This window comes from Capnocytophaga sp. oral taxon 878 (genome assembly GCF_002999135.1).
Taxonomy (GTDB): Bacteria; Bacteroidota; Bacteroidia; order Flavobacteriales; family Flavobacteriaceae; genus Capnocytophaga.
Genome location: NZ_CP027229.1, coordinates 865073 through 922743, shown reverse-complemented (window position 1 = coordinate 922743; position 57671 = coordinate 865073). Strand labels below are relative to the sequence as shown.

Annotated in this window: 58 protein-coding genes (2 of these 58 running past the window's edge); 11 read left to right on the top strand and 47 right to left on the bottom strand. The window is 35.6% G+C overall.

Annotated elements, in window-relative coordinates; translation table 11 throughout:
* The 6 genes from C4H12_RS04145 to C4H12_RS04120 all read left to right on the top strand — a co-directional run.
* Positions 1-1129, top strand: the 3' portion of a protein-coding gene (locus C4H12_RS04145; protein WP_106097811.1) for a pitrilysin family protein. The gene continues 227 nt to the left of window position 1, outside the view; only the last 1129 of its 1356 coding nucleotides appear in the window; the start codon falls outside the window, past its left edge; its stop codon occupies positions 1127-1129.
* A gap of 87 nt (positions 1130-1216) precedes the next feature.
* Positions 1217-1558 carry a 30S ribosomal protein S6 gene (rpsF, locus tag C4H12_RS04140; protein ID WP_106097810.1) on the top strand — a complete coding sequence of 114 codons (342 nt, stop codon included), beginning with the start codon at positions 1217-1219 and terminating at the stop codon, positions 1556-1558.
* Between the two features lie 4 nt (positions 1559-1562).
* Entirely contained in the window at positions 1563-1841 is a 279-nt protein-coding gene (gene rpsR / locus C4H12_RS04135) for a 30S ribosomal protein S18 (RefSeq protein WP_002671374.1), read from the top strand.
* 18 nt (positions 1842-1859) lie between these two features.
* Positions 1860-2384, top strand: a complete 525-nt coding sequence (gene rplI, locus C4H12_RS04130; RefSeq protein WP_106097809.1) for a 50S ribosomal protein L9 — start codon at positions 1860-1862, stop codon at positions 2382-2384.
* 165 nt (positions 2385-2549) lie between these two features.
* Entirely contained in the window at positions 2550-5309 is a 2760-nt protein-coding gene (locus C4H12_RS04125; RefSeq protein ID WP_106097808.1) for a hypothetical protein, read from the top strand.
* Between the two features lie 29 nt (positions 5310-5338).
* Entirely contained in the window at positions 5339-5902 is a 564-nt protein-coding gene (locus C4H12_RS04120) for an NfeD family protein (protein ID WP_106097807.1), read from the top strand.
* 2 nt (positions 5903-5904) lie between these two features.
* On the opposite strand, the gene C4H12_RS04115 is transcribed toward C4H12_RS04120, so the two are convergent.
* Entirely contained in the window at positions 5905-8100 is a 2196-nt protein-coding gene (locus C4H12_RS04115) for an FUSC family membrane protein (RefSeq protein ID WP_106097806.1), read from the bottom strand.
* A 36-nt stretch (positions 8101-8136) separates the two neighbouring features.
* Here C4H12_RS04115 and C4H12_RS04110 point away from each other — a divergent pair, with 36 nt between their 5' ends.
* Entirely contained in the window at positions 8137-8697 is a 561-nt protein-coding gene (locus C4H12_RS04110) for an L-threonylcarbamoyladenylate synthase (protein ID WP_106097805.1), read from the top strand.
* A 5-nt stretch (positions 8698-8702) separates the two neighbouring features.
* Here the strand turns inward: C4H12_RS04110 and rlmD are convergent, their stop codons facing one another.
* From rlmD to pepE, 12 genes are all read right to left on the bottom strand, one after another.
* A complete protein-coding gene (gene rlmD, locus C4H12_RS04105) occupies positions 8703-10115 on the bottom strand; it encodes a 23S rRNA (uracil(1939)-C(5))-methyltransferase RlmD (protein WP_106097804.1) in 1413 nt (470 codons plus the stop codon).
* Between the two features lie 563 nt (positions 10116-10678).
* Positions 10679-11956 carry a glycosyltransferase gene (locus C4H12_RS04100; protein ID WP_106097803.1) on the bottom strand — a complete coding sequence of 426 codons (1278 nt, stop codon included), beginning with the start codon at positions 11954-11956 and terminating at the stop codon, positions 10679-10681.
* Positions 11957-12018: 62 nt separating this feature from the next.
* A complete protein-coding gene (gene mnmA, locus C4H12_RS04095; RefSeq protein WP_106097802.1) occupies positions 12019-13212 on the bottom strand; it encodes a tRNA 2-thiouridine(34) synthase MnmA in 1194 nt (397 codons plus the stop codon).
* Complete coding sequence (gene gldG, locus C4H12_RS04090; protein ID WP_106097801.1) at positions 13209-14903, bottom strand: gliding motility-associated ABC transporter substrate-binding protein GldG; 1695 nt, start codon at positions 14901-14903, stop codon at positions 13209-13211. Before gldG ends, mnmA begins: the two co-directional genes overlap by 4 nt.
* Complete coding sequence (gene gldF, locus C4H12_RS04085; RefSeq protein WP_106097800.1) at positions 14900-15616, bottom strand: gliding motility-associated ABC transporter permease subunit GldF; 717 nt, start codon at positions 15614-15616, stop codon at positions 14900-14902. The genes gldG and gldF overlap by 4 nt, the downstream gene beginning before the upstream one ends.
* 92 nt (positions 15617-15708) lie before the next feature.
* A complete protein-coding gene (locus tag C4H12_RS04080) occupies positions 15709-16341 on the bottom strand; it encodes a hypothetical protein (protein ID WP_106097799.1) in 633 nt (210 codons plus the stop codon).
* A gap of 20 nt (positions 16342-16361) precedes the next feature.
* A complete protein-coding gene (locus tag C4H12_RS04075) occupies positions 16362-16775 on the bottom strand; it encodes a hypothetical protein (RefSeq protein ID WP_254424806.1) in 414 nt (137 codons plus the stop codon).
* Positions 16753-17028, bottom strand: a complete 276-nt coding sequence (locus tag C4H12_RS04070; protein WP_164997588.1) for a hypothetical protein — start codon at positions 17026-17028, stop codon at positions 16753-16755. Before C4H12_RS04070 ends, C4H12_RS04075 begins: the two co-directional genes overlap by 23 nt.
* A gap of 73 nt (positions 17029-17101) precedes the next feature.
* Positions 17102-17416: an Imm43 family immunity protein gene (locus C4H12_RS13970; RefSeq protein WP_371514494.1), complete on the bottom strand. Its 315-nt coding sequence runs from the start codon at positions 17414-17416 to the stop codon at positions 17102-17104.
* 50 nt (positions 17417-17466) lie between these two features.
* On the bottom strand, positions 17467-17661 hold the full coding sequence (locus C4H12_RS04065; protein WP_106097797.1) for an Imm43 family immunity protein: 195 nt from the start codon (positions 17659-17661) through the stop codon (positions 17467-17469).
* Between the two features lie 188 nt (positions 17662-17849).
* On the bottom strand, positions 17850-19973 hold the full coding sequence (locus C4H12_RS04055) for a Tex family protein (protein WP_106097795.1): 2124 nt from the start codon (positions 19971-19973) through the stop codon (positions 17850-17852).
* A gap of 17 nt (positions 19974-19990) precedes the next feature.
* Entirely contained in the window at positions 19991-20683 is a 693-nt protein-coding gene (gene pepE, locus C4H12_RS04050; protein WP_106097794.1) for a dipeptidase PepE, read from the bottom strand.
* Between the two features lie 512 nt (positions 20684-21195).
* Here pepE and C4H12_RS04045 point away from each other — a divergent pair.
* Together C4H12_RS04045 and C4H12_RS04040 are read left to right on the top strand one after the other, a co-directional pair.
* Positions 21196-21558: a copper resistance protein NlpE gene (locus C4H12_RS04045; RefSeq protein ID WP_106097793.1), complete on the top strand. Its 363-nt coding sequence runs from the start codon at positions 21196-21198 to the stop codon at positions 21556-21558.
* Between the two features lie 79 nt (positions 21559-21637).
* A complete protein-coding gene (locus C4H12_RS04040) occupies positions 21638-23230 on the top strand; it encodes a peptide chain release factor 3 (RefSeq protein ID WP_106097792.1) in 1593 nt (530 codons plus the stop codon).
* Here C4H12_RS04040 and rsmG read toward each other — a convergent pair.
* The 31 genes from rsmG to C4H12_RS03885 all read right to left on the bottom strand — a co-directional run bounded on the left by rsmG (position 23211) and on the right by C4H12_RS03885 (position 50428).
* Complete coding sequence (gene rsmG / locus C4H12_RS04035; protein WP_106097791.1) at positions 23211-23837, bottom strand: 16S rRNA (guanine(527)-N(7))-methyltransferase RsmG; 627 nt, start codon at positions 23835-23837, stop codon at positions 23211-23213. The two genes, C4H12_RS04040 and rsmG, sit on opposite strands and share 20 nt — an antisense overlap.
* A 33-nt stretch (positions 23838-23870) precedes the next feature.
* Positions 23871-25019, bottom strand: a complete 1149-nt coding sequence (locus C4H12_RS04030; RefSeq protein ID WP_106097790.1) for a class I SAM-dependent methyltransferase — start codon at positions 25017-25019, stop codon at positions 23871-23873.
* Positions 25020-25050: 31 nt separating this feature from the next.
* Positions 25051-26139, bottom strand: coding sequence for a magnesium/cobalt transporter CorA (gene corA / locus C4H12_RS04025; RefSeq protein ID WP_106097789.1), 1089 nt, complete (start codon positions 26137-26139; stop codon positions 25051-25053).
* Between the two features lie 305 nt (positions 26140-26444).
* Positions 26445-27023: a hypothetical protein gene (locus tag C4H12_RS04020; RefSeq protein ID WP_106097788.1), complete on the bottom strand. Its 579-nt coding sequence runs from the start codon at positions 27021-27023 to the stop codon at positions 26445-26447.
* 14 nt (positions 27024-27037) lie between these two features.
* On the bottom strand, positions 27038-27325 hold the full coding sequence (locus C4H12_RS04015; protein ID WP_106097787.1) for a YciI family protein: 288 nt from the start codon (positions 27323-27325) through the stop codon (positions 27038-27040).
* An 11-nt stretch (positions 27326-27336) separates the two neighbouring features.
* Positions 27337-27789 carry a hypothetical protein gene (locus tag C4H12_RS04010; protein WP_106097786.1) on the bottom strand — a complete coding sequence of 151 codons (453 nt, stop codon included), beginning with the start codon at positions 27787-27789 and terminating at the stop codon, positions 27337-27339.
* Between the two features lie 51 nt (positions 27790-27840).
* Positions 27841-28521, bottom strand: a complete 681-nt coding sequence (locus tag C4H12_RS04005; RefSeq protein WP_106097785.1) for an SDR family oxidoreductase — start codon at positions 28519-28521, stop codon at positions 27841-27843.
* 14 nt (positions 28522-28535) lie between these two features.
* Positions 28536-28985: a hypothetical protein gene (locus C4H12_RS04000; RefSeq protein ID WP_106097784.1), complete on the bottom strand. Its 450-nt coding sequence runs from the start codon at positions 28983-28985 to the stop codon at positions 28536-28538.
* Between the two features lie 23 nt (positions 28986-29008).
* A complete protein-coding gene (locus C4H12_RS03995) occupies positions 29009-29362 on the bottom strand; it encodes a VOC family protein (RefSeq protein WP_106097783.1) in 354 nt (117 codons plus the stop codon).
* 51 nt (positions 29363-29413) lie between these two features.
* Positions 29414-30895: a DASS family sodium-coupled anion symporter gene (locus C4H12_RS03990; protein WP_106097782.1), complete on the bottom strand. Its 1482-nt coding sequence runs from the start codon at positions 30893-30895 to the stop codon at positions 29414-29416.
* A gap of 106 nt (positions 30896-31001) precedes the next feature.
* A complete protein-coding gene (locus C4H12_RS03985; protein ID WP_106097781.1) occupies positions 31002-31529 on the bottom strand; it encodes a hypothetical protein in 528 nt (175 codons plus the stop codon).
* Positions 31530-31809: 280 nt separating this feature from the next.
* Positions 31810-33267 carry a lipopolysaccharide biosynthesis protein gene (locus C4H12_RS03980; RefSeq protein ID WP_106099418.1) on the bottom strand — a complete coding sequence of 486 codons (1458 nt, stop codon included), beginning with the start codon at positions 33265-33267 and terminating at the stop codon, positions 31810-31812.
* Positions 33268-33271: 4 nt separating this feature from the next.
* A complete protein-coding gene (locus C4H12_RS03975) occupies positions 33272-34618 on the bottom strand; it encodes a lipopolysaccharide assembly protein LapB (protein ID WP_106097780.1) in 1347 nt (448 codons plus the stop codon).
* A 17-nt stretch (positions 34619-34635) separates the two neighbouring features.
* Positions 34636-35280 carry a DUF6707 family protein gene (locus tag C4H12_RS03970; protein ID WP_106097779.1) on the bottom strand — a complete coding sequence of 215 codons (645 nt, stop codon included), beginning with the start codon at positions 35278-35280 and terminating at the stop codon, positions 34636-34638.
* A 2-nt stretch (positions 35281-35282) separates the two neighbouring features.
* A complete protein-coding gene (locus tag C4H12_RS03965; RefSeq protein ID WP_106097778.1) occupies positions 35283-35930 on the bottom strand; it encodes a DUF6707 family protein in 648 nt (215 codons plus the stop codon).
* Between the two features lie 2 nt (positions 35931-35932).
* Positions 35933-36580, bottom strand: a complete 648-nt coding sequence (locus tag C4H12_RS03960) for a DUF6707 family protein (RefSeq protein WP_106097777.1) — start codon at positions 36578-36580, stop codon at positions 35933-35935.
* A gap of 6 nt (positions 36581-36586) precedes the next feature.
* Entirely contained in the window at positions 36587-37519 is a 933-nt protein-coding gene (locus tag C4H12_RS03955; protein ID WP_106097776.1) for a hypothetical protein, read from the bottom strand.
* A gap of 21 nt (positions 37520-37540) precedes the next feature.
* Positions 37541-38230: an SMI1/KNR4 family protein gene (locus tag C4H12_RS03950; RefSeq protein WP_106097775.1), complete on the bottom strand. Its 690-nt coding sequence runs from the start codon at positions 38228-38230 to the stop codon at positions 37541-37543.
* A gap of 20 nt (positions 38231-38250) precedes the next feature.
* Positions 38251-38682 carry a hypothetical protein gene (locus tag C4H12_RS03945; RefSeq protein ID WP_106097774.1) on the bottom strand — a complete coding sequence of 144 codons (432 nt, stop codon included), beginning with the start codon at positions 38680-38682 and terminating at the stop codon, positions 38251-38253.
* Between the two features lie 11 nt (positions 38683-38693).
* Positions 38694-39383, bottom strand: a complete 690-nt coding sequence (locus C4H12_RS03940) for an SMI1/KNR4 family protein (protein ID WP_106097773.1) — start codon at positions 39381-39383, stop codon at positions 38694-38696.
* Between the two features lie 106 nt (positions 39384-39489).
* The gene (locus C4H12_RS03935) at positions 39490-39945 is read right to left on the bottom strand and encodes a DUF1569 domain-containing protein (protein ID WP_106097772.1); all 456 of its coding nucleotides are present in this window, start codon (positions 39943-39945) and stop codon (positions 39490-39492) included.
* Between the two features lie 14 nt (positions 39946-39959).
* The gene (locus C4H12_RS03930; RefSeq protein ID WP_106097771.1) at positions 39960-40406 is read right to left on the bottom strand and encodes a GyrI-like domain-containing protein; all 447 of its coding nucleotides are present in this window, start codon (positions 40404-40406) and stop codon (positions 39960-39962) included.
* A 36-nt stretch (positions 40407-40442) separates the two neighbouring features.
* Entirely contained in the window at positions 40443-41096 is a 654-nt protein-coding gene (locus tag C4H12_RS03925) for a hypothetical protein (protein WP_106097770.1), read from the bottom strand.
* A gap of 166 nt (positions 41097-41262) precedes the next feature.
* On the bottom strand, positions 41263-41994 hold the full coding sequence (locus C4H12_RS03920) for a DUF2971 domain-containing protein (RefSeq protein ID WP_106097769.1): 732 nt from the start codon (positions 41992-41994) through the stop codon (positions 41263-41265).
* A 6-nt stretch (positions 41995-42000) separates the two neighbouring features.
* Positions 42001-42582, bottom strand: coding sequence for a hypothetical protein (locus C4H12_RS03915; RefSeq protein WP_106097768.1), 582 nt, complete (start codon positions 42580-42582; stop codon positions 42001-42003).
* 166 nt (positions 42583-42748) lie between these two features.
* The gene (locus tag C4H12_RS03910; protein WP_106097767.1) at positions 42749-44368 is read right to left on the bottom strand and encodes an ABC-F family ATP-binding cassette domain-containing protein; all 1620 of its coding nucleotides are present in this window, start codon (positions 44366-44368) and stop codon (positions 42749-42751) included.
* Positions 44369-44395: 27 nt separating this feature from the next.
* Positions 44396-44884 (bottom strand): DUF1877 family protein, encoded by a 489-nt coding sequence (locus C4H12_RS03905; protein WP_106097766.1) that lies wholly within the window; start codon positions 44882-44884, stop codon positions 44396-44398.
* A 60-nt stretch (positions 44885-44944) separates the two neighbouring features.
* The gene (locus C4H12_RS03900) at positions 44945-46264 is read right to left on the bottom strand and encodes a restriction endonuclease (RefSeq protein WP_106097765.1); all 1320 of its coding nucleotides are present in this window, start codon (positions 46262-46264) and stop codon (positions 44945-44947) included.
* Positions 46245-48590, bottom strand: a complete 2346-nt coding sequence (locus tag C4H12_RS03895; protein WP_371514481.1) for an AAA family ATPase — start codon at positions 48588-48590, stop codon at positions 46245-46247. Before C4H12_RS03895 ends, C4H12_RS03900 begins: the two co-directional genes overlap by 20 nt.
* 196 nt (positions 48591-48786) lie before the next feature.
* Positions 48787-49266 (bottom strand): Lrp/AsnC ligand binding domain-containing protein, encoded by a 480-nt coding sequence (locus tag C4H12_RS03890; RefSeq protein WP_106097764.1) that lies wholly within the window; start codon positions 49264-49266, stop codon positions 48787-48789.
* Between the two features lie 100 nt (positions 49267-49366).
* A complete protein-coding gene (locus C4H12_RS03885; RefSeq protein WP_106097763.1) occupies positions 49367-50428 on the bottom strand; it encodes a M14 family zinc carboxypeptidase in 1062 nt (353 codons plus the stop codon).
* A gap of 629 nt (positions 50429-51057) precedes the next feature.
* Here C4H12_RS03885 and C4H12_RS03880 point away from each other — a divergent pair.
* Together C4H12_RS03880 and C4H12_RS03875 are read left to right on the top strand one after the other, a co-directional pair.
* Positions 51058-51528, top strand: coding sequence for a helix-turn-helix transcriptional regulator (locus C4H12_RS03880; RefSeq protein ID WP_106097762.1), 471 nt, complete (start codon positions 51058-51060; stop codon positions 51526-51528).
* A 139-nt stretch (positions 51529-51667) separates the two neighbouring features.
* Positions 51668-54016 carry an ATP-dependent helicase gene (locus C4H12_RS03875; protein WP_106097761.1) on the top strand — a complete coding sequence of 783 codons (2349 nt, stop codon included), beginning with the start codon at positions 51668-51670 and terminating at the stop codon, positions 54014-54016.
* Between the two features lie 83 nt (positions 54017-54099).
* On the opposite strand, the gene recN is transcribed toward C4H12_RS03875, so the two are convergent.
* The 3 genes in view from recN to ribB are tightly spaced (at most 5 nt apart) and all read right to left on the bottom strand, a layout consistent with a single transcriptional unit that may run on beyond the window.
* Positions 54100-55758: a DNA repair protein RecN gene (gene recN, locus C4H12_RS03870; RefSeq protein WP_106097760.1), complete on the bottom strand. Its 1659-nt coding sequence runs from the start codon at positions 55756-55758 to the stop codon at positions 54100-54102.
* A 5-nt stretch (positions 55759-55763) separates the two neighbouring features.
* Positions 55764-56645 carry a DUF4835 family protein gene (locus C4H12_RS03865; RefSeq protein ID WP_106097759.1) on the bottom strand — a complete coding sequence of 294 codons (882 nt, stop codon included), beginning with the start codon at positions 56643-56645 and terminating at the stop codon, positions 55764-55766.
* Positions 56645-57671, bottom strand: partial view of a 3,4-dihydroxy-2-butanone-4-phosphate synthase gene (ribB, locus tag C4H12_RS03860; protein WP_106097758.1) — the 3' portion only. 98 nt of this gene lie beyond the right edge of the window; the window shows 1027 of its 1125 coding nt (coding positions 99-1125); the start codon falls outside the window, past its right edge — the gene reads right to left on this strand; the stop codon is at positions 56645-56647. Before ribB ends, C4H12_RS03865 begins: the two co-directional genes overlap by 1 nt.

Here is a 57671-nt window from a genome sequence, read left to right as displayed (position 1 = left end):
GGCTTTTAATGAAGAGATAGACTATATGGCAGTGAATATAAATATACTGCCCAATGGAGTATACGCCCAAACCCTTTCGAAGTTTTTTCCTCGTGTATTGGAACTGATAGCTGATGCTGCTCTGAATCCGAATTTTGAAGAAGAAGAGATGGAGAGAGAGAAAGCACGCATTATACAAAGTTTGAAAGCAGGTGAAAATAATGCCGAGGTGATTATGAAACGAGTGCTACAAGCCCTTCGTTATACTACGGCACACCCCTATGGTGAGTATGTTACTGAAAGGACTGTAGGGGCACTTACCTTAACCGATATGTATGAGTATTACCATTCACACTTTCAGCCTAATCACGCTTATTTAGTAGTGGCAGGAGATATAAACCCTGATGAGGTAGTACGCTTGGTAAATAACAGTTTTGCAAATTGGAAAGCTGTAAATACCCCTTTGGAAACACTTTTAGAGCCAACAAACGTAGCACAGACTGAAATAAATTTGATTGATTTGCCTACAGCAGTGCAGTCGGAAATACGCCTTACAAACCTTATAGAACTACAGATAAACCATCCTGATTATTTTCCGATGCTAGTGGCTAATAATATATTAGGTGGAGATTTTGGTAGTTATATTAATATGAACCTGCGAGAAGCACACGGATATACTTATGGAGCAAGCTCAGGATTTAAGACTGATAAATGGACAAAAGGAGCCTTTTCAATCAAAACTAAAGTGGGAAATGCTGTTACAGCTCCTGCTATTATTGAAACCCTAAATGAGATTAAGCGTATACAAAACGAAGAGGTGAGTGCAGAGAAGCTATCACAAGCCAAGGCTCAGTACATAGGTCAGTTTGTAATGGCTACCGAACGCCCCCAGACAATAGCTAATTATGCTATTAATATTCGTACCCAGCAATTACCTGATGATTTTTATAAGAACTACATAGCTAATATAAGTGCTGTTACCGCAGCGGATGTGCAGCGAGTAGCTAATGCCTATTTTATGTTGCAAAATATGCGTATTATAATAGTAGGCAAAGCTAATGAGATAAAAAGTAGTTTAGAAGAGATTGTTTTTGAAGATAAAAAGGTGCCTGTATATCAGTATGATAAGTGGGCTATAGAGAAAAAATAGTAAAAAATTATTGAGAAATATTTGGCTGTGTTAAAAAAAGGTTGTACTTTTGCGGCCGTAAATCAAATATTTAATCATTTCATATTTATGAATCAATACGAAACTGTTTTCATTTTGAATCCCGTTTTATCTGAGACACAGATAAAGGAAGCAGTAGAAAAGTTTGAAAATTTTCTTACTTCAAGGGGTGCAGAATTTGTATCAAAAGAGAATTGGGGGCTTAAAAAATTAGCTTACCCTATTCAAAACAAAAAAAGCGGATTTTATCACCTCTTTGAATTTAAAGTAGCTGGTGAAGTTATCAATGCCTTTGAATTGGAGTTCCGTCGTGATGAGCGTGTAATGCGTTACCTCACAGTGAAATTGGACAAGCACGCTATAGCGTGGGCAGAAAAGAGAAGAGCTAAGTTAAACACTAAAAAAGCGTAAGAAAATGGCAGTAGAACAAAAAAAAGGAGATATTAAATATCTTACTCCACTAAACATCGACACATCAAAACAAAAAAAGTATTGTCGCTTTAAAAAATCGGGTATCAAGTACATTGATTACAAAGATGCCGACTTCCTTTTGAAGTTTGTGAACGAACAAGGTAAGTTATTGCCACGCAGACTTACAGGTACTTCGTTGAAGTTTCAGCGTAAAGTAGCTACAGCTGTGAAACGTGCTCGCCACTTAGCATTAATGCCTTACGTAGCCGATTTATTAAAATAATAACAAGGAGTAGAAAATATGGAAATTATATTAAAACAAGACGTACATAATTTAGGGTTTAAAGACGACGTAGTTACTGTTAAGAACGGATACGGGCGTAATTACCTCATCCCGCAAGGGCTTGCAATTTTGGCTACTCCTTCAGCAAAAAAGGTGTTGGCTGAAAACTTAAAACAAAGAGCTTACAAAGAGCAACATATTATTGATGAGGCTAAAAATACTGCTAAAGCACTATTGCAATTGACTGTGAAGATTGTTGCTAAAGTAGGAGCTGGTGATAAACTTTTTGGTTCTATCAATCACGCTGATATAGCTACAGAACTAGCAAAAGCAGGACATAATATTGATAAGAAATTTATCTCTATTGCTGGTAATACTATCAAACGTACTGGTAAATATACCGCTGCTATCCGTTTGCATCGTGAAGTAGTAGTAGATTTTCCTTTTGAAGTAGCTGCTGAGGTGGTGAAAGTAGAGGCTAAACCTACTGAAAAAGTAGAAGAAGTAAAAGCTGAAGCTACTGAACAAGTTGCTGAGAATTAATCTTCTTAAAAAATATGTAAATAGTTCATATCAATTATAATTTTTGAGTACCTACAAGGTTTTTCTTTTGTAGGTACTTTTTTTATTGTTAAAAATTTGTACATTAGAAAAATATATTGTATCTTTGTCGCTCAATTTAGCAAGTTTCTTAAAACAATTTAATCAATGGAATCTAAGATAAATACCATAGGGCTAACTATTTGGGGCTACAAGCAAGGCTGCAAAGTGTTGGCATCACAAGGGGTGAATTTTCAATCACAAGAGGTAAAAGATAGGCTGAAAGATATTAGTGCTTTTTTGCGTATTCACACACCTCGTGCTGATTTTTATATGCTACAATTCACGCAAAGCTACAAAATATATACCCAATATAGATCTTCGCGAGAGGTGAATGGGCAAACAGGGGTATATATAGCTATTTCATTGTATATACCTCATCATTTGCAGTGGCGTGGTGTAAGGCAAGTGCTGAATCTATTGATGGATATGTATTTTGCTGAGCATATTAATTATGATAATAACACACCTTTAATGAATGAGAAGGAAGATATTTTTCCTTATTTCAATCTTTTGAGAGGTTATGAGAAACAACTTACTGATGACCCTGAAGCAAAACCATGTTTATTACAGTTGCCCTATTCACCTAAAGTATTTCCTTACGCAGATATATACGAGGTAGATAAATACTTTAATATGCCTTATCGACCTGAGTTTACCGAGTTACAAGAAGCTGTATTTTTAAGGAAAGAATTTGTGGATGACCCTCGTGCTTATAGTATCGATTTTCTTTTTCCTGAGTATGCTACTGTTAAAAATGCAAATGCTACACAAGCTACAGCTTCAGGGACCTCACGTTTTTTGCTTATGGATAATGTAAAGGTTTTAGCCTTTATGAAAAATGGAAAAGATGTGAGTGCTACTTATGCTAACGAAATTTTCTCGGATGATGATTCTATTGAGTTATTATTAGAAAAATCACGTTACCAGCAGATGTTTTCTTTTCGAGATACAGTAAAAAAAGGTATTAAGAAGGGCTATATTAAGAAATTACAAGATAACTATGCATTAGATAATATTACTTTTGCTGATAAAGAGTTTAAAGTATATGTAGAGACACCTCAGCGTGAGTTTGAAAAGTATCTTACTTTCTTGTCTTTGGAAAGTAGTAACTTTAAGGCAAAGCTTTATTCAGATAGTAAAGGTAGATACTTTATGCTGAAAGGAGAGGAGGCACACAATATTTTTAATCTTAGTTATAATGGTATTGTTTTCAAAAGTAACTATATGATTGATGATAGAGTTGCAATCTCAATACCTTTTGAAAAATATCATTTTACAATTGTTTCAAATAAAGTAGTATCTATTGCTTTAAAAATTAATGGGATTGTTTTTAGCAAAGCGCTTCGTAGTGATTCACCCATTGAAATAGTATTGCCGGAGAACTTATACCATTTTGAGTTTGAAAATCAAGCTACTGAGCGAATGATTAGTATTACAAAAAGTGGAGAAGTAAATTTTGAAGTAGCTTCTAAAAATTACAATCCACAAATGATAGCTTCTGAGAGTCCGAAAATGGCAAATACAAAACAGCTAGCAGTTGTAGGTGATAATATTGAAGAAGACGATGAAGATGTAGTACCAGTACATAATTCACGTTTTTTCTGGCTAAAAATAGCTTCAATAGTTATTTTTGTACTGAGTTTGGTAGGAATAGGTTATTGGTTTGTATTTCCTATGCTTAAAGATCCTGTAAAGGCTTATGTAGCATTTTCATCGGATAGTAAGATTAAGGATATTTATTTTTTGACTAATATTGATGAACGTACCTATGAAATTAATGATTTATATATCAGTTTAAAAAAGACTTTTCCTTTAAATGAAACTAAAGTAATTATTGATTTTGCTGAAGAAGGTAAGGATACTCTTTCACTTAGTAAAGTACAATTAAATACTTTGGCTGAAATGGTTGAGAAAGGGAGTAAAGATACGCTTAAAGTAGAAGTGATTTCGCCAGCACGTTTCTTCTTATCAGAAGTTGCTCATTGGAAAGATACTCATGCAGACCCTAAAGGAACTCTTTTTTTATCAGAAGCTAAAAAGCGTAATTATCTTACTGAAACCTTACGTCCTGAGTATGAAAAAGCAGTATGGGAGAACTTTCTTAAAAATTTTGACTATTCTGCCTATAATAGTGAACAGGTTGATAGTCTTTTAAGTTCCTACTTAAAAGGAGGAGAAAATGAACTAAAAGCCTATCAAAATGATTTACAACAAATAATCAATCAAAGTAGGGAAGAGGAAGAGGCTAATATGGTTGAGGAAGCTCCTGCAATAGTAGAGACTATAGTTGCTCCTACTCCTAAAACAGAAAGAAAGGAGCCTAAAGTACCTGCTAAGAAACTTATTACACCTGAAATAATAAGTACTCCAACACCTATTGTTAATAGGACAGAAACACCACTAATAGATATGCCACAGGTGCGCAATTCTAAAACTATAGTGCGTCATAATAGAAATACACCACGTCCTGAAGCTACAAATGCCAAGCTTACAAATAACTTTATAGCTGATTTGAAAAAGTTTAATTCTCAATTATGTTCAGAAGAAATAGTAGATAGAGTAAAACTAAACCTAAAGCGTTTAGATGCAAAAGATTGGAGTGTTGTAGTATATGATTTTAATCAGGAAAGAAAAGAGATTGAAGAGCGTGTAACTCAATATAGTAATTTCTTTACAGCACTGAAAAAAGGAAGTTCAATAGATAATATTAGACCTACAGCTTTTGCTGGACAAGCTAACCTTATTTATTTTCTTAAAAAAGGAAGTAATTTTGAATTGGTTAAGAATAAACCTAATTTAAAAACTTTTGCAGATATACGTCAAGCTATTATTATATCAGGAGTAGACCCTAAAGACATTAGATAAACCTTGTAATTCAAATTAGATATTGATATATGGAAATTTTTAATAATCTTGATGTATTACTAAAAGGATTTTGGCTAGTAGCGATCCCTGTCACTCTTATTTTCCTTATTCAAATGGTATTAACTTTTGTAGGGTCTGATGCTACTGATGGAACTTCAGCTGATTTTGATGGTGATTTTGATGGTAGTGATACTCCTTTTCAGTTATTCTCTTTTCGCAACTTAATGAATTTTTTGTTAGGTTTTAGTTGGACAGGTATTTCCTTTTATCATATCATTACTAACCAAATTTTACTTATTATTTTATCAATTGCAGTAGGAGTATTATTTGTTTATTTGTTCTTTCTTATTATTAGGACTTTGATGAGACTTTCAGAAGATAATACATTTAAAATTATTGAAACTATTGGGAAAACAGCTGAAGTATATGTGCCTATTCCTGCACATAAAGAGGGAATTGGAAAAATAATGCTTAGTGTTAGAGGAACTGTACATGAGCTTGAGGCTATGACCAATGGTGAGCGTATTCCATCAAATACTATGGTAAAAATAGTTTCTGTTCAAGATGCAGTACTATTTGTAGAACAATTATAATATTAGCTTTTATTTTTAATTGATTTTAGAGCGTGTTCTAGGTTCTTTGCCAAACTAAATAGGTAATTAAACTGCTCTCGGTAAAACTGAGTTTCACGCATTGATATTACAATATTATTCTCTTCTTGAGAATTTGTTATAATCTCCTTCACCGATTCATTAAGCTGTTTGATAGCCAGTTTATAATTAGGTGAAGGAGATTTTTCTTGTCCTATAATAATTTCTAATGAGTACTGTAAAAATACTATTAAGTTATCAATAGCCTCATTAAATACTTGTTTAGGAAAAGTTGTCTTTTTGCTGTTCAGCCTAATGCCAAATGAAGCTACTGATGATAAAAATGACTGTTGTATTACAATAATACCATACACAGAAGGATTGCTACTTTGCATAAATTTAGGTTCTTGTAACATCCTTTGAAAGGTAGTATTAAGGTTAGATAGGGCAAGAACAGCTTCTTTCCGTGCTACTTTATAAGGGGTATTGATACTTTTCTCAGTGTTAAATAGTATTCTTACTTCTTGCAAATATGCAATATTAGCTTTTATTGATTTAGTTAGTACATCTTTATAGGTATTATGCTCCCATGTTGGAAAAACGAGATAATTTGCTCCTACAGATAGTCCTACACCTATTACTGTATCTAATAAGCGATCATAAATTAGGTTATAGATATTAGGAGTTATAAGTGTAAAAATAAAAATAGCTGTAATAGTGATAAATATTGAAGCATACATATAATTCTCCTGAATAAGTCCGAAAGCAATAGGCATACACAATATAGCTATATATAGATACAAGCTAGGGTAGGGTAGGAGGTATATTACTCCAAATGAGGCTACACCACCTATAATCGTACCATATACCCTATGTAGAGACCTTTCTTGAGTGATGCCAAATCCTGGTCGCATAATAATAAAAACAGTAAGTATAATCCAATATGCATTGTTAATAGAAAAAATATCACCAATAATATACCCTACTAATACTACTATTGAAAGTCTCAAAGCATGTCTAAAAAACGTTGATTTTAATGAAATATGGTCTTTAAGTCGCTTCAATGAGTAATTTTGGTAACTCACAAACTTCCGGTAAGTATTCTCATCACGTACCCCTGCATCACTATTATAATAGTTTTGGAATATCAATCGTATATTTTCGATAGAATGATACTGATTTTCAATATATATGTAGAAATTCCGAAGCATTAACCAACGTTCCTTATCTTCTCCTAGCTCTTCTGCAGCAGCTTTAAGCTCTTCATTCTTTTTCCTCATTTGCTGCAAGAGGTCTTTTAATGAATTACTCAATTTAATTTCTTTACGTGAACCTATGTAGTCCGACATCAGTTGTAGCTGTGCTGATAGTTCCTTAATAAACGCTACATATATTTGTAAGCATTCTTTATGTTGTCCAAAAACTTCATCTACTTTTTCGTATTGCACAGGATTAGCCAATGCCAGTTCAAAAATATCTACTAGTTCAATAAAGATCAAAAACTGTCTTTGTAGGTAATCAGTTTTTCCCGATTTACTTCTTGAGTCCAACACCGCTTCTCGGAACTTCTCATAGTTCTCATTAAGGCTTGTTTGTAGGTTAATAAGTTTTTTAAGTCCTTGAGTTCTATCAGTAGCCAATAAAAGGTTTGCGCGTACAGCAAAAAACTCTGCTGTAAGAGCAAAACACTTACCCAAAAGCTGCTCACTATACAAACGTGGGCGTATCTTCACCAGCAAGTATGCCAAAAAGCTATACCATATAGCTCCTATAAGTATATAGCAGGCATATAACACTATATCCCATCCTGTTTGTAAATGTGCTAAAGTAGTAGCTATAGCGCATAATCCCGCAAACGAAACCATTGTAGCTCTCTGTCCATATAATGAAATATACGCATTTATAAAAGTAAGTACAAATATAGTAGGCAATAACAGTGCTTCATAAGGAGCTGTCAGATTCACTAATATACTGCTGCTTATTGCTAATAGGGTAGCTATTAAAAGCCCTCCGTATAAATGTCCTCTATTACCAGGAATATCACTCGGCGAAATAGCTATTACACTTAGCGCAATAGGCACGCCTATATCTATTCTATTGAACCATGACCCTAAGCCTATAGGTATAAGCACGGCTATGGTTTTGATAATACCTTTGAAAAATGAAAAGCTTTTAAAAAAAGAAAGTATTGCTGTCAGCATATTTTTTTGTATATTCGCGGCAAAATTACAAAACTAATGTCAGATAGCCATCTTATTAACAAATATTTAATTGAAGGTAAAGTCATTCTTTATCCTACCGATACCGTTTGGGGGCTTGGTTGCGATGCTACCAATCCAGATGCTGTTGCTAAAATTTTCACTATCAAACAGCGAAATGAAAGCAAAAGCCTTATTATTTTGGTTAATAATACCGAAATGTTACAGCAATATGTTGCTGAACTACCTCAAAAAGCTATTGATTACCTCAAAACTATCACCACGCCTACCACTATTATCTACAATAACCCTATTCATTTAGCGCAAAATGTCATTGCTTCCGATAATACTGTGGCTATTCGTATCGTGCACGACCACTTTTGCCAGCAAATAATAACTAATTTCGGCAAACCTATTGTATCTACCTCTGCTAATATTAGTGGTGAACCTACTCCACAATTCTTCAAAGCTATCAGTCCTGCTATCCTTGCTCAAGCCGACTATATCGTGCCTTTTCGACAAAATGAAACTGATATAAAAAAGCCCTCACGCTTGGTTAAATTCACTTCAAGCGGAGAGCTTATAATATTACGAGAATAAACTTTTTATTTTTTCTCTCTTTTCTTTAAAAGAACCACATTCTCAACATGATACGTTTGCGGAAACATATCTACTGGCTGTACTTTAACTACTTCATATAGCTCATCCAGCAAAGCAAGGTCGCGCGCCTGTGTAGCACTATTACAGCTCACATACACTATAGTCGGAGCAGCTATTTGCAGTAGCTGGGTTACTACATCTTTGTGCATACCATCACGCGGAGGGTCGGTAATAACCACATCAGGTATACCATTAGCCTTGATAAAATCATCGTTGAAAACATTCTTCATATCCCCAACATAAAATACTGCATTCTCAATCCCATTAGCCCGCGCATTGTCCTTCGCATCAGCAATCGCTTCAGGAACAGCCTCCACACCTACTACTTTCTTAGCCTTCTTAGCTACAAATTGCGCAATAGTACCCGTACCTGTATAGAGGTCATATACCAATTCATTCCCAGTAAGTCCTGCAAAATTACGCGTTACCTCGTATAATTTATGAGCTTGTTTAGAGTTTGTCTGATAGAACGATTTAGCATTAATCTTAAATCGCAAGCCCTCCATTTCTTCATAAATACAGTCTCTTCCCTTGTAACAAATAATCTCTTGGTCATAAATAGCATCATTGCCCTTGTTATTAATACAATATTGCAACGAAGTTATCTCAGGAAAAATATCTCCAATATGGTCAAGCAGCAAGTTTATCTTCTTATCAGCACTAAAAAACTGAATAACCAACATTATTTCACCCGTCGAACTGATACGTATCATCATCGAGCGTAATAAACCCGTTTGTTGCCTCGGACTATAAAAAGGCATATTGTTAGCCAATGCAAACCGTTTTATTTCTAAACGAATAGCGTTTGAAGGGTCTGCTTGCAAATAACATTGGTCAATGTCCAAAATCTTATCCCACGCCCCAGCAATATGGAACCCCAAAGCATTCCTATCCTCAATAGTATCAGCCCTTTGTATCTCATCAGGAGTCAGCCAACGCATATCCGAGAACGAAAACTCCATCTTATTCCTATAATGGTAAATCTCTTCCGAACCAATAATAGCCGATACCTCAGGAATCGCAATTCTCCCCAAGCGTACTAAGTTATTTTCCACCTCTTTCTGCTTGTAGTATAGCTGATTTTCGTAGTTCATATCCTGCCATTTGCACCCACCACAATAGCCAAAGTGCGAGCACACAGGCGTAACCCTCAGTGCCGAACGCTCGTGAAACTTAGTGGCAAACCCCTCATAATATGCCGATTTTTTCTTAGTAGTTTGTACATCCACCACATCACCAGGTAGTGCATTGGTAATAAATATTACGCGTCCGTCAGGTGCCTTAGCCACGCTTTTTCCTTTGGCACCAGCATCAATAACCGTAACATTTTCTATGATTATATTTTTCTTCTTGCTCATTATGGCGGCAAAATTACAAATAATTGTGCAATTAACAAATTACTTATCAGTTATTCACAGCCTTCATCTTGAAAACCTATCTTAACCCCCTACCTCTTATTTTGAAATGAAAAAAAATCATCCTTTTCTCATTTTTATTGCTAATATTTCAAATAAGTATTCCCTTAATTTCGTGCCTTTATTGAAAAATTAATCCACTAATAATCAATCTATTAAAACTATAAGCTTATTAAAGGAAGCTTAGAGCTACCTTAGAGGATGAACGAAGGATAAACGAACTATAAACGAAGGATACACCTTACTTTGCTGAATATCAGATGTTTTACCTTTTATCCGTATTTTTGAAAAAATCGCAATAAAAACGTCAAAACATTACATTTTTTACATTCCTCATTTATACATTAACTATATCACTTTCATTTCAGAAATAAATTATCCTTCATAAAAAGTATAAAGATAAAATCTCTAAAAACGAAAAAACAGCAAAGATATTCACTTAAAGACATAAAAAAATAGCAAATATGCTACTCACATATTTGCTACTCTATTAATTTTCTTATGAATTAAAGTATTAATTTTGCTAATTGCTCAGTAAGAGCCACCCTACTGTATTTCTCAATAAATTTAGGTTCAGTCTGCAGATTATCAGCCTTATAAGCCTTGTAATATGCCAATATTTGTGCCTTCATAGCCGCTTTATCAGTATATCCTACAAAAGTACCCGTCTGGGTTTCAGTCAGAATAGGCGTTACATCCCAATTCTTTGGGCCTATAGCCAAAATAGGTCGTCCCGATACCATATATTCAAACAATTTCCCCGCAATAATGCCCTGTGTTTCTTCCGAATCTATTTCAATAAGTAATAATACTTGTGATTGCTTTTGTAACGTTACAGCATCTTTATGAGCGATATATCCCTTGTAAGTATAGTAAGCTAATAACCCATAAGTACGAAGGTCATCTTCTATATCCTCACTTACTTTTCCTGCAAAACATAGGCTAAAATCATCAGCAAAATGCGGCTCTTCTCGCACCAATTCTGCCAAAACTTCCCACAATATTTTAGGATTTCTATCTGATAATAAAGACCCAATATGTGAAATCAAGAATTTTTTTGATAGGGGAGGGGCTACACTAGTTTCCTCATCATAGCCATTAGTAATCACTTCTATAGGGGTATTAGTAATTTTTTTGAAGTCTTCTTTAGTCCTAAAGCTGGTAGTAATTACCACGTCGCTCTTTTGCAGTACCTCTTTTTCCCAATAATGCTGACGTGTATCTGCCCATTTAGTAAGGCGCAAATCTTTATAATAGCCTATAGTTGTCCATGGGTCACGAAAATCACTTATCCATTTCAGTTCAGGAAGTTGTTTTTTTAGCTTATACCCAATAAGATGTACACTATGCGGTGGCGAAGTAGTAATTATAGTATCTATCTTATTTTCAGTTATAAATGTTTTTAAATATTTAACCGAAGGGTTTACCCAAAATCTTCTAGCATCAGGTATAAAAAGGTTGCCTCGTACCCATAACAGTAACTTATCTAACCAAGATACTTTCTTACGCGGAATAATCCCAGCGCTAATCTTTTGAGTTTTCTTCTTTGAAAACAATGAAGCCAACCTATAAGGCTCCCATACAGTCTGCTTAATTACTTGTATATCTGTAGGTAAATCGGTGCCTATTTCATTATCTATAATTGGATATGTTGGGTTCTCAGGTACATATACTATAGGCTCTATGCCAAAGCTTCGCAAATATTTTACAAACTTCACCCAGCGTTGCACTCCAGGACCTCCAGCAGGCTTCCAATAATAGGTAATAATAAGTATCTTCTTCATACAAGCATTCCTTCTATTTTACATAATATGCATTATCAAGATTTTTAGTAGTCTCTTTTTACCTACGAAATCACTCCGCTACCTACTAGTTCATCATCTAAATACCAAGCAGCAAACTGTCCTTCAGTAACTGCACTTTGGCGGTCTTCAAAATGAATATATAAACCATTAGTTGCTTTATACAATACTGCTTTTTGTAATGGCTGGCGATACCTAATGCGTACCATAACCTCTAAAGTATCACCAATATTGAGAGCTAAATCCTTACGTATCCAATGCTCATCGGCTTCGGTAATGAACAGCGCACTGCGGAACAAACCTCTGTGCGTATGTCCTTCACCGGTATAAATAATATTACGCTCAATATCAGTCTCTATGATAAATAAAGGTTCTTTAGTACCACCTACATTTAAGCCTTTGCGTTGTCCTTTGGTAAAATAATGAGCTCCTTGATGAGTTCCTACTTTTTTGCCATCTTCAGGATGATAAATAAAACGTTGAGATAGATACTTTAATTGGTCTTCATAAGTTTCAAAAAGGCGTAACCTATCAAAGTCACCATATCCTTTCCAATCATTGGGTATTTGAATAATGTCTCCTTCTTTAGGTTGTAATTTTTGTTGTAAGAATTCTGGCAAACGTACTTTTCCTATAAAACAAAGTCCTTGTGAGTCTTTCTTTTCAGCTGTTACTAAGTCTTGTTCTTTAGCTATAGCACGTACTTCCGATTTTTGTAATTCTCCTATAGGAAATAAAGCCTTACTAAGCTGTTCTTGTGATAACTGACAAAGAAAATACGATTGGTCTTTATTATCATCCTTGCCTGAAAGCAATCGGTATACAGTTTGTCCATCTACTTGTATAGTCTCTTTCCTACAGTAATGCCCTGTAGCCACATAATCGGCACCTAAGCTGAGGGCAAGTTTCATAAAGACATCAAACTTTATTTCTCTATTGCATAGTACATCGGGATTGGGCGTTCTACCGTTTTCGTATTCATTGAACATATAGTCTACAATACGAGCTTTATAAGGCTCACTCATATCTATTGTTTGGAATGGAATACCTAGTTTTTCAGCTACTAAAAGTGCATCATTACTATCTTCTAACCACGGACATTCATCAGATATAGTCACGGTATCATCGTGCCAATTCTTCATAAAAAGCCCTATTACATCATACCCTTGTTCTTTCAATAAATAGGCTGCTACACTGCTATCTACTCCCCCACTAAGTCCTACTACTACTCTTTTCATTTTGTTGTTTTCCTTATATTATTTTTTCTGTAAAAATATATTACCAAAAGCATTGTTATAACTAAAAGTACTAATGGGTATATAAAAACTTTCACCTGCCAAGCTGAAGCACTTTCAGCTACCTTTTCTTTGTTTAAAAAAGCTAACTGTACTTTCTTGTTTCGTAGTGTCAAAAAATCAGTATCATTAAGCAAATAGTTCAATGCATTCTGCAAAAAAGCTTTATTATCATAAAACTTATTCGTCCAACGGTCAAAACCAAGTTCTAAAGGCGTGTTGTTTTGGTTGTCAAAATCATTCTTTATTACATCACCATCAGCCACTACAATCATTTTAGTAGGTTTACTTTGTTGGGCATTTTCTTTGAGTTTTATAGGAGAAATTCTATTCTTATAAGCTGAACTAAATTCTCCTTCCAATAGTACAGCTAATGGTATATTTCCCTTCTTGTAAAGCTCTTTGTCCATTATCTTAGGGTCAAAACGCAAGTTGATTTCACGAGGAGTCCCATCAGCTTTTGAAAAAGTTGAACTTTCCATTAGTACTGTCTTTTTTACTTGGTTTTTTAGAGTGTCAATGCCATTAGCAAATTGTAGTCGTACAGCATCTAAATGGTTGTTTATAAGGTGATTGTTATTGGATAACACTAAGGGATTATAGACCCAAGGGATATTCATATAACGCGTTTGCGAGCCTTCACCACTAGCTACCACTATTTCTGAAAAATACAAATCATTAATTAAAGTATAATTAATACGGAAACCATACTGAAAAAACATATCTGTAAGGTTCAAGTCCAATGGCATAGCCATTGTCATTCCGCCTGTTCGGTACATATCTTCTAATGAAACGTTCACATTATCTATCAGCCATAAGGCAGCCCCTCCATTCATAATATACTGGTCTACTACTTGTTTTTGTGGGTCAGTAAAGGCTTTAGTAGGTTTAGCTACTATTAATAGATCAAATTTTTTAAGGTCTGCAAGTGTTTTTTCAGCATTAGTAGCTACCGAGTCAAGCGTAAAAGGAGCTATAAAGTAATATTCTCGTACTGTTTTTATGAAATCGTACATATATACATCTTCCAATGTCCCATTACTTTTTAGTATAGCTATTTTTTTCTTTTTTTCAACAGCAAATTTATATAAGGCATCAGTAATATTGTATTCCAAGCGTTGCACAGAATTCTGTACTCGTTCTTGGTCTGTAGCTCCTAATTTGTCAATAAAAATCCGTACTTTTTCGCTCCTCTTTCCATCACTTATTACTATCCATGGGAAAAGGTATTCTACTGATGATTTTCCTGCCTCTGTTTGCGTAATTTGCAAAGGCTGAAAACCATTGCTCACCAGCTGCTGTATGGCAGCTTCGGGTTGCTCCTCCCCTTCCAATGGGTTTACAAAGTTCACTATTAAATTGCTATTAGCAGCTGTATATTCTTGCAGTAGCTGAAGTGCTTCTGTCTGTAATTTCTTAAATTCCGAAGGAATATTACCTTTCAGCAGGACATCTACCACTATAGGTTGTTGTATTTTAGCAAGTGTTTTATGTGTAAACTCAGAAAGGGTATAACGTTTGTCAGCAGTAAGGTCTATACGTGCGTACCATTGCTGGGCTATATAGTTTATTGCCAATAATATGATAAGGGCACCCCCTACCCTACTTATCGTATTTTTAAGGTATTTTTTCATCGTTTATAGGCTTTGAGTGATAAAGTAGTGAGATATATAAAAAATGCAATTATCGATAGAAAATATACAACATTTCGAGTGTCAATCACTCCTCTACTAATAGCATCAAAATGGGTTTGAAAACCAAACCCGTTAAAATCATCAGCTATGAGTGTAATAAGTTGGTCTGCTCCAAAGAAGAAAAAAAAGCACAAAAAGGCAGCTAATACAAACGAAATAATTTGGTTAGCACTTATAGCCGAAGCCCATAAACCTACTGCAGCAAAAGTTGCAATAAGTAAAAATAATGCAATGTATGAGCCTACAGTTCCAGCAACATCCAAGTTCCCTACAGGATTGCCCAAAACCCATACTACATATACGTACAGTACTGATGGCAGTAAAATGATAAGCAATAAGAAGAGTATTCCTAAGTACTTACCCAATACTATTTGTAAAGTACTTACGGGTTTAGTGAATAAAAGGGCCAACATCCCGCTCTTTTTTTCTTCCGAGATACTTCTCATAGTAAGTGCAGGTACTAAAAATACAAATATCCACGACGAAAGTCTAAAGAAAGGTAACATATCTGCAAAACCTGCATTTAGGATGTTGTAATCAGACTTAAATACAAACAAAAAAAGACCATTAAGCACTATAAATAGCCCTATAATAGTCATACCTATAGGCGAAGTAAAAAAATAACTAATTTCTTTTTTTAATAGTGAAAACATTTTAAGTGTTAAGTGTTAGCAATTAGTTTCAGGGTGCAAATGTACAAAATAATTACCAAATAACAATTAATTAACCCAAACAGTCAAAAAAACTACCATTTATAAAAATATGATAGATCACTCATTTTCAGTGAAAAAGGAACTTTTATCCTATCATAACTATCAGGAATAATATCAATACTATCCCTAAGTTTTTCATTTGAAACAAGAATCAATATATTATCCTCATATAAATTTGTAGCTATAATAGGTAAAAAACATTGTTCAGATAGCATCTCTTTAAAAAAGTTAGCCCTTATTGCATCTAAATTTTTATCAAAACAATACCCCAATATACTTTTTCTTAAAACTTCTGTTTTAGCTGAAAAATCATACTTACTTTCCGTAAGTATAAATCCTATATTTTGGTTAAAGATTCTCACCTTCATTAACTTTTCTAATTCTTCAATAGGCAAAGTAGTTAGATCAAAATAAATTGATTCATTCTCTACGTACAAAATTTCTTTATTTATACTTTTAAAGGGAAAACCTATATTTAAATAAGCTCCTTTCAATTCAATTATTTTAGGATTAACCTTTTTTAAGTTAGCTGTATTAATAGCCGAATTTCTAAGAAAAGCCCATACCATACCTACCTTATTTTCCGCAAATATAGATATATCTTCTATCCTATGAAATGAATAACACAGCCCTATTGATTCAACCCATTTACAAAACTCTATCATTATAGTATTATTTTATAGCATTATATCTCAGGGTAAATAATATGTTCCGGTATTAATGTAATATTTTCTGGTTCAATTTTATCAATTTCTTTTATATAATTTTCCCTTGAAAATTGAAAATTATATTTCTTCCCTCCTCTTAAAAAGCTCCATTTAATAGTATTATCATTATGTACAACATTCACATAATCCCACCCACCATCATCAGCTATACCACAAGCACAAGTAAAAATTAAATAATCTCCACTATTTTGTGTACTTGCATATAATTCAGGATAAACTACTAAAACATTATCAAAATCATCTAAACTTCTTATGTCAATATCGTCTATCAATAATTGTAAATAACTACAATTATTAAATTTAATATTGTCAATAACCACATTATCTGTCGATTTTAGCGTTATTATATTAACTTTTATATGATTTATCATTTTCTTTTTCTAATATCCATTCTCTGAATAAATTCATAATTGCCGAAAACTTATCTTCGTATAAGCTATCTTCTATCATATACCACCAGTTAGAATAGTTGTTTTTATAGTTTATCTTTTGAGCAAGCCAAGTATTGAACTCTTCACAAAATAGAATATCTATACTTTCCAATATTCCATTTGTCTTTTTGGCTAGCAAAAATCCTGATATATAAAAATACAACTGATCTATTTTTAAATCAGGAATAAACATTTTAGGCCTTTTATTAATGGCATCTATTAACTCACTTATATTTTTCATTGCTTAAAACAAGGTGTTTAATTTCCTATTGTTCAATGATAAATTCAGTATCCGAAAGTTCTAAAGAATATGTGTCATCCAAATATTCAATTACTTCTTCAATAGGTTGAAACTTAATGGTCTTTATCTTCTTAGCTTCTATACTATTTTTAAACTCTTCATTACAATAAAGAAGAGCATCAAAAAAATCCTGACTAATATAAAAAACAGATTTTGAGCCAAATAGCTTTCTATTAAGTACTATTTTTGTAGCTTCCTCTACTTCTACATTTGGGAATCTCCTTCCTATTTCAGGTTTAATAGGATATGTTTTAGTAAAAATAGATTTGTCAAAGTCAATAGCTTGTACATCTTCTTGGATAACTATAAAAAAATAATTCTTCTCAGCATTTACTTTCCTTCTCTGTTAAGCATTATAACAGGAGTAGACAGATACTTTATTGGATTCTGTTTATCCAGAATCTCCTTAAACTCTTCCGAAATGATAAAACCATTTGATGTATCACAATAATCAAAATCCAATAACTTATGTTTGTTTATAAGATAGAGTTTTTCAGGCAGATGACTTAAGTTCGTTCTTCCCATACGTCATTCATCATCATCAAGTACAGGAGGGAGGGAAGATCTTTTATAATCTTCCCTTGGAATAAAGCGTGTGTGTAAAATCCCATCCAAATAGATAGGAGTTCTCTTTGCCTTAGTATTAGGCACCATAAAGTAAATTTGGTTCATAATATTGTATTTAAATTCTTTAGTTATATTTCTTGTATTTATTACCACACCATACTTAACGAAATTCGTTTCCGTACTTCGTCTTTTTCTATTACTTTTACTTGTACTTGCTGGTGTAGTTTTACTACCTCATTTACATCAGCTACATAGCCGTCTTTTAGCTGAGAGATATGTACTAAGCCGCTCTCTTTCACTCCTATATCTACAAAGCAACCAAAAGCAGTAATATTATTTACAATACCAGGTAATATCATTCCTTCTCGCACATCCTCAAAGCTCTTTACATTAGGGTCAAAAGCAAAGGCTTTGGCTGTAGTACGAGGGTCAAGCCCTGGTTTTTCTAACTCTTTAAGTACATCTTTTAAGTACAGTTCTCCTACCTCTTTAGTTTGGTACTTTTGTATATCAATAGTCGCTATAGCTTGCTTGTTGCCTATTAATTCAGCTACCGATACTCCTATATCTTTAGCCATCTGCTTGATGATAGGATAAGCTTCTGGGTGTACAGCCGAGTTGTCAAGCGGATTGTCAGAATTATGTACTCTTAAAAAAGCTACCGCTTGTTGGTATACTTTATCTCCTAACCGAGGCACTTTTTTTAGTTCTTCACGTTTGCCAAAAGCTCCATTAGCCGATCTGTAATTAACTATATTTTCTGCCATCTTCTCCCCTATCCCCGATACGTAACTCAGTAGTGATTTGCTTGCAGTATTTAGGTTTACACCTACTTTGTTCACGCAGCGTATCACAGTGGCATCAAGTTCTTCTTTTAGTAATAACTGGTTCACATCGTGTTGGTATTGTCCTACTCCTATGCTTTTTGGGTCTATTTTTACCAATTCTGCTAGTGGGTCAGCAAGACGTCTACCTATTGATACTGCTCCGCGTACTGTTACATCATAATCTGCAAACTCATCTCTTGCTATTTTAGATGCCGAATATACCGATGCTCCTGCCTCACTCACTACAAATATTTCTACTTTATTCCCAAATTTTAGTTCTTTTACAAAGGCTTCTGTCTCTCTTGATGCCGTTCCATTTCCTATGCTTATTGCTTCAATATGGTATTGGTCTACAAGTTTGAGCAGCTTCTTAGCAGCCATAGCAGTATCGTTTTGTGGAGCGTGAGGGTAAATTACATCGTGTTGTAATAAATCGCCTTTTTCATCTAGGCACACCACTTTACATCCAGTTCTATAACCTGGGTCTATAGCCAAAATACGCTTTTCCCCCAAAGGCGATGCTAGTAATAGTTGTGAAAGGTTCTCCGCAAATACCGAAATAGCCTTTGCATCGGCCTTGTCTTTGGCTTCTTGTAGTGTTTCATTAGCTATAGAGGGTTCTAATAACCGCTTATAACTATCCTTTACTGTTTTCTTCAAAAAATCGGCTACCTCTCCCCTACTTTTTATGATGTTTTCTTCTATAAAAGGTAGTGTTTCTTCTTGCTCTACTTGTACTTTTAGTTTTACAAAGCCTTCTTTTTCGGCACGTAACATTGCCAATATACGGTGTGATGGGGCTTTGCTTAATAACTCTTCCCAATCAAAGTACTGAGCGTATTTCTGTGCCTCTTCTTCCTCGCTTTTTCCTTTAGCCACTTCAGTAGTAATCATTGCTTTGCGCCCAAATACCTTCCGTAGGGTGCGCCTAATAAAAGTATTCTCATTAATCCATTCAGCTATAATATCCGAAGCTCCCTGCAAAGCTTCTTCTTCCGTAGCCACCTTTTCCGACAGATATTTCCCTGCCAAGGTTTCTAAGTCTGTCACTCGCTGGCTCATTATCTGCTTAGCTAATGGTTCCAATCCCTTTTCTTTAGCTACATCTGCTTTAGTTTTTCTACGCTTTTTATAAGGCAAATAAAGGTCTTCCAATTCATTCAGTTCAAACGAGGCTTCTATGCGTTTGCGCAGTTCCTCGGTCAGTTTCCCTTGCTCTTCTATAGAGCTTATAATAGTTTCTTTCCGCTTGCATATATTCTCGTAATCGTTTTGTGCTTTGGCAATACGCTCAATAGCTACCTCGTCCAAATTCTGCGTACTATCTTTCCGATAGCGTGCAATAAAAGGAATGGTACATCCCTCTGCCAGCAGCGCAAGGGTATTCTCAATAGCTTTTTCAGTCAGTTGTGTTTGGTTTTTTATATATTGAATGTTTGTCATAGTAATTTGTTAAGTTCCTAATTTTCTAATTTGCTAATTTCCTTAGCTTCCTTGTTTTTTCTAAAAAGTCTTGCCGTAAGTTCTCCTTTTAAAGTTAGTTCCTCCCCTGCTCCTCTCAGCCAAGAGCCCTCGCGCAATCCTATCACTGGCGTATCGTTAAATACGTGAAACTCCTTAATACGTGTCTCCCGAGTTTCTCCTTTGTGTTTGCTATGGGGGTCAGGATCAAGGTAGTGCGGATTAATATTAAATGGTATAAGTCCCAAAGTCTTGAATGATGGCGGGTATATTATAGGCATATCGTTAGTAGTTTGCATCGTCTCTCCTGCAATATTGCTGCCTGCACTTGTACCCATATAAGGCGTTCCCTTCAGCACCGTCTCGCGTAGCACATCCATAATATTCAGCTGGTATAGGGCATTCACCAGCACAAAAGTATTACCTCCACCAGTAAAGATAGCTTCAGCCTCTTGCACAGCCTTCTTAGGGTTCTCAAAGGTATGTAGCCCCACTACTTTCTTGCCTAATTTAGCAAAAAAAGTACGCGCTATTTCAGTGTATTCATCGTGCGAAATCCCACTGGGGCGAGCATAAGGAACAAAAAGAATTTCACTTGTTTCTGCAAAGAAATCCACAAGTTCATCTCTCAAATAAGATAGGTATGTACCTCCATATACGGTTGAGGTACTGGCTAATAAAAGTTTTTTCATTGTTATCAACGGTTGTTTACTTCAGGCTACAAAAGTACTACATAATTGCCAAATGAGCAAATCGCCTCCTAAAAAAAGCTGATGCATTTATATAGCTACCCCCCACCCTCTTCTAATTGCCAAATCTTCAACTATTTTCCATTTTTATTGCCAAATTCTCAAAATTCATACCCCCTACTATTACTTCCCTTTCAAAAAATTAATCCCCTAATAATCAGCCTTTCCCCTATTAAGGTTACCCCAAAAAGCTTAGAGAATAAGTATAGGATAAGCGAACCTATAACGAAGGATAAACGAACTGTAAACGAAGGATAAGAGTTAATTAACTGATAATTAGTTGTTTTTTCACCAAATGTATCATTTAAAAAAATCTCAACAAATGCTGCCAAACATTGCATTTTTCATATTTCCTCCCTGCTCTCCTCCTACCTCCCTGCCCTCTCCCCAAAACTTGCTAATTAATAATTATTTCGTACTTTTGCGCCCAGATTTCATTAAAAACAACTATTCAAATGAAAAAAACGCTCTTAATCAGTGCATTAGCAATTCTTATGGCAGCTTGCACTAATCGCTCTTATGTAGGCACTTATGAAGGTACTCTACCCTGTGCCGATTGTGGTGGTAACCACATTACTTTAGTTATCGATGCCGATAGCTACACTTCTAAAGAAAGCTCTGATAAAGAAAGCTTTGAAGATAAAGGTACCGTAACCTACGATGCCGAAAAACAAATGCTTACCCTTACTAGCAGCCAAAACGCCGACACCAAATCATTCTACCGCGTAAAAGAGGATAACACTATTGTTATGCTCGACCAAGATGGTAAAGAGGTAGAAACTGAACTTGCCGCCGACTACATTCTTAAGAAGAAATAAAAAAGATAGCAGATTAGTAAATGCTTATATATACATTTACTAATCTGCACTTTTATTAATCTGCTAATTTATTAATTTAATGAGTTTACATCAAGAAATACAAAAACGCCGCACCTTTGGTATTATCTCTCACCCCGATGCTGGTAAAACAACCCTTACCGAAAAATTACTACTATTCGGGGGAGCTATCCAAGAAGCAGGTGCTGTAAAATCGAATAAAATAAAAAAAGGTGCTACTTCCGACTTTATGGAGATTGAACGCCAAAGGGGTATCTCGGTAGCTACCTCTGTATTGGCTTTTAACTATAAAGAGCATAAAATCAATATCTTAGATACACCTGGTCACAAAGACTTTGCCGAAGATACTTTCCGCACCCTCACCGCTGTCGATAGCGTTATTGTAGTGATTGATGTTGCTAAAGGGGTCGAAGAACAAACTGAAAAACTCGTACAGGTATGCCGTATGCGTAACATCCCTATGATTGTCTTTATCAATAAGTTAGACCGCGAAGGGAAAGACGCTTTCGACCTTCTGGACGAAGTAGAACAAAAACTCGGCTTAAAAGTAACCCCTCTTAGCTTCCCCATAGGCATAGGCTATGATTTTAAAGGAATTTATAACATTTGGGAGAAAAATATCAACCTATTCTCAGGCGATAGTCGCAAAAATATAGAAGAAACCATCGCCTTTAATGATATCAACAGCCCCGAGTTAGAACAAATAATATCACAACAATCAGCAGCCAATCTCCGCTCCGATTTAGAACTCGTATATGAAGTCTACCCTAAGTTCGACAGAGAGGCCTACCTCAATGGACAACAACAACCCGTATTCTTTGGCTCAGCTCTTAATAACTTCGGAGTGCGTGAGTTGCTCGATTGTTTTATCCAAATTGCCCCCTCACCACGCCCCAAAGCTAGTGAACAGCGTGTAGTTAATCCCGACGAAACTACTTTTTCAGGATTCGTGTTTAAAATCCACGCCAATATGGACCCCAACCACCGCGACCGCTTGGCATTCGTCAAGATAGTATCAGGTACTTTTGAACGTAACAAACCTTATTTACATACCCGATTAGGTAAAAAGCTGAAATTCTCAAGCCCCAATGCCTTTTTTGCCGAAAAGAAAGAAGTTGTCGATATATCCTACGCAGGTGATATAGTAGGCTTGCATGATACAGGTAACTTTAAAATAGGCGATACCCTTACCGAGGGCGAAACACTCCACTTTAAAGGTATACCTAGTTTCTCCCCCGAGCACTTCCGCTACATTAATAATGCTGATCCTCTCAAATCTAAACAATTAGAAAAAGGTATCGATCAGCTAATGGACGAAGGGGTAGCCCAGCTCTTTAAACTCGATTTTAATGGGCGTAAGGTAATTGGTACAGTAGGAGCCTTACAATATGAAGTAATACAATATCGTTTGGAACATGAGTATGGGGCAAAATGTAGTTATGAAAATTTCCCCATTTATAAGGCTTGTTGGGTAGAGGCTCCCGATAATCCTAAAGACCCCGAATATCTTGATTTCTTACGCGTAAAACAGAAGTTCTTGGCACGCGACAAGCAAAACCAACTGGTTTTCCTTGCCGACTCTGCCTTCTCTATAGAAATGGTTAAACAAAAATACCCTAACCTCAAACTACACTTTACTTCCGAGTTTGATTAAGGTACACAATCTTCTTTGTTTCAAAGAATGGTTCATCAAAATACTCACTAATATCAGTGAGCTCTGCTTGTGCAAAGGTGGCTAACTCTTCCCTAAGGTCGCCACCTTTCAGGTAGAGGATACCATTAGGTAACTCATTATGTGAAGTCATTTTGAACTTTCCTTTTACCCAAGGTACAAAGTCCTTCATCTGTGTAACAGCACGGCTTACTACAAAATCGTATTGTTTTTTTAGCTCTTCAGCCCTTATCTGCATAGCAGTTACATTCTTCAGTTCTAAGGCTTTTACCACCTCTTGCACTACTTTTATTTTCTTTCCTATAGAGTCTACCAATGTAAAACTGCAATTAGGAAACAATATTGCCAAAGGCACTCCAGGGAAACCTCCTCCAGTACCCACATCTAGTAATTCAGTACCATCTACAAAATCAATGCGCTTGCCTATAGCCAAACTGTGCAATACGTGTCGCTCGTAAAAATCGTCCATATCCTTCCGTGATATAACGTTAATCTGTGAGTTCCACAACTCATAAAGCTCCTTTAATTTGCCAAATTGCTGTTGTTGTTCTTCTGTAAGAGAAGAAAAGTATTTTAGTATAATTTCCATAGTTGCTAATATATTACGTGTTAAAATAATTCCTTATTTAATTACCTTCCCCAAAAGTACTGTCAATCCCCCTACCGATCTGGTAAATATAAGATATTCATTACCTCCCTCCACAAGTCTGTATTTCTTTTTAATCTCTTCTACGCTTAAAGGATAATTCTTTGATAGAATGCAGTATTTACTTCCAGCTTTCAGTTCTTTAGTATTGATAGCCGTTACCTCCAATACCCGCCCTGCAAAAGGCTCTTTAAGCTCTTCAGAGGTGTATAAATGCGTATTCACCTCCAGCTTCTCTATCCCAAAGTAGGCTGCCACATAATTAAATCCCCCCGATTTTAGCAAAGCGTTATTAGGAATGTACAAATACCGTTTAGGCGCACTATAAACAGCCTTTGCGGTATGTAACATCTCTTCTCCAAATTGCAGAATAGGTTCCTCAGTCTCCAAATTCACACAGTGTATTTGTGCTTTCACCTCCTTTTTAGGCTCTTGTACTATAAGTACCTCCTTTACTTCATTGCGTACAGCTATTAAGTGTATATGGCTTATTTTAGGTAAGGTAAGCAGCAGGTAGTTAAGGTCTATCATCGGCGATAGTTTTGTAAGCACCTTATCAGCCTTTTGTAATAATAAGGGCTGCAATTCTAAAATATTAGGTGATAAGTCTTCCAGCAAAAACTTCTTTTGCTTATGTACATCCCTGCGGGCGGGGTCAAGGTAAATAATATCATAATGTGTAGTAGTTTCTTTTATAAAGTACTCTGCTGCTTTATTTATAAAGTTTGCTTTACGTCCTAATAGATGCCAGTTGTGTTGCACTTTACTTAAAAGTTCCTCATCTTGTTCTACCAAAGTAACTTCTTTAAATTTCTCCGAAAGGAAGAAAGCATCAATCCCAAAGCCACAAGTAAGGTCTAAAAAACGCTCTCCTTTTAGCTCTTGTGCCTTGTATTTTGCAGTAACCTCCGATGAAGATTGCTCTAAATTCAATCCTTTAGGGAATAATATCCCTTCAGTCAATAAAAAAGGCAGCTTCTTGGCTGCCACACGCCTACCTTCTATCTGCTGCGCCAATTCCTTATTGCTTAGCTCTTTGAAAATAGGTTTCTTAAGGAGCAACGTTGTAGTTGCTCCTTCATATTTCTTTATAAATTCTTGTACTTCTCTGTCTAACAAATTCATAGCGCGCAAAGATAGTACATTTTTATGAAACTTAAAGCCATTTCTTCCGTCTGAAGTAAAAAATCATACCTACCGATATACCAATCATCACCAGCCATACTAACGGATATGCCCACCATACTTCTAATTCAGGCATATATTTAAAGTTCATTCCATATACTCCTACAATAAAGGTCAGCGGGATAAAAATAGTCGAAATCAACGTAAGTAAGCGCATAATGTTGTTCATCTTGTTACTCATTGCTCCCATATAGGTATCTGTAAGTCCCCATAGTATATCCCTATATGTACCTAGTGTTTCTACTATCTGCACGGTATGGTCGTGTAAGTCTTTAAAGTAGTGTTTAGTATCAGTATCAATCAGGTAATGCGCACTCTTTTCAATTTTATTTACTACCTCACGTGAAGGCATAATCGATTTTTGCAAAAATATAGCAGTCTTTTTCAATAACTGAATTTCAGAAATCATATCTTCACGAGGGTGAATGATAAGCTCGTCTTCAATACTTTCTATTTTCTCACTTACTTTATCCAAAATTACAAAATAGTTATCTACTATAGTATCTAAAAGCCCAAATAGCAGGTAATCAACTGGGCGTTTGCGTAAAGTGGTGTCAGCATTCTGTAATCGTTTGCGCACAGGTTCAAATACGTCTTCCCCTTCACTTTCTTGAAAGGTGATAAGGTAGTTTTTGCCTAATAGCAGTGCCAAGTGTTCCGAAATAAACTGTTCATCCTTTCCATAGTACAACATCTTTATGATAACAAGAATATGGTCATCCAATATTTCTACTTTAGGCCGATGCTCTGTATCCAACACGTCTTCCAATAGCAAGTTGTTAAGTTGTGTATAAGCCCCTAGTTTTTTAATTTCCTCTATATTGTTCAGTCCATTTACATTTATCCAGGTAACCTTATTATCAGCAATGCTACTGAGGGCTTCCTCTGCCCATTGCACTTTCTTTACTGAGTAAGAACTCTCATTATAGGTAATTACCTCTATGTTAATAGGCTTCTCTTTGTTACCAAAATAAACCAAGCTACCCGCAGGCAAACCTACTTTTTTAGACCGATTTGTCTTACGTTTCTTTTTTGCTGTAAGGGCTATATTTTTACTCATATATAATTATTTTTTTAATCTACTGGTTGTGAGTGTTTTATTAAATATTTTTAAAGTTAAAATGCAACTGATGTAACAAAAACGAAAGCACTAGTAAGTGTGATAAATACTTGTTACATTTGTCAAAAACGTATTTTAATCTATTGATTGTCAGTATTTTTGTAAAAATATGCATAGAAAATAGTAACTTTATAAAATATCAATTAAATAAATAGTTTATATTTTTCTTTTAAAAATCTATATTCCAGTGTAATAAATGTATTTAATTAAATATTTCTACAAAATTTTATACCAAGAATAATGCTCTAATTGTAAGTATATATTTTAGGATTTTTAATGGCTTCTATTAATAAGGTTGCCCTTTTAGTTATTACCTTGTCATCAGAAGTTGTAAAGTGTTTTAACAAAGGAATATTTGCTTCTAATAATTCCAAAATAGCTATGTGGTAATAATGTCTATCTAATGATTTTATGAGTTTCAAGAACTCATCATCCATAGTGCCATCATAAGTATTACTGAAGAGTTTTTCTTTATACATTTCGTATTTAGCTACCTTTCCTTTGGTAGGTTTAAAAGCCTTAGCTTCTGGAGACTGTGAACTATAATTAGCAGCCTTAAAAAGTGTATACATATCGTGTAGCAGTATAGCTTTATCAGCTTTGCTTTCTTCTAATAAAGCTATATAGAACCTCATCCCCCAAGGAGATAGCTTTATAAGCCATGCTTGTGATTCAAAACTGTTGATAAGGTTTTTGTAATCTTTTTCAATAGCAGTTCCATCAAGTATTTTTAGTATACTTTGCTTTACTATATTAGCGTTGGTTTCATAAGGAGTGCCAAATCTTCGCCAAGGAAAATTTTTGATTAGCTGTTGTAAATCCATTTGTTATTATAGTTTTAAGAGAGTACCTTGCCAAACTCCTCAGAGAATTTGGTAGGAGTAAATTCAATAATTTGATAGGCAGCTATTCTATGTTCATGAAAAGGGTCTTGAGCAATCATAGCTTCTACCTCTCCCCTACTGTCAGCCTTACACAAAATTACCCCTCCCTTCCTAGGTACTCGTGCTCCCGAGGCAATAAATTGTCCTAAGGCATAATACTTATCTAAATAAGCACGATGTGATTCTAAGTGTTTTTCAACCTCTGAAAGTTCTTTTTGATAGGTTAAAATAATAATAAACATAACTCAGTGATTTAAAAATTAGTGTCTTTGGAGTAAAGTAAATGTTGTATAGGTACCCAGTGTTTTTGCTCTCTATGATACCATATAGTCAGTTTTTTGTCTAAATGATCAATATCCCAAGTCACTTCTTTAATAAGAATATCACGTTCTTTAGTTTCTTTTTCAGTAAAGCAGTTGTACAGCTCCACTCTAAATTCATTAATGAATCCATCGTATGCATCATTCATAATAAAAGTAATTTCATTTTTAGGACAATAACCACTGTCTTCTTGAAGTTTGTCTTCATAATAGCTCACAAAATCCTCGTAATTCAATTTTAAAAAGTCTTTGTAAGGTATGGGATTTTTATTTGGTATTGTTGTTGTAATGGGCTCTTTTATAGTTGTTTTCTGCTTCTCTTCTACCTTATTTTTACAACTGTAAAGCAGTAAAAGCAGCAAGAGACTTGTAAATATTTGTTTCATATAAGTCTGATGTTTTATAGCAGTCCTTTTTGTTTCTTAAAACTAATTTTTTTAAGGAGTAGTATTTGCCACTTGTAATACCTTCCCATTAAATACAGCACTACCATTTAGGGCAAAATTAGCAATATACTCTGCCATTTGCTGTGCGCTAATATTAGCTTTATAGTCTGGAAAGGCTTCTGCAAGCATTTCTGTCTGTACAGCTCCTAAGGCTAAAGTATTGAAAATAATACCTCTCTCTTTATACTCTTCTGCCAAAAGTTCCGATAGGGTAATTAAGGCGCCTTTGGATGAGCTGTAAGCTGCCAATCCTCCAAACTTCAAACTCCCTTGTATGCCTCCCATACTACTGATGCTTACCACGTGCGAACCTTTCTTCATAAAAGGCAATACTTTCTGGGTCAGTTGTGCTACCCCAAACACATTTACCTTATATACTTCTAAAAAGTCAGTTTCTGTAAGCGCTTCAAATGGTTTGTTGATAAGTTTCCCAGCATTGTGAATGAGTATATCCACTCGTTCCCATTGTTCTTTTATAAAATGAGCTACAGCCTCTCTATCAGCCTCAAGAGTAATATCAAAACTGAGAGAGTGTACATTAGGCAAATTAAGCGCCTCTATAAAAGCAGTATGCCGCGAAAGGGCTAAAATATTATGCCCTTCCGCAGCCAACTGTTGTACCAGTTCAAAGCCTATACCTCTGCTGGTACCTGTTATGATAATGTTCTTCATTTTTTAATTCTTCCTTACTTCTCATTGGTAAGGTATGCTAATTTATTATACTTTTCGTATTGAGTAGATTGTTTTATAATTACTTCCAAACATTTATTATTTATTAAACTAACGGGTTGTAACTTTTCATCCAATAAAGTATAGTCTTTTTCATCTAAAATAGATAATAACTGGTAAAGTATTTTATTATAATCACTCCTAAAATCTATTCTCAAAGAAACTGAAGTAACCCTATTTTCTCTATCAAAAAATACTTCCAAACAATTAGAATCAATATTGCCATATATATCTAAATACTCACTCCAAGATTTAGTCTTTGGCAGAAAAGAGTTCACTTGCATAAAGTCTTCTTTATGAATATTAGCATACTCCCAAAATAATTGATCTTCAAACCCTTCATTAGATATATCTTTCAATATATACTGCTGAGGTATGATAGTGAATGTATATTGCCAAAGTGCCATAATTTATTATTTCTACAGGGATTTTATTTTTCTGCTTTGTAATCTGTAAAACCTAATACATTTCCCGATGGGTCTAAAAACTCAATTGCCCACCCTGTTCTGATAGGAAACGGTGGACTCAAAAACGATACCCCCTTTCCTTGTAACTCATCATATATTTGTTTTACATCATCCACTTCTAGCCAAATAGTTGGTTTCGTGTTAGGGAATTTCTTTTTATCTTTCAAAATAATGGCAGGTTCTTCATCTCCCACACTGAAAGCTATCATTCCTATTTCTGAAAAATCAAACTTGATTTTCAATTTTAAGACTTCTGCAAAAAACCGCTTGCTTTCCTCAAAATTTTCTGCAGGAAGAAAAAAATTATCGTAATTCATAATTTATTTATCTAATATATATATACAAGTAAGATAATGATGCTTTTCATATTATCCTAACAAATGCATTTCACCTACTAAAAATAAGGTAAGATAGCCTATTATCATACTGATGATACCTACAATAAGTCCTATTTTTAGCATATCATTTTGTTTTACTAAACCTGTAGAGTACGCAATTGCATTAGGCGGAGTTGATATAGGCAAACACATAGCTGATGATGCTGCCAAAGCTATCCCAATAAGTATTGTGGAAGTACCCCCTATCTCATCCAATCTATTTTGTTCTTGCATTCCATGGCAAATAGCTACCAAAATAGGAATTAATAAAGCTGCAGCTGCAGTGTTGGAAATAAAGTTACTAAGAAGATAACAGATCAATCCTGAAGCAATCAATACTATAATAGGCGACCATGATCCAAATGGTATGGTACCAATAGCTAATTTGGCTAAGCCCGAACCATTAATGCCCAATCCTAATGCAAAACCTCCAGCTACCATCCAAATAACACTCCAGTCAATTGATTGTAAGTCTTTAGCTGTAATTACACCTGTTGCAGCAAAAATCCCCATAGGTATTAAGGCAACAGTATTAGCATCAATACCCGTTAATTCACTCGGAATTAACCACAACAGAATAGTAATGACAAAAGTACCACTTACTACCCACATACGCCATCCATGATGCACTTTTCCCAAAATATGTAAGTTGATAGTCTTTTGGGTAAAAGGGAAAAACTTCAATATAAGTCGCCACGAAATGAAAAGCAATAAAAGCACCAATGGGAACATAAACGCCATCCATTCCCCAAAATCAATTCCCATATTTAGTCCTTTAGGGTCGTTAAGAGCTTGTAGGGCAATAGCATTAGGAGGTGTACCGATAGGGGTTGCCATACCCCCTAAGTTAGCTGCAATTGGTATACTCATCGTCAGTGCTATACGTCCTTTACCATTAGCAGGCAAAGCAGCAAAAACAGGTGTCAAGAAGGTAAGCATCATTGCTGCTGTAGCAGTATTGCTCACAAACATCGAGAAAACCCCTGTAATAAGCAAAAAGCCTAACAACACATTCTCACTCTTACGCCCAAACGGACGTATCAAACTCTTAGCAAGCAACACGTCCAAACCCGATTTCGTAGCAGCTATAGCTAGGAAGAAACCTCCTAAAAAGAGTATGATCACAGGGTTAGCAAAGGTTGCCATAATCTGTTCACTACTCAACAGCTTCCCAAATACTTCATTCTCTTCTCCCTTAAAGAAAAACAGACTGTGGTTAGAAACCGTTAGACACATCATCGTAATAATACCCAATGAAGTAGCCCATGAAGGGATTGCCTCAGTTACCCACATAAGGGTAGCAAATACAAAGATAGCGATAATACGCTGCTGAACCACTGTCAATCCTTTAATATGGAAAGCCTCAGTAGGAAGATTCCATATTACAGCGGTTATAATCACTATACAAATCAAAGCAATAAGATACTTTTTTTCAAAGTGATTAGTCATTATATTTTCTAATTCTTTCTGCATAATATTTTGGTAAGATTAAAATTAAGTTACAAATCAAAATAACACCGACAAAGGTATGTAAAAAAATGTAACCTACCAAAGAAAATCAATAATTTTTATTGACAAATTACACTCTCCATAACGAAGTCTGCAATCTCTGAATATGAGGGTCTTCCACTACATCAATAATAGCTAAAATATGAGCTGGAATACGAATGTGATGAGTGAGTAATTCGTTTAATACATTTTGAAGGGCTACAAGATATTCATCATAGGTGATGAGTTCTTCGGCATTTTCAAGTGCTTCAGCAACAATTTTATTCGAGGAACACTCATCTTTTAGCTGACTAATGAACTCATTAGTAACCCAGGCTATAATATCTTTCTCTGGGTGGTATATATCAATATTTAATTCCTCTTGAATAATTGCAGCGGCTTCTTTTTCAGCAAGAGGAACTGCCCCATACATCCAATTATCGTCCCACATCTTCAACATTTCGATGATATCAAACAAGCCATCAGGCATATCCATTCCTGCTCTTAAGCTAAATTGATAGTTGTAAAGGGCGACTTTTTCAGCATTATAACCTTCTTTCCAAAGGGCTTGTAACCCTTGAATATAATAAACAATTGCTTTTATCTCTTTTGGAGTCATTTTCTTATAGTTAGTTCACCGCACAAAACTACAAAATAATAAATAATTACCAAATAAAAAAATGATAAATTTTAATCCTTTATTTCCGCAAATCACTCCTTATTAACACCCAACAATGAGTTAAAATCATATAAAGGCTGAACGAACGAATAACGAAGGATAAACGAACTATAAACGAAGGATAGTCAGCGAGCAGGCGCAGCTGAGTATGTCGCGAGCTATAAACGAAGAATATTTGTCAAGCTGAAATAGCTGAGTATACAGTAAAGGATAAATACCTTTACCCTTTGCCAAATCTACGAATTAGCTTTATAAGCTCTTCCGAAAGATTTAATTTAAGAAGAAAAAAAACACTCACTCCCACTACAAGTAATGATTTTAAGCCAATATTTACAAGAGGGTGAAATGAAAAGTCCCAAAAGAAGAAGCCCCCTATGCTCACAATGCCAAAGAGGGTAGTCCGTAATGTTTCCTTATAAAAAGGCTGTAAGCCGTATTTGTGGTACACAAACCCCGACTTCAGTAGGTTGTATGAAGTAAAAGCCAAAAGAGTAGCAAATCCAGCCCCATTAATCCCGTAAAGAGGAATAAGCCACATATTCATCAAAACAGTCCCTATAACCAAAAAAACACCCAAAAACAGCACCGTACGATAGTAAGGCGAATTGAGTAACACAGCATTGCTAAAACCCACCAAAGCATCCGATAACTTTACTACCGATACAATAATTAGCACCATAAGCCCCATATTGTAGTCCTTATTCGGCAATAAAGCATAATACTGCTGCGCATTTACAATAATAAGCACACAGATAACCATACTCACAAAATAAGTATTAATTGTACTGCGTTTGTATAAGTCAGAAAGCTCTTCGCTCTTGTTTTGGTTCATAAACTGTGCCGTCATCGGACTCACTATTTGGTACATACTTCGGTAAGGAATCGCAATTACCGTAGCCGTAAAAATAGCCACATTATACACCGCAATCTCACCAATAGGCAAGTACTGGTTGAGCATAAACTTATCAATATCCATTAACACCGAAGCTACCGACCCCGATAAAATCACAAACAAACTATACAAAAAAACATCTTTCTTATTAGTAGGAAGTCCCCACGCCAGTTGCGGTCTGTGTACATAAAAAGCAGAAACAAACATCAAGAGCATACGCAATGCATATACCCAAAATACTCCCCACATCAACTGCTCAAAGTTAATACACTGCAAATAAACAGCCAACAGAAGGAGCATCACCCCTACCCTATGAAATACTTCTTTTAAAAAATTACCCCAAACAGTTTTTAGCTGTACTCTGGCCCACGCATAAGCTATTTCAAAATAGGCCATCACTACCGAGGTAAGGAAGATAAGCAATACATAAGGGCGTACTTCTGTATTCTTTGCCGAAAGCCATTGGGCTATTTCTTCATAACAACTTACCCCTACAAGGGTAGCAGGTATAATAACCAATAAGGGCAAAAAGCAGAGCATTAAGCTAAACCTAGCTTGCTCTTTTTTGTCCTGATAAGCAGTATAATAACGTATAAGAGTGTTGTGTACCCCAAAAGCAATAACAGGCGATAATATGGTGGCCGTCGAAGTTACATAACTCACCAATCCATATTCACTTTTTGAGAGGAAATAGGTAAATAGGAAAAGGGTATTCAGTGCCCCTATGGCAAAGCCCAAATAGGTAGCAATCACATTTTTAAACGATTGACGGAGCACTATTCCCATATATTTATTGCATTTTAAAGTTAAACTTATTTTCAAAAAACACTTGCCATTCAGGAGTATGTTTTACTCCCAAAGCATAATAGTGCTCAGCACTTTCGGTATCACCTATACCATAATAGGCAAAGGCAATACGAAAATAATTCTCTAGTTCGTGTGGGTATATTTGTACTACTTCAGCTATGATAGGTAGGGCTTCCTTATACTTTTCAGTAAGTAACATTAGGTCAATCCATTCAATAAGGGTTGTGTATGAATAATCATCATTCTGTACAGCCTTTCTGTAGCCATATTCTGCTTCTTCTAAGTTTTGAAAATGATAGTAATTCAGTTCGGCATAACGTCGCCAATAATAAGGCTCATTAGGTTCAAAAGTAAGCACTTTTTGTATATATTTTAAAGCCTTTTCATAATTGCGCCTAAAATAGTAGAAATCAGCTAAAGTAATCCACGCTCTATCTAGCTGAGGGTCTTCATGGGTAGCTTTAAAGTAGTATTCTTCAGCCTTTTCATCATTGTGCATCTTCTCATGGCAACGCCCTATGTGTAAGTAAGCCAAAGCCGAAGGGTCATCCAAAGTAAGAGTGATTTTATAGTTTTCTATAGCCTTTTCATAATCTTCTAACATTTCAAGTACACGTGCTTTTTCAAAGTAAGCCCCAGTAAAAGTATCATCGCTAATAATGGCAAAGTCAAAACAGCGCAAAGCATTTTTGTAATCACCAATAGCCAAATAGAGTCTGCCGAGATAATACCAAGCAACTTCACAATAAGGATTTTGATCCAAGTAATGATTTAAGAAAGAAGTAGCCTCTTGTACATCGCCTAAAACTTCATAACAGAATACTAACTGTTGTAGCGCTGTATAGTCCTGAGGGTCTTGTTCTAAACATTTGATAAAATAGTTTTTAGCATTGGTATAATCCTCTACATAGAGGTATTCCATTGCTATTAAGGCATAAATATTAGATACATCATCAGTAAGAGTGAGGGCATATTGCAACAACTCAATAGCACGATGATGTTTATTCATTTTAGAATACAGATTAGCCTGCTGTGCGTGTACTTCGGCATTCATAGGTTCAAGCACGAGCAATTCATTGAGAATTTCTGACGCTTCCTCCAAACGGTCTTCAAACACCAGTTGCTCAGCATTTAGCAATTTCAGTGAAGACGCATCAGGGTGTTGCGATAATCCAATCTCTAAGGCACGTTTGGCTTTACTAATACGCCCATATTCTACGTAATATTCTACAATTTCTTCAAATTCATCCACGTCAAAAAAGAGAATATTATTCTCTTTGAGCATTGATTCAAATTTGCTAACGGCGTAGTTTTCTTCTTCTGGTAACATTTATTTTAAAGATATTCTTAGTAATACTTTACAAATTTCTTATCCTGCAAGGCGGTGAGTTGTTCAGCTATAAGGGTATCCATATAGTTTTGGAGTTCTTCCCTGCTGTTATAAGTAGGTTTGGAGATCCAATTGGGGAAGTTGAGGGTTTTATAATCTACTTCTTCATTGATGAGTTTTACAGCAGAAGCGCTGGCAATAATTGCTATATGAATCCAAAGTTGATAAGAGGCAGGATATTCATCTATTTCTTCTAAATCGTTTAAATTTTCATTAACAAAATAGAGTGATAAATATCGATGAAAATAGTAATCAAAAGCCTCCTGAGCTCCTTTAGTACTTTTAAAATCGCTTACAGTTTTAAAATGAGAGAAACACGCTTTACGCTCTTCTGGAGATATGGTAGGTATGGCTGCAATCAAACAAAAAGAATTTTCTATAGGATACCATAGGTCAAAATTTTCGGCAAAAGGCACTGCAAGCACTTCTGGCAAGAAAGCTAATAAGCCTTCGTATTGTTTGCTTACAAATAGACATCCTACAAGTTCATAAATAGTTTGTAGGTCTTTACTACTTTTGAGTGAAAACTTTTTGCCGAGTTTTTCAAGGAGTTTTTGCTGTTTTGCAGTAGTGCAATAAGGTGTTAAAATTTCTATATTCATTATTAGTAATACTTTATAAATTTCTTATCTTGCAAGGCAGTGAGTTGTTCTGCTATAAGGGTATTCATATAGTCTTGGAGCTCTTCCCTGCTGTTATAAGAAGGTTGGCGATCCTCCTTGGGAAATTCAAGTGTTTTGTAATCTACTTCTTCATTGATAAGTTTTACAAGTGAAGCAGCTGTGATTAAGTATATACGATATGAAAATTCATAAGAAGTTTCTTTCTCTGCTATACTTTTCTGAATATATTCCAAAGCATCATTAACAAAACAGAGCGCTAAATAATCTTGGAAATAGTAATCATATATCTCTTGAAAATCTGGTAATCCTTTATATTCGGTAACGCTTTTAAAGTGTAGGAAACACGCTTTGCGTTGTTCTGGGGTGATGGTAGGCACTTCAGCAATGAGCGCTAAAGAGTGCTCTATGGGATACCATAAGTCAAAATTTCTGGCAAAAGGCACTGCAAGTACTTCTGGCAAGAAAGCTAATAAGCCTTCGTATTGTTTGCTTACAAACAGACGCTCCACGAGTTCATTAACTGTTTGTAGGTCTTTACTACTTTTGAGTGAAAGCTTTTTGCGGAGCTTTTCAAGGAGTTTTTGCTGTTTTGCAGTAGTGCAATAAGGTGCTAAAATTTCTATATTCATTATTAATAATACTTTACAAATTTCTTATCCTGCAAGGCAGTGAGTTGTTCTGTTATAAGGGTATTCATATAGTCTTGGAGCTCTTCCCTGCTGTTATAAGAAGGTTGGCGATCCTCATCGGGAAATTCAAGTGTTTTGTAATCTACTTCTTCATTGATAAGTTTTACAAGTGAAGCAGCTGTGATTAAGTATATACGATATGAAAATTCATAAGAAGTTTCTTTCTCTGCTATACTCTTCTGAAGATATTCCAAAGTATTGTTTACAAAGTAAAGTGCCAAATAATCTTGGAAATAGTTATCATACATATCTTGAAAATCAGGTAAGCCTTTGTAATCGGTAACGCTTTTAAAGTGTAGGAAACACGCTTTGCGTTGTTCTGGTGTGATGGTAGGCACTTCGGCGATGAGCGCTAAAGAGTGTTCTATGGGATACCATAAGTCAAAATTTCTGGCAAAAGGCACTGCAAGTACTTCAGGCAAGAAAGCTAATAAGCCTTCGTATTGTTTGCCTACAAACAGACGCTCCACGAGTTCATAAATAGTTTGTAGGTCTTTACTACTTTTGAGTGAAAGCTTTTTGCGGAGCTTTTCAAGGAGCTTTTGCTGTTTTGCAGTAGTGCAATAAGGTGCTAAAATTTCTATATTCATAACGGTCTAATAATTTTTTAAATAAGTTACTAATTTCTTTTCTACAAATTCGGTCATAGTATCAGCTTGTTTGATGACCTTGGGTTTGGCGTATTCGTGGGCAAAACAAAGTATCTGATGGGTGTCGGGAGCATAGAGCAGTTTGTCACCATCGCCGTATTTCCAAAACTCTCCAAGCACTAAATAGTCTTTGCCATTGAACGTATCGGTATATAAGTCGGTAAAGCGGATTTCTACTCCCTCCAGTCTGAGTTCTCCTATATGTTGGAAGAACAAAGTAAGTTCCTCAGAGAAAGCAACCCCCAAGTCTTGGCTCTTTTGGGTAATCTCGGCTAAGGGAATGCCTGCGGTAACCACATTATATTCATCAAAATCTTTCAGTATCTGCTTGGTAAGCTTGGGATATACCGCCGAGAGTCGCTCCCAATCTTCAGGGGTAACCGTTTGTGAGCTTGTCTGCTCTGCGCCTTTCCTTTTCTCCTTGAGTTCTTTGAGATAAGCAGAAACTGTGGCAACAAGTTCCGTATCAGTAGCCTCTGTGAACCATTTTTTTAGAAGAACCATATAGTTTTTTAATCCTGCTTTCTTCAAATAATCAGGTAGTGCTTTGGGATTTGTTTTTAGAAAATAAAATTCTATCATATTGCGAATGAGAAAGTCCTTGCTAAAGTGCATCGTTTTCCCACTCTTGATATAATCCATCTTGAGAATGCTAAAGTTCAAGAAATGATCGTCCGCCAACGCCACAGGGGCGATTTCTTCCAAGGTAACACCCGCATCTTTTAGTGCTTTATGTGTGTAATTCAGCACGGTAAAGCTTGGCATTTCTTCCTCGAATACCATATCTATAATATCGCAAAGCTTATTTAATATCTGCTGATACTTTTCAGAAGCAATAAATTGCTCCATTTGTTCTTTGTCTTTTTGCTCTATAGACATAATTGTAATGTTTTAATTGTTTTACCCTTCCAACTCCTTTGGTTTTATCCCCAATACCTTTTGCCACACTTGAGCGTTCTCTGAGGTTGGATCTATGCCTCTGCCTGCAGTATAAAAGGGTTCCCATTGCCAATCCTCACCTCCAGTACAACCTACAGAGGCGTAGTTCATCAGGAATTCCTTAAAATTATCAGCTAAATAAGTGCCGAGATTGCTTGCACTATCGTGGCTGAGGTACACAACCTTACCATAGTTCTCTGGCTCTAACTCAATAGCAATATAATCGCCGTTAGCATTGATATGAAAACACAATTTGTTGTACCAAATGCGGTCTTTTGGGTCTTCATAATTAGGGAAAACATCTGCTGCCCATTCCTTGCGATGTTTCTCATAATCCAAAAGCAAATCCAACCCAAAGAGTAATTCTCCGCAATAGATGTGCGCCAAGGCATCGGGTATTATAGATTCATCTTCAATAGTTACATCATTCACATCCCAATAAAACTCCAAATGAGCGGTATTTTCCAAAAGCACTTCGCGGAAATGAGGAGGCAATGTATAGCCTAATTGTGTCTCTACTGCTTTGATTTCCTCCTCGGTAGCGGGTTTTTCTATTGTAAGAGGTTCTGTAGCCCCACCAAGAGCTTCTATTTTACTAAGAAATAAGTTTAGACGCTTTTTAAAAAGCTCAAAATTAAAGGGTATCGCCATAATGTTATTTATTTATGAAACTAATTGTTTGTTTCCTTCTTATCTTCAAGTCTTATTGTATTGACTTCGCCTAATTTCTTGGATTTCCATACTCTTTCGGCTTGGAATTTGTTTAATCCTACAAAAAGAGAAGCATATTGTAATATCTCTTCCTTAGAAAATGCCTGTTGACTGATAGCAAACCAATTATCCCCATTGATAAGGCTCAGTTTGAGGTGAAAAAGTTTTTCTCCTGCTACTTGCCCTTTTACTTTGTCTACAATACGAGCGGCTGGGATTATAGTAACTTGTACTTTATCTATGGCAGGCATTTCTCTTCTTGTCACAGCTTCATTGCCATTGTGAGCTAAGGTATCTGCTTGCGTTTCTTGGTAATCATCCTCTACAAATAATTGCCATAGGTCACCATTTTCCGAAAAGTATTCTATCCATTTCATCTTTTTGTTATTCATTTTCTTACTTTTTACCCTTCCAACTCCTTTGGGTTTATCCCCAATACCTTGTACCAAGTTTTGGTGTTCTTTGAGGTAGGGTCTATGCCTTTGTCTTTGGTATAAAAAGGTTCCCATTGCCAATCCTCGCCTCCAGTACAACCCACAGCGGCGTAGTTCATCAGGAATTCTTTAAAGTTATCGGCTATATAAAGCCCGTGATTCTCACTACCATCGTGGCTGAGATACACAACCTTGCCATAATTCTCTGGTTCTAACTCAATAGCGATATAATCACCGTTACCTACTTGGAAAAAGGACATTTTATTATGCCAAACACGGTCGTATTCTTTATCGGAATTCGGATATGCGTCCCCTTCCCAGTCTTGGCGATCTTCCTCATAGCCTAAAAGCAAATCCAGCCCAAAAAGCAACTTTCCACGAAAGATTTCAGCTAGTTTATCAGGTAAAGAAATGTCTTCCTCATCTATAATATCATCAATATCCCACCCAAACTCCAAATGAGCGGTGTTTTCCAAGAGTACTTCACGGAAATGTGGAGGTAGTGTATAGCCTAATTTTGCCTCTACGGCTTTGATTTCTTCCTCGGTAGCGGGTTTTTCTATCGTAAGAGGGTCAGTCTCACCACCAAGGTCTTCTATCTTTTCTAAAAATAGGTTTAAACGCTTTTTAAAAAGCTCAAAATTGAAAGTTGTTGTCATAATAATACTTATTTCATAAGATTAATTGTTTGTTTCCTCCAAAGTGCAATTCAAAGTGCAAATTTTACCCTTTGGAATTTGCTCTTTTGCACTTTGAAATTCCTTATTACGCCCCGAATTGTCGCAGATGATGGTCAAAATGCTTCCATTGCAGGATTCCCCACTCGTCGGGAGTGAGTTTGCCAAAGAAAGAATGCGGGTGCTGACTGCATTTTTCCCTTCCATTGTTATAAAAAAGGGTGATCAGCTCTTTAGCTCGTTGCTTTTCTTTCTCAAAATCCTCCATAGAAATGTCTGTGATGACATACATCTTATCAGTAGGGGAATTTTTAGGCATAGGCTGGTCGTTGATAAACCTTTTCTTTACCAATTTTCCTATAAGCCTACCGATAAATGCCCGCTTGGGGAAGTTTTTCCCTAAAGGAGTTTCTAAAGAAACGTTCAAGTGGGCTAACATCTGTACAATGTTCATCTTTCCCCACTGACGTACGGCATCTACTTTCAGATTCTCTAACCGATTGAGTATTTCGTTCTTATCTACTTCGTTATATAAATTTTTCATTTGCTTATTTAGAGTTATTTGTTCTCTTTTACGCCTATAAAAATATCTACTTCGGAGGCATCCCCTTGCTGAGACTTCTCGGTGTAGCGCTCATAGTCATATATATAAGTGCGATTGAGCGTGGCGTCGTTGTCCCAGATATGTTGCCACATCGCCCCTACTGCTTGAGGCATTGTGCCTTTGGCTACAAACTTTTCAAAAGTTTGTTCAGGGAATTCCCTGCCTTCTAAGCCGTCGGGAATCGTGCTGAGCGTGGTAACTTCTACTCCTATTATACAAGTATAAGGCTCGGTATAGTCCTTTTGGTAATCGGTGTAGATGCTGTAAATGGCATCGCTTACCTTATTGGGTATTTTTGCCAAAAGTTGCTCGCTAAAAAAGCGTTGCCAAAGGTTTCCGATGTCTTGCATCGCTTGTTCGTTCTGATTGGTAGTGCGTACACTGATTCCGATGATTTTCATTTTCTTTGTATTTAATTTGTTTTTAATAAATTCTCTTTAACTTCTTACAAACTTGCCGATACTCTCTAAAAGTTGGGGTTTGTCTTCCAAAGCGATTTTAGCGATGGCGTAAAACTCGCGTACCCACTTCTCGAAGGCGGCAAAAGCGGCGTCTTTGTCCTTAGTAGCCTGCTGACTTTCACCTCTTTCAAGGACGTAAGTGGCTTCGGCTTGCTTCACATCGGCGAGGGCGGTGAGCTGGGTTTCGATATGCTCAGCAGTGATTTTAAGTTTGTTGAGCGGAGTGAGCAAATCGGGTTTGGCTTTGAGCTCTTTGTAGAACGCCTCGATGTCTTCAAGGAGCTTATTGGTACGCAAAGGCGCCACTCCCTTGATATGAAGAGCAATAAGGATTTTAGGCTCCTCTTTGTAGATGATTTTAGCCTTCTTGCGGTCGGTAGCGTAAGTGTTTTTAAAGGCTTCGAGCTTTTTGGAGAACTCGTTATAGGCGAGGGTCTCCTCGGAGGTCTCGCGCTTATTAGTTTCGTACATCTGGGCGGCGGTATCGTATAGGGCTTTGCCTTGTGCGATTTCCTTATCGCCATAGCCGTACTCAGCTAATTCCTTTTTTAGGACATCATTTTTGGAAATATTCTCAAAAATGAAGGAATAATTCTTGAATTTTTCGAATGAAATAAATCTTGTAGCCATTTTCTTGTCTTTTTTAATGGTTAAACAAATAATTTTATTAAATTTCTAGTTTATATCGCGCCCTACGGACTTTATATTGTATCCTACGAACTTGATTTTGGTTTCTACCGAGTTAATATTGCATTCTACGGGGGTGATGTTGTGTTCTATGAAAGTGATATTTCACTCAAAACTCTTTCAAAACAAAATTACCACCTCCATCTTCAGTTCTATAAAATTTAATATCCTTATTTTTAAGTAAACAAATAGATCTTATTTTATTAATATCTTTGGGATTTGTCTTCATACCAAAAATAACCTTTATTAGAGAGCTAATATCATATTTATCGTTTCCTGATTTATGCCGAAACAATCTTATTTCATCTTCATATTTCCAATTAGTAGTTTTTATGGTTAGATAATCTCTTAAATCATCAGGCAAAAACTCTAATCTTAATTTAATTGAAGGTAATTTCTCTACATAAGTTACATTATATAAATTCTTAAAATATTCTTTATCCTTTTCTGAATCAAAAACAAGACATACTCCCTTATTATCTCCATAATACCCCCATAAACCAGTATTTATTCCCTCTTTAGAAAAACAAGTAATTCCTATATGGTTATTTATATAATGATCAGTTATATCTTTAAAGTATTTTTCTCGTTCTAATTTATTTGAAGATAAATGATCTATATCCTTACTAAACATTTCCTCAAATCTTTCAAGATTTCCAAAATTATTATAATAAGAATGTTTTATAAATTCTTCTATTTCTGTTCTTGTGTAATCAAAATTTAAAGGAAGATTTGAATCATACCAATCATTAAAGTTACGTGGGTTATTAAACCACAATTCATCATTTATGAGATTCTTCCAAAAATACTCACTAATAGGTTGATATTTGTATATTTCCATAACTTACTAATTTAAAAAAGTTGAATAAAAATCAGGATTAGTTATAATATTCGCCATAATATTAGACAAAACATCTTTGCCAAATCCTTTTATCTTTTCTAAGAGTGTTGATTTTGTTTCTTCAGGATTCTTTTCATAATTCTTCATTATTTCCTTCAACTCTTTTAATTCTTTTCCCGTAATTTCATCTCTTATAGCATCTATAAAGATATTCAATATTACTTGTTGAGTATTATTTTGAATATTGTTTTGGTTATTATTTATAGTTATTTTATCTGAATCGTTTTCTTTAATCTCATTTTTAGGTTCCTCAGGAAAATTCTTAATTCCCTCCAATATTCCTAATATTTCCAAATGATTTTCAGGTGATATTTTATTCTCATAAGGACTAAGTCTCTCTATAGAAGAAGGAAACATAGTATCGACTAACCTTTTAATTGATTGTAACCACTTTTTATAATCTTCCTCTTTACGACTTTTATAAATAGTAAAAAAGGGCTCTTGTCTGGAAATATATATACTATCTTGTAACTCGTTCCCTTTTGAAATTAATTCTTCTATTTTTAAAATTAATTCTTTTTTTGCCATTTCTTTTGTGTTTTAAATTTAACTAAAATTGTTTTAACTAGTAAAATATCCTACTAAATTTCTATTTTCCTATCAAAAATACTCTGGCAAAGCTCATTTTAATCACCTTTTTGTGCAATGACCTTTGCCAAAGTGCTGTGATTAACCATTAATCATTAATAATTAATCATTGTTTGTACATCTTCTCCCTCAATTCCTGAATATTCTTGTCATCCATATACTCATCAAAGGTCATATAACGGTCGATAATGCCACTAGGGGTAAGCTCGATGATACGATTGGCGACAGTTTGTGAAAATTCATGGTCGTGGGTGGTGAAAAGCACGGTGCCTTTGAAGTTTTTCAGCGAGTTGTTGAAGGCAGTGATACTCTCCAAATCCAAATGGTTGGTAGGTTCGTTGAGCATTAGCACATTGGCGCGCAACATCATCATACGGCTGAGCATACAGCGCACTTTCTCGCCTCCTGAGAGCACTTTGCAGTTTTTAAGGGCTTCCTCGCCACTGAAAAGCATCTTGCCCAAGAACCCGCGCACATATACTTCCTCGCGCTCTTCCTCTGTTTTTGCCCATTGGCGCAACCAATCCACCAAGGAAAGGTCTTGGGTGAAGAAATCGGAGTTATCCACGGGCAGGTAAGACTGCGAAGTGGTGATACCCCACGCAAAAGTACCCGCATCGGGCTTGAGGTTGCCGTTGAGAATCTCATAAAAGGCAGTGGTGGCGCGTGAATCCTTAGAAATCACGGCTACTTTGTCGTCTTTGGCAAGGTTAATATCTACATTTTGGAACAATACCTGTCCGTCAATAGACGCAGCGAGGTTTTCCACGTGTAGAATTTGGTCGCCAGCCTCGCGGTCACGGTCGAAAATGATGGCAGGGTAACGACGGGAAGACGGTTTGATTTCCTCGATATTGAGTTTCTCCAACATCTTCTTACGAGAAGTCGCCTGCTTTGATTTTGCCACGTTGGCACTAAAGCGCGCAATAAATTCCTGCAACTCTTTGGCTTTCTCTTCCGCCTTCTTGTTCTGTTGCGCACGTTGGCGGGCTGCCAGCTGACTACTTTCGTACCAGAAAGTATAGTTACCCGAAAAATGGTTGATTTTTCCAAAGTCAATATCCGAGATATGCGTACAAACGGCATCGAGGAAGTGGCGGTCGTGGGAAACGACAATCACTGTATTGTCGTAATTAGCCAAAAAGTTCTCCAACCAGCCAATGGTCTCAAAGTCGAGGTCGTTCGTAGGCTCGTCCATTATGAGTACATCGGGGTTACCGAAGAGGGCTTGTGCCAAAAGCACACGTACTTTGAGCTTGCCGTCCATTTCGGACATTAGGGTATAGTGCATATCCTCAGAGATGCCCAAATTGGAGAGCAGGGCTGCCGCATCACTCTCGGCATTCCAGCCGTTCATCTCATCGAACTGTATTTGTAGCTCACCGATGCGTTCGGCGTGTTCATCGGAATAGTCGGCATAGAGTTCGTCCATCTCTTTTTTGACTTTGGAGAGGACTTTGTTGCCCATAATCACCGTGTCTAAAACGGTGTAGTCGTCGTAAGCGTAGTGGTCTTGTTCGAGTACCGACATACGCTTGCCTGGTTCAAGGATCACACGTCCCGAAGTAGGTTCTTGCTTGCCTGAAAGGATTTTAAGGAAAGTAGATTTTCCTGCCCCATTGGCACCGATGATGCCGTAGCAGTTGCCTTGTGTAAAAGTTACGTTTACCTCATCGAAGAGGACACGTTTTCCGAATTGTACGGATAAATTGGATACTGATAACATTGTTAATGATTAATGTTTAATGATTAATTAAAGATCTACGGTAAAAATAGTATTTAGTTGGTTCTTCAAAGCATATTTATAAAAATCTAATACCCCTTTGCTCCAACTCAACAAATAGTTAAGTTCTTCCTCATTTTTAGTATATGAGTAGTCTGAGGGAATTTTTTCAAAATTCTTTTTGATAATCTCTTGTAGATTATTCTCTTCAAGATAGTCTATAATTTTTTGAATATTATCGAGGTCATTCACAAATATTATACAATCATTATGATCTAATAATAAATAACCTCCAAAAACAATATTAGGAGCTATTCCTTCTTCTTTGTACCAATCACCCTCACAAAGACAATAGTGAATGCCTTCCCACGCTTTATCTATCTGATAACTTTTGGGTGTACCCAAGAGATTTTCTTCAATAGTGTTGAGCATATAAGCATACATCTTGTCATCATCTTGTTCTGCAATAGCATCTACTTGCTCATCACTAAGTGCATAAAAAACGCCTAATCGTGCCATATATTGTATGTTTAAAAGTGCAAATATATGTAATATTTGTAAGATATGGAAATCTCACTATTAATGGTTAGTTATTAAAGGTATAGAAACACTTAATTTATAGATATTTTTATATTCAGAGATTTCTTTTTTGTTTTCTATGTTCAAACTTTTGTTGTCTTCTAAAGAAGGATAGATGATAAGGCAATCTATAAGTTCGTTACTGTTTTTTAAGCCAAGTTTTTCATATACTTTTGTTAGGCGAGCATAGCCACTTACTTGGCGGATGTCGTCTACCACTCTGCTATCTTCATAAATAGGTTTATACTTGGCATCAATAACCATTTTGTATTCTGGAGTGTTGAGCAAAAAATCTAATTCGATATAATCAGCTGTAAGATGATAGGTTACCTCTCCCTTACCTCTAAACTTTTCTTGTAGCTTTTTATAGACATATAACTCAAAAAGTTTGGGCATATCTATCCAAAAAGGCGGAATAGTTACTTTTTGTTGGGTTGTTTCGGTGATATTATACGAAAAACGCTTTAAGATATACTTCCCGATGCAAATAGCTTCCTTATATTCTTTAAAAAAAGTATTGGGAGTGAGTTTTTTGAGGTTTTCTATATTAATTTCTTCTGAAATCAAGTCAAAATGTGGACTACAATAGGTAATTAATTTGCAAATAGATTTGTCATTACTTGCAAAATAATTAGGATGCGTATTCTTAAAGCTGATGATAAATTGCAAAACTTTCTGTAAAAATCGATTTTCGAGGTTATCCATTCCAAACTCTTGATACCTACATACGTGGGCTGTGAGTTTGTTCTTAAAAACATTTTGTTTGAGGTGTTTAGCTAACTGTATCTTGCCTTTGATATGGTTATTAAGATTCTCCTCGACTGTGTAATACGATTTTTTAAGTCCTTTGCGCACAATACGCTTCAGTAACAATAGGAATTGCACCATTAGAAAAGGCGTGAGTGTGTCTTTTTGCTGTTCGATAGTAATTGGAGGTTCGTCCCAATAGATTTTGATGAGGTCTTGCGTATCTTTAGGATCAAGCCCCGCAATGCTGAAAAGCATTTTTAGATAGTCGATTTCTGCCCATTCTTCCTCTTGAATAGGAGAGCCTTCAGCTATCTGTTTTTTATTCATTTTAGGCTCTATATATATGAATTTGTGATGTTTTACCAACCATAACGCCCCTATATAATAGCCTGCCTGCAAACATACTTCTGCCTCATTTGTACGCTTAATTTCAAAAGGATAGACAGGATTACCCTGTCTATCTTTTTTCAATATATACGGACAAATCTGAGGTATTGCCTCAAAGATTTTTAACGCCTCCCCCTCCTTTTTGATGCTATAAGGCTTATGTTCAAGAAGCGTTATTTTCATTGTTAATAAGGTTATTTATAGTAGTTTCTATTCCTTCCCCTACAAGGATACCATCTTTCACATATTCGAGCAAAATAGGCTTGATTTCGTATTCCCAACGGATACCGATAGGAGTATTTTTAGTAATGAAATATGAATGCCCTAATTGTACCTCTTCTTTTTTGAATTCAGGAGATAAATTAGTATTGAACAAGTTAATCACTTTTGCAAATAACTCACTCTCAAACTGGTCGCCTAATTCATCTGTTAAATCTTTAGGTAAGATATTTACAAAGGCAAAGCGGCGGCGGATGGCATAATCTATATGCCCTACGGAGCAGTCAGCGGTGTTCATCGTACCGATAATATAGAGATTAGGGGACAAAATAAGGTTGTTTTCTCCCTCAATAACGTACATACTTTGCACCGCTTCGCCACGGTATTCTAAGGCATAGATAAGTTCGCCGAGTACAGCTGATAAGTTCGCACGGTTGATTTCATCTATGACAAGAACGTAGTTTTTAAGAGGTATTTTATCAACTGTAGGCTTATAGTTTTCTCTAAACTCATAGTATTTTTCTACAATTCTCAAAAAATAAGAGGTGTGTTGTCTGGCTTGACCGCCTATAGTTGTCAATTTGGTTACCCCCTGTCTATCTCTTACACCCGATTCGATAATACGCTTAATTTCAGCATAATTCATATTCAAACCATTACTATGTACTTCCCAATTATCGCCTTTATATTTAAAACGCTTATCATCAGCATCAAAAAGATAAACGGCTTCCGTTAATGGATATTTGTAGTCTTCACTTTGAGCTAATTCTTCTTTGATATGTTCAATGAAAGCGTCAAAAACCTCTTCTTCTTTTAGTGTCTGTGTACTTTGTTGTGCTTTATTCCAATTATTGAAAGCTTCTTTAGCAAAAGCCCCTAATATTTTATTTTCAGCTGTATAGATAATTCCATCACCCTCTTCATTAGGCTTGGCAACAATGCCCCTTACAAAATCTTCGTAAGAATAGCTGGGGTGAAACTGAATAAGTTTGAATTGCTTATTGCCCTCTAAAATATCATTTTCACCTAAACCTAATAATATTTTGGCAATACGTTTAGCCTCACGAGTTTTACCAGTACCTGGAGGACCTTGTAAGATAATTTGGGGTTTATATTTTAAAAGGTTTATTATATGGTTATTCTCTTGTTTATTTATATTTCCGTTCATAATATTTAGTAAGTATTGAGCATATTTGATTCCCTCAAAATCAAAGTTATAAGTAGTGACATCAGTAAGTGTTTTAGTAGGTAGGTTATTATTAGCATCCCACACCCCTTTTTTTAGCCATTTAACTTCACGACAATGCTTGTATGTAGCTCTTTCTTCATCAAAATAGTAATCAGAGATTACTTTGCCATAGCCCAGTAAAGTATTTTTCCCTTTTTTAGCAATGATAATATCTCCTATATTTATTTTATTTTCTCCATTGCAAAAATCATCAAGAGCAGAAACATTATTGCGTTGGTCCTCTCCTCCTCCATAATTATCTATTAGGGCTTCAAGAATAGATTTTCTATCCGTGTAAATTTCTAAATCTCCCAATTCATCCCAGCCAATAGCCATAATGTCTTCGTTATAAAACTCCTCCCATTTAGAAGCCTGTTCTCCACGGCTATATAGCCAATAACGTTTAGTATTTTCATTTTCCTTATTCATATTTTGATAAACTATATCTTGAGCTAAAAGCAAAGAAGAATCTCCTTCATGTGGAACAAAATATTCTTTTAGCGAATTTAATTGAGGATTATTAAGAAAAGGGACTATTTGGAATAGTAATTCTATATAGTGTTTGTATTTTTTTTCTTTCTGTGAAATGATATCTAAATAATCACAAAGTTGGTTATATAAAGTGCTTTTATAGAAAGTATTTTCTTTTGGATTTTGCATTGTTAACAAAAAAGAGAGAGTACGCTCATCAAACTGATGATTAAAATTTGTTTTGTTGAGCTTTTCCCTTAATTTTTCTATGCTATTTTCGGCAAAATTCTTAGCTTTATCTAATTTAATATAGAAATCATCAGAACTGTAGACTATAATAAATAAATTTCTTAGCTGTTCAGGGAAATGCTTACCTAAAGCATCTAAAAAACTAAAAGAATTTTGATAGACTAAATTTCCTCTTTTCTTAAAAGATTCTTTAAACATTTCATAGAAATCAGTAGCATTTATATCCCAGTGTTGCTGAAAATGATCAATAGCATACCATTTATAGACCTCATTTTCATTGTTAGGATCTTCTCTGCGTAAGAAGATGTAGTACTCAATAAGCTTGTTAATCTTTTCATTCATAGTATTCAAAACTTAAAGTAATAAAGTTAAAAAATTATTTTGAAATAAACAAGAAAAAAGTTGTGTTAGAGCTTTTTATAAAGCATTCAGTTATATAATTTACAAGTTTAAAAATATATCAGTATAGCTATTAAAAGACTTTGCCAAAGTTTTTGAACTTTGGCAAAGAGTAATATTAGTAAAAAAACTAATTATGTTACATTTCTCTGAAGGCTTTGTGTAGCAAGCGGCGGTTATCATTCATTACCTCTTCCATTGAAATCATTGTTTCAGAACGTGATACGCCTTCAATCTCATCAATCATATAAATAACTTCTTTAGCGTGCTGAATGTTACGAGCCCTAATTTTTACAAAAATATTATACTGACCAGATGTGATATGTGCCTCTGTTACAAATGGCACTTCTTCCAAGCGTTCTAATACGTGTTGGGCTTGATTATTGCGCTCTAAAAAAATACCTACATAGGCAATAAAGGTATAGCCCAAACGGTCATAATCAACAGTAAGAGTTGAACCTGTAATGATACCTACTTCCTCCATTTTGCGCACTCGCACATGCACTGTACCTGCAGATATATCCAACTGTTTAGAAACATCAGTAAAAGGGATACGCGCATTATCTATCAACAAATCTAATATTTGGTGATCTACTTCATCTAATTTGTATCTTGCCATATAGTTTATGTTATTGATTTTTCAGCGGGCAAAATAACTAAAAAATTTTGTATTTTCCAAATAAAATAGCATTTTTTTGAAGAAAATATGATAATATTTTTTATATGAAGGCTATTTTACGCAAATTTAATAGCATTTCTATTTTATTTTTATCAAAAGGAGGGGTTATGTACTTTGATAACATTTCTTCTTTATGACCATATTTTTCTGAAAGATTTCCTATTTCGGTTATATAAGGCTCAAAATGAATTTCATTGCTTATAAGCTCTTCTTTGTACAAAATTCCTACATCATTGCCAGTAGTTGTATCGTCACGCAATAGTATATCATAAAAGGATTTACTATTTTCAGGGATATTAAAATACAACTTGTAATTTACATCTGTAACATCACCTTGGGCTATGTGTTGTAAGCCAGAAAAAAGTGCTATAGCGATATATTTTCTTGTTTGTTCACGATTGTAATCGTCAGGAAAATGTCCTGCTTCAAATAAAATAGTAGGAGTACCAAGCTGCGTATATCTGTCCCCTGTACAGTTTAGATTAAAGCTATCGTCAAACCTAGCTACTTGATTAGGGATGTATTGTTGTAACTCGTTATTCATCAGTACTATAAGTTGCATCGCTTGCTTACGTACTGGGTTGATACTACGTTCTTCATTATAGGCAGGGGCTAGGAATGCAACAGTAGCAGGCTTTTTACTTTCAGCAATTCCAAAGATAGTACGCTGGTCGTGCATATTGAAACAGTAATGAGGCTGTACAAGGTCGTAGGCTTTACGCAAACAAAGGCTTTCGGGCTGAGAGAGTTGTAGTGCATCACGATTAAGATCAATATTGTTGTAATTTACACGTGTAAACTGTTCAGCGCCATCAGGATTTAGCATAGGGATACAATACAGACTTAGTTCACTCACAAAAGAAGCTGTTTTAAGCCTGTTTAGCACATCAAAAAGAGCCTTAGTAGTGGTAGACTCGTTACCGTGCATTTGTGACCAAAGTAGCACCTTTTTACTGCCCTTTCCTATGCGATACAAATTGATAGGAGTCCCCTTTACAGAGGTTCCTAATGGGATTATTTCGGTAAATTGATAATTTTCTAACAAAGGGGCTATCATATTATAAGTAATATAGCGCCCAGAAAGTTGTTTTTCAGTGTTCATATTCAGCTATTTAAGAAGTTATAAGTAGTCACAAATTTTATGGATAATTTATGTGTATTTATATAACTTCTGAATCAAAGTACAAAGGTACAAAAGATTTTTTAATTATCAATTAACAAGATTTAGTTATTAGTAGTCAGAGCTAATCTGAAAGAAAATATATCCTGATAGGAAGATACTTCCTTGTTTAACTTAGCATTACTTTTCTCTCCTAAATTCAATAAAGTCTGAACGAACGAATAACGAAGGATAAACGAACTATAAACGAAGGATAGTTAGTAAGCAGTCCCAACTAACAATATGATCTAAGATTTATATAGCATAAATAAATTACAAATGTAATAGCTATACTTTTTACATTTGTAATTTACAAAAGTAATAATCAACATCAATAAAAAGTTTTACAAATGTTACATTACTATAATAGGAGGTTTTCAAGCTCTTAGTAAGTAGATTTTAAGTTATAGATTATTTTTATAATTATTTATTATTTATCATTATATCAATTATTTACAAAATAATATTGCATAATTACTTTAATACTGTCAAAAAATAGTTCAGTTTAAATTTGTGTATCTCAAAATATCGTTTTACATTTGTGCATTCTAATTAAAATAACAGAAGTTACAATGTTAAACACATCAGATTTTGCCATTCGCCTACAACAGGTAATGGATTATTACGGAATGAATGCGGCAGCTTTTGCCGATACTTTAGAAATTCAGCGTTCAGGAATTTCTCATCTCTTATCAGAACGCAATAAACCAAGTTTAGATTTTATTTTGAAACTTATTGAGAAATTCCCTGAAGTAGATATGTACTGGATAACACAAGGCAAGGGGGTATTTCCGCCTAAAGAACAGAAAGAAACAATAGTACCCAAAAAAATGCAACAGGTAGACCTATTTAGCGATATACCTGAAATAGAAATGGAAGTACCAGTGCCCCCCCTCCCCCAGCCTACCCCTGTAGTACAAAAAGCAGAACCTATTACAATAGATAAAGAAAAAAAAGTACAACCCCTTCCCTCTTCAACCAAAAAAATAAAACGCATTATTTTCTTCTATGAAGATAATCAGTTTGAGGTCTTTGATAATTAGCCTTCAAACTAAGCTGTGGCAAGTATAGCCTAAAAGTAAGCCATAGGAGAGAGATTTTTACTTCTTAATTGTCAATTATTAATTGGTAATTGATAATTGTTTTGTAATTTTGCAGCCTTAAAAACAGATACTACTTTTTATGGATATATTTGCCAAAGAATTAGAACGACTAAATGCGCCACAACGGGCTGCCGTACTACAAAAAGAAGGGCCTATTATTGTGATTGCCGGAGCAGGATCGGGCAAAACAAGGGTGCTTACTTACCGCATCGCTAACCTGATGCGGCAAGGAGTAGATGCGTTTCATATTCTTGCGCTTACCTTTACCAATAAGGCAGCAAATGAAATGAAGAAACGTATAGCCAGCATTGTGGGCAATAGTGAGGCTAAGAACTTGTGGATGGGAACCTTTCACTCGGTTTTTGCCAAAATATTGCGTTTTGAGGCAGATAAGTTAGGCTATCCACAGAACTTTACTATTTACGATACACAAGACTCTCAACGCCTTATAAACGGTATTATAAAGGAGAAAGAGTTGGATAAAGATGTGTACAAGTATAAGCAGATACAGCAGCGAATATCATCACTTAAGAATAACCTCATTACAGTACGTGCGTATTTTAATAATCCTGAACTTATTGAAAATGATGCTATTAGAAGGCAACCACGCTTTGGCGAAATCTACCAAGAGTATGTAGATAGATGCTTTAAGGCAGGGGCTATGGACTTTGATGACCTCCTCCTAAAAACTAATGAGCTGCTCAATGTATTCCCCGAAGTATTGGCAAAGTACCAAAACCGATTTCAGTATATATTGGTAGATGAGTATCAGGATACAAACCACTCACAATACCTTATTGTAAAAGCTCTTGCCGACCGATTTCACAACATTTGTGTTGTAGGTGATGATGCACAAAGTATTTATGCATTTCGAGGCGCAAATATCAATAATATTTTGAATTTTAGGAGTGATTACCCTGAAGCAAAAGAATACAAATTAGAGCAGAATTACCGCTCAACCAAGAATATAGTAGAAGCAGCTAATAGTGTGATTGAACACAATAAAGTGCGTTTAGATAAAGTCGTATTTACTGAAAATGAGTTGGGAGAGCCTATTAAAGTACACAGAAGTCCTACAGATGCTGATGAAGGGCGATTTGTGGCAAGTTCTATCTTTGAAAATAAGATGCAACATCAGTTGCCAAATGGTAAGTTTGCAGTATTGTACCGTACGAACTCACAATCAAGAGCCATTGAGGATGCGTTGCGAAAGCGTGATATTCCATACCGCATCTATGGAGGACTTTCTTTCTACCAACGTAAGGAAATCAAAGATATGTTGGCTTACCTGCGCCTTATTATCAACCCTAATGATGAGGAGGCTCTCATCAGAATTATTAACTTTCCTGCACGAGGTATAGGAGAGAGTACTTTGGAGAAACTTACTCTTACCGCTAATCATTATAAAAAGTCGATTTTTGAAATAATGTACAACATTAATAAGATTCTAGAGTTGCACATTAACACCTCTACAAGGCAAAAACTCACCGACTTTGTAGTGATGATACTGAACCTGCAAGCCTTTAACAAAGAAGCCAATGCCTTTGAGGTGGCAGAACTGGTAGCTAAGAAAACAGGATTGTTACAAGAATTTAAAAAAGATGGTACTCCTGAAGGGATTGCCAAAATGGAGAATATTGAGGAGATGCTCAATGGTATAAAGGATTTCGTTGCAGGGCAAGAAGATGTAGCTGATAGTACAGGTAGTCTTTCAGAGTACTTAGAAGATGTATCATTGGCTACCGATACTGATAAAGAAATTGATGATGATGACCGAGTAGCCTTAATGACTATTCACTTAGCTAAAGGATTAGAGTTTCCTTATGTGTATGTAGTGGGAATGGAAGAAGATCTTTTTCCTTCAGCAAAGAGTATTCAATCACGAGAGGAGTTAGAAGAAGAACGAAGGCTTTTTTATGTAGCCCTTACAAGAGCAGAAAAACAGGCTTATCTTACTTATGCCGAAAGACGTTATAGATTTGGGAACTTATCCGATACCGAGCCTAGTAGGTTTATTGAAGAAATAGATGGGCAGTATTTACAGTACCTCACTCCTACCCTATCTAATCCTAACTATCGTTACAAACCATTGATAGATAGAGATATTTTTGGAGAAGTAGATAAGAGTAAATTGCGCTTGCAGAAACCAATTAGCGGTACTCCACCCTCTAAAAATGCTCCTACTGCAGATGAGCAGCAACGATTACGTAAGCTTAAACCTATGAATACTATGCAGAATGCTCCTATAAATAAAGCTGCTTATAACGGATTGGAAATAGGTACAATGGTATATCATGAGCGTTTTGGTAAAGGGAAGGTAATAACTTTGGAAGGTGCAGGAAATGATAAAAAAGCTCAAATAAACTTTGAAGTAGGAGGCTTGAAAAATATATTATTGCGTTTTGCTAAGCTAACTATCATCAATTAAACATATTAATTACAAGCAAAGTAATAAAAAATGAGTCAAATAGGGTATACCCTATTTGACTCATTTTTTATTTGTTTATTACTTTATCCTTTACGGAGGAGTTCTATAGCATGGTTACGAGCTGAGGCACCACTATTTTTACCTTCAAGCATTTCGGAGAGTTCAGTAATGCGTTCCTCTTCAGTAAGGAGCTTGAGGTGGGTTGTAGTTTTTCCATTTACATCATCTTTAAAAACCTTAAAATGATAAGCCCCTTTGGCAGCAATTTGAGGTAGGTGAGTGATGGCAAACACTTGTCGGTTTTGGCTCATAGTTTTCATAATATCACCCATTTTCTGTGATATTTCACCTGATACCCCTGTATCAATTTCATCAAACATAATGGTAGGTAAAGCAGTATGCTCTGCCATAATAGCTTTTACAGCCAGCATAATACGAGAAAGCTCACCTCCTGAAGCTACTTTCTTTAACTGACCAAAATCACCACCTTTATTAGCAGAGAATAGGAATGAAAGCTCATCATTACCATTACTAAAGAAATTATCGGTAGCAGTAAGAGTAATTGCAAATTTACCATTAGGCATTCCCAATTCATGCATAAAGCTGGTAAGCTTTTTATCAAGAGCTGGGAGTACCTTTGTGCGTACTTTGTGAAGTTCTGTAGCTTTTGTAAGGGTAGCAGCTTGTTGCTCAGCTACTAACTTATGTTGGTTATTAAGTTCAAAATCAACATTTTCAGTTTTAGATACAGCTTCTTCTAATTCCTTTTGGATAGCGATAAGCTCTTCAACTGTTGATACTTTGTGTTTCTTTTGTAAAGAATAGATTTTATTAAGCTGATTAGATATTTCTTCAAGACTTTCAGGGTCTGTTTCTATGTTCTCATCAATATCGGCTATTTCGCTGCCTAAGTCATCTAACTCTAAGAAAACAGAGTCGATACGATTATATAGCTCACGGTATTGCTGTTTATACTCAGTAAGCGATGAAAAAGCGTGTCTTAGTTCACGTAAATTGTTTAAGATACCTACATTTTCATCATTTAGTAAGTATAGACTCTCTCCTACACTCTCTTTAATTTCCTCAATATTAGAGGCTTCTTCATAGCTTTCTTCTAATTCCTCTAGAATACCCTCTTCTAACATAGCCGATTTGAGTTCTTTTAGCTGATGAAGGTTATAATCATATTCTTTATTAGCATTTTTTTGGAACTCAATAAGCTCTTGTAATTTTTTTTGCTCTTTCTTTAGTAACTGGTGCAGCCGGATGTATTCATCTAATAAAGCTTTATCATTTGCTATAGCATCGATAATTTCAAACTGAAAAGCAGTATCACTAAGGGCAAGGGTTTGGTGTTGTGAATGAATATCAACTAATAATTCTCCTAAGCGGCTAAGTACATCTAAGGTAACAGGAGCATCATTAACAAAAGCACGTGATTTACCTGATGAGAGTATCTCACGACGGATAATAGTTTGAGGATCGTAGTCTATTTCTAACTCGTCAAACAATGCTTGGAATTGGTACTTTTCAATAGAAAATTCAGCTTCTATGATACATTTTTCATCTTTGTTACGCAAAGCAGACATATCAGCACGTTTCCCTAATATCAGAGAGAGGGCATCAAGCATAATAGACTTACCTGAACCTGTTTCACCTGTGATAATGATAAAACCTTCAGGGAAATCAACTTTGAGGTCGTCGATAAGGGCGTAGTTCTTTATTGATAAAGCCGTAAGCATAGTTGTTATTTAATTTCATTCCATTTGGTAAGTTGGGCAGGTGCTAATTTGAGCAGTGTTTCTTTGAGTTTTTTAGAATCGAAGATAGCTCCGCCTGAGAAGATAGCCGCTATTTCATCAGCTTTGGCATTGAAGAAAGCTACCATAGCATACGAATTAAGACGTAAGCTAGGGATTTGTTCTAACATCAAAATAGCATTTTGTATACCTTCTTTAGCTGCCTTTTCGTCAGTACTCATAAGGTCTAAACCTACACGGTGGTACTGGTAATAAGCCTTGTGGTAAGCCTCATAATTTTCTGATATAAGCTCGGTAATGAGAGTAAAGCGGTTATTTTTACCATCGTCTGCCCAGCCAGCATAACTAGTAGTTTTAGCAGTATTGGCTATTTGTTGAGCTTTGATAAAATAAGGTTTTCCACTATTAGGAGCAAATGTATTGGCATCTAAACCTAAGAGAATGTAGATGTAGTATGCCACTACGGAAGTGAGGTTTGATTCAAAGGTACTTTCATTAAAAGACAAAGTGGCATACTCTTGATAATCAAAAGATACTTCTTTATCTTGCAGGTTAAAAACAGGTGTTTGGTAGGCTGAATTAAACACAGGGCGTGATGATTGTACTAATAAATTTGCCTCGTAATGAGAATTTTCATACTTGTGAATTACTAAAGTAAAGCTACAATTTAGTCGTTCATTTTCACGTACCTTAAGATCTGTCCACCGTGTTTGGTTGATAAACTCTCGCAATGATTTTTCTAAGGTTTTGAATACCTGTCTATTGCTTAAGTTCACTTGTTGTGTATTAACAGTAACCACAGCATTAAGCTCCTGAGCAATAGCCCAAGAACTCAACAGCAATGATAAGATGAACAATATTCTTTTCATTAATAAGATATTTCTTCAGTTATTTCAAGTCCGTAGCCTGACATACCTACATAGCTAGAAGCGTTTTTAGAGTTGGTGAGCAAACGAAGCTTTCGTATACCTAAATCATTAAGTATTTGGGCTCCCATACCTATATCTTTGGTATCTTTTGTAGCCTGAGGTAGCGGATGTCCGTTTTGGTGTTCTTTTATCTCGGTGATATGTTGTAGGAGGTTTTGTGAATAGCCTTCTTTGTTAATTACTATTACGGCTCCTTTGCCTTCTTCATTAATTTTTTTAAAGATACGTTCTAAAGGATTATCTTTATCACCAGCTAATACCTCTAAAATATCATTGCTGATAAAAGATGAATGTACACGGGTGAGTACAGGTTCATCGGCTTTCCAAGAACCTTTGGTAAAGGCTAAATGTATCTGCTTATTAGTTGTTTGCTCATAAGCGCGGAGACGGAACTCACCATAAGGAGTTTGTAAAGCAAAATCTTCTTTTTTCACTACTAATGTATCTTTGCGCATACGGTAAGCAATGAGATCTTCAATAGATATGATTTTAAGATCAAACTTTTTAGCAACCTCTACCAACTGTGGTAAGCGTGCCATAGTACCATCTTCATTGAGGATTTCTACTAATATACCAGCAGGATAAAGCCCTGCAATACGGGTAAGATCAATGGCTGCTTCGGTATGCCCTGTACGACGTAGTACACCACCTTCTTTGGCACGGAGAGGGAATATATGCCCAGGGCGACCTAAATCAAAAGGTTTAGTATCGGGGTTTACTAAGGATTGAATTGTTTTAGCACGATCAAAAGCTGAGATACCAGTAGTACAACCGTGACCTTTAAGATCGATAGATACAGTGAACTGAGTTTCGTGCAAAACTGTATTGTTTTGCACCATCATAGGTAAATCAAGTTCGGCACAACGTTTTTCGGTAAGAGGAGCGCAAACTAAGCCCCTTCCGTGAGTAATCATAAAATTAATCATTTCGGGGGTTACCTTTTCGGCAGCAGCAATAAAATCGCCT

What these genes read in the sequence shown, in the direction of transcription:
- rpsR (WP_002671374.1), top strand. Translation starts at nt 1,563, where the DNA reads ATGGCAGTAGAACAAAAAAAAGGAGATATTAAATATCTTACTCCACTA.
- C4H12_RS03955 (WP_106097776.1), bottom strand. Translation starts at nt 37,519, where the DNA reads ATGTCTATAGAGCAAAAAGACAAAGAACAAATGGAGCAATTTATTGCT.
- C4H12_RS03935 (WP_106097772.1), bottom strand. Translation starts at nt 39,945, where the DNA reads ATGAAAAATTTATATAACGAAGTAGATAAGAACGAAATACTCAATCGG.
- C4H12_RS04065 (WP_106097797.1), bottom strand. Translation starts at nt 17,661, where the DNA reads ATGGGAAGAACGAACTTAAGTCATCTGCCTGAAAAACTCTATCTTATA.
- gldF (WP_106097800.1), bottom strand. Translation starts at nt 15,616, where the DNA reads ATGTTTTCACTATTAAAAAAAGAAATTAGTTATTTTTTTACTTCGCCT.
- C4H12_RS03970 (WP_106097779.1), bottom strand. Translation starts at nt 35,280, where the DNA reads ATGAATATAGAAATTTTAACACCTTATTGCACTACTGCAAAACAGCAA.
- C4H12_RS03950 (WP_106097775.1), bottom strand. Translation starts at nt 38,230, where the DNA reads ATGGCGATACCCTTTAATTTTGAGCTTTTTAAAAAGCGTCTAAACTTA.
- C4H12_RS03960 (WP_106097777.1), bottom strand. Translation starts at nt 36,580, where the DNA reads ATGAATATAGAAATTTTAGCACCTTATTGCACTACTGCAAAACAGCAA.
- C4H12_RS04045 (WP_106097793.1), top strand. Translation starts at nt 21,196, where the DNA reads ATGAAAAAAACGCTCTTAATCAGTGCATTAGCAATTCTTATGGCAGCT.
- corA (WP_106097789.1), bottom strand. Translation starts at nt 26,139, where the DNA reads ATGAGTAAAAATATAGCCCTTACAGCAAAAAAGAAACGTAAGACAAAT.
- C4H12_RS04020 (WP_106097788.1), bottom strand. Translation starts at nt 27,023, where the DNA reads ATGGATTTACAACAGCTAATCAAAAATTTTCCTTGGCGAAGATTTGGC.
- C4H12_RS03875 (WP_106097761.1), top strand. Translation starts at nt 51,668, where the DNA reads ATGGATATATTTGCCAAAGAATTAGAACGACTAAATGCGCCACAACGG.
- C4H12_RS03925 (WP_106097770.1), bottom strand. Translation starts at nt 41,096, where the DNA reads ATGGCTACAAGATTTATTTCATTCGAAAAATTCAAGAATTATTCCTTC.
- mnmA (WP_106097802.1), bottom strand. Translation starts at nt 13,212, where the DNA reads ATGAAAAGAGTAGTAGTAGGACTTAGTGGGGGAGTAGATAGCAGTGTA.
- C4H12_RS04000 (WP_106097784.1), bottom strand. Translation starts at nt 28,985, where the DNA reads ATGGCACTTTGGCAATATACATTCACTATCATACCTCAGCAGTATATA.
- C4H12_RS04110 (WP_106097805.1), top strand. Translation starts at nt 8,137, where the DNA reads ATGTCAGATAGCCATCTTATTAACAAATATTTAATTGAAGGTAAAGTC.
- C4H12_RS03945 (WP_106097774.1), bottom strand. Translation starts at nt 38,682, where the DNA reads ATGAATAACAAAAAGATGAAATGGATAGAATACTTTTCGGAAAATGGT.
- C4H12_RS04005 (WP_106097785.1), bottom strand. Translation starts at nt 28,521, where the DNA reads ATGAAGAACATTATCATAACAGGTACCAGCAGAGGTATAGGCTTTGAA.
- C4H12_RS04125 (WP_106097808.1), top strand. Translation starts at nt 2,550, where the DNA reads ATGGAATCTAAGATAAATACCATAGGGCTAACTATTTGGGGCTACAAG.
- C4H12_RS04080 (WP_106097799.1), bottom strand. Translation starts at nt 16,341, where the DNA reads ATGATAGAGTTTTGTAAATGGGTTGAATCAATAGGGCTGTGTTATTCA.
- C4H12_RS03895 (WP_371514481.1), bottom strand. Translation starts at nt 48,590, where the DNA reads ATGAATGAAAAGATTAACAAGCTTATTGAGTACTACATCTTCTTACGC.
- C4H12_RS04075 (WP_254424806.1), bottom strand. Translation starts at nt 16,775, where the DNA reads ATGATAAATCATATAAAAGTTAATATAATAACGCTAAAATCGACAGAT.
- C4H12_RS03940 (WP_106097773.1), bottom strand. Translation starts at nt 39,383, where the DNA reads ATGACAACAACTTTCAATTTTGAGCTTTTTAAAAAGCGTTTAAACCTA.
- C4H12_RS04010 (WP_106097786.1), bottom strand. Translation starts at nt 27,789, where the DNA reads ATGAAACAAATATTTACAAGTCTCTTGCTGCTTTTACTGCTTTACAGT.
- C4H12_RS04040 (WP_106097792.1), top strand. Translation starts at nt 21,638, where the DNA reads ATGAGTTTACATCAAGAAATACAAAAACGCCGCACCTTTGGTATTATC.
- C4H12_RS04100 (WP_106097803.1), bottom strand. Translation starts at nt 11,956, where the DNA reads ATGAAGAAGATACTTATTATTACCTATTATTGGAAGCCTGCTGGAGGT.
- C4H12_RS03880 (WP_106097762.1), top strand. Translation starts at nt 51,058, where the DNA reads ATGTTAAACACATCAGATTTTGCCATTCGCCTACAACAGGTAATGGAT.
- C4H12_RS03930 (WP_106097771.1), bottom strand. Translation starts at nt 40,406, where the DNA reads ATGAAAATCATCGGAATCAGTGTACGCACTACCAATCAGAACGAACAA.
- C4H12_RS04120 (WP_106097807.1), top strand. Translation starts at nt 5,339, where the DNA reads ATGGAAATTTTTAATAATCTTGATGTATTACTAAAAGGATTTTGGCTA.
- C4H12_RS03900 (WP_106097765.1), bottom strand. Translation starts at nt 46,264, where the DNA reads ATGAAAATAACGCTTCTTGAACATAAGCCTTATAGCATCAAAAAGGAG.
- C4H12_RS03905 (WP_106097766.1), bottom strand. Translation starts at nt 44,884, where the DNA reads ATGGCACGATTAGGCGTTTTTTATGCACTTAGTGATGAGCAAGTAGAT.
- C4H12_RS03910 (WP_106097767.1), bottom strand. Translation starts at nt 44,368, where the DNA reads ATGTTATCAGTATCCAATTTATCCGTACAATTCGGAAAACGTGTCCTC.
- C4H12_RS04015 (WP_106097787.1), bottom strand. Translation starts at nt 27,325, where the DNA reads ATGTTTATTATTATTTTAACCTATCAAAAAGAACTTTCAGAGGTTGAA.
- rplI (WP_106097809.1), top strand. Translation starts at nt 1,860, where the DNA reads ATGGAAATTATATTAAAACAAGACGTACATAATTTAGGGTTTAAAGAC.
- rsmG (WP_106097791.1), bottom strand. Translation starts at nt 23,837, where the DNA reads ATGGAAATTATACTAAAATACTTTTCTTCTCTTACAGAAGAACAACAA.
- C4H12_RS03915 (WP_106097768.1), bottom strand. Translation starts at nt 42,582, where the DNA reads ATGGCAAAAAAAGAATTAATTTTAAAAATAGAAGAATTAATTTCAAAA.
- C4H12_RS04070 (WP_164997588.1), bottom strand. Translation starts at nt 17,028, where the DNA reads ATGTTTATTCCTGATTTAAAAATAGATCAGTTGTATTTTTATATATCA.
- C4H12_RS03990 (WP_106097782.1), bottom strand. Translation starts at nt 30,895, where the DNA reads ATGCAGAAAGAATTAGAAAATATAATGACTAATCACTTTGAAAAAAAG.
- C4H12_RS04115 (WP_106097806.1), bottom strand. Translation starts at nt 8,100, where the DNA reads ATGCTGACAGCAATACTTTCTTTTTTTAAAAGCTTTTCATTTTTCAAA.
- recN (WP_106097760.1), bottom strand. Translation starts at nt 55,758, where the DNA reads ATGCTTACGGCTTTATCAATAAAGAACTACGCCCTTATCGACGACCTC.
- C4H12_RS03975 (WP_106097780.1), bottom strand. Translation starts at nt 34,618, where the DNA reads ATGTTACCAGAAGAAGAAAACTACGCCGTTAGCAAATTTGAATCAATG.
- C4H12_RS04055 (WP_106097795.1), bottom strand. Translation starts at nt 19,973, where the DNA reads ATGACAAACATTCAATATATAAAAAACCAAACACAACTGACTGAAAAA.
- rlmD (WP_106097804.1), bottom strand. Translation starts at nt 10,115, where the DNA reads ATGAGCAAGAAGAAAAATATAATCATAGAAAATGTTACGGTTATTGAT.
- pepE (WP_106097794.1), bottom strand. Translation starts at nt 20,683, where the DNA reads ATGAAAAAACTTTTATTAGCCAGTACCTCAACCGTATATGGAGGTACA.
- C4H12_RS03995 (WP_106097783.1), bottom strand. Translation starts at nt 29,362, where the DNA reads ATGAATTACGATAATTTTTTTCTTCCTGCAGAAAATTTTGAGGAAAGC.
- C4H12_RS03920 (WP_106097769.1), bottom strand. Translation starts at nt 41,994, where the DNA reads ATGGAAATATACAAATATCAACCTATTAGTGAGTATTTTTGGAAGAAT.
- C4H12_RS04030 (WP_106097790.1), bottom strand. Translation starts at nt 25,019, where the DNA reads ATGAATTTGTTAGACAGAGAAGTACAAGAATTTATAAAGAAATATGAA.
- C4H12_RS03965 (WP_106097778.1), bottom strand. Translation starts at nt 35,930, where the DNA reads ATGAATATAGAAATTTTAGCACCTTATTGCACTACTGCAAAACAGCAA.
- C4H12_RS03865 (WP_106097759.1), bottom strand. Translation starts at nt 56,645, where the DNA reads ATGAAAAGAATATTGTTCATCTTATCATTGCTGTTGAGTTCTTGGGCT.
- C4H12_RS03885 (WP_106097763.1), bottom strand. Translation starts at nt 50,428, where the DNA reads ATGAACACTGAAAAACAACTTTCTGGGCGCTATATTACTTATAATATG.
- C4H12_RS03985 (WP_106097781.1), bottom strand. Translation starts at nt 31,529, where the DNA reads ATGACTCCAAAAGAGATAAAAGCAATTGTTTATTATATTCAAGGGTTA.
- C4H12_RS03980 (WP_106099418.1), bottom strand. Translation starts at nt 33,267, where the DNA reads ATGGGAATAGTGCTCCGTCAATCGTTTAAAAATGTGATTGCTACCTAT.
- rpsF (WP_106097810.1), top strand. Translation starts at nt 1,217, where the DNA reads ATGAATCAATACGAAACTGTTTTCATTTTGAATCCCGTTTTATCTGAG.
- C4H12_RS03890 (WP_106097764.1), bottom strand. Translation starts at nt 49,266, where the DNA reads ATGGCAAGATACAAATTAGATGAAGTAGATCACCAAATATTAGATTTG.
- gldG (WP_106097801.1), bottom strand. Translation starts at nt 14,903, where the DNA reads ATGAAAAAATACCTTAAAAATACGATAAGTAGGGTAGGGGGTGCCCTT.